50 protein-coding genes, 2 tRNA genes and 1 pseudogene (2 of these 53 cut by a window edge) are annotated in these 57132 nt (G+C 63.2%); 27 read left to right on the top strand and 26 right to left on the bottom strand.

The features are described 5' to 3' along the window. Positions 1 to 137, bottom strand: the start of a protein-coding gene (locus AC1D10_RS28250) for an SDR family oxidoreductase (RefSeq protein WP_477277752.1). 679 nt of this gene lie to the left of the window's left edge; only the first 137 of its 816 coding nucleotides appear in the window; it begins with the start codon at positions 135 to 137; its stop codon lies beyond the left edge, outside the window. Positions 138 to 259: 122 nt separating this feature from the next. Between AC1D10_RS28250 and AC1D10_RS28245 the strand changes: the two genes are divergently transcribed. The 6 genes from AC1D10_RS28245 (at position 260) to AC1D10_RS28220 (ending at position 6172) form a co-directional block, all read left to right on the top strand. Then, on the top strand, positions 260 to 1501 hold the full coding sequence (locus tag AC1D10_RS28245) for an acyl-CoA dehydrogenase family protein (RefSeq protein ID WP_477277750.1): 1242 nt from the start codon (positions 260 to 262) through the stop codon (positions 1499 to 1501). Between the two features lie 54 nt (positions 1502 to 1555). Further along, positions 1556 to 2593, top strand: coding sequence for a zinc-binding dehydrogenase (locus tag AC1D10_RS28240; protein ID WP_477277748.1), 1038 nt, complete (start codon positions 1556 to 1558; stop codon positions 2591 to 2593). Positions 2594 to 2801: 208 nt separating this feature from the next. Further along, positions 2802 to 3965: a glycosyltransferase 87 family protein gene (locus AC1D10_RS28235; protein WP_477277746.1), complete on the top strand. Its 1164-nt coding sequence runs from the start codon at positions 2802 to 2804 to the stop codon at positions 3963 to 3965. Continuing rightward, positions 3958 to 4947: a glycosyltransferase family 2 protein gene (locus tag AC1D10_RS28230; RefSeq protein ID WP_477277744.1), complete on the top strand. Its 990-nt coding sequence runs from the start codon at positions 3958 to 3960 to the stop codon at positions 4945 to 4947. The genes AC1D10_RS28235 and AC1D10_RS28230 overlap by 8 nt, the downstream gene beginning before the upstream one ends. Next, complete coding sequence (locus AC1D10_RS28225; protein ID WP_477277742.1) at positions 4944 to 5765, top strand: ChbG/HpnK family deacetylase; 822 nt, start codon at positions 4944 to 4946, stop codon at positions 5763 to 5765. Before AC1D10_RS28230 ends, AC1D10_RS28225 begins: the two co-directional genes overlap by 4 nt. After that, positions 5762 to 6172, top strand: a complete 411-nt coding sequence (locus tag AC1D10_RS28220) for a GtrA family protein (RefSeq protein WP_379102785.1) — start codon at positions 5762 to 5764, stop codon at positions 6170 to 6172. Before AC1D10_RS28225 ends, AC1D10_RS28220 begins: the two co-directional genes overlap by 4 nt. 63 nt (positions 6173 to 6235) lie before the next feature. Here AC1D10_RS28220 and AC1D10_RS28215 read toward each other — a convergent pair whose 3' ends face one another. The 3 genes from AC1D10_RS28215 to AC1D10_RS28205 all read right to left on the bottom strand — a co-directional run bounded on the left by AC1D10_RS28215 (position 6236) and on the right by AC1D10_RS28205 (position 11512). Continuing rightward, the gene (locus AC1D10_RS28215; RefSeq protein WP_477277740.1) at positions 6236 to 9367 is read right to left on the bottom strand and encodes an efflux RND transporter permease subunit; all 3132 of its coding nucleotides are present in this window, start codon (positions 9365 to 9367) and stop codon (positions 6236 to 6238) included. Beyond that, positions 9364 to 10527, bottom strand: a complete 1164-nt coding sequence (locus AC1D10_RS28210; RefSeq protein ID WP_477277738.1) for an efflux RND transporter periplasmic adaptor subunit — start codon at positions 10525 to 10527, stop codon at positions 9364 to 9366. The genes AC1D10_RS28215 and AC1D10_RS28210 overlap by 4 nt, the downstream gene beginning before the upstream one ends. 157 nt (positions 10528 to 10684) lie before the next feature. Next, the gene (locus tag AC1D10_RS28205; protein WP_477278145.1) at positions 10685 to 11512 is read right to left on the bottom strand and encodes a MurR/RpiR family transcriptional regulator; all 828 of its coding nucleotides are present in this window, start codon (positions 11510 to 11512) and stop codon (positions 10685 to 10687) included. A 144-nt stretch (positions 11513 to 11656) separates the two neighbouring features. On the opposite strand from AC1D10_RS28205, the gene AC1D10_RS28200 reads away from it, so the two are divergent. The 9 genes from AC1D10_RS28200 to AC1D10_RS28160 all read left to right on the top strand — a co-directional run bounded on the left by AC1D10_RS28200 (position 11657) and on the right by AC1D10_RS28160 (position 22485). Then, positions 11657 to 12475 carry an N-formylglutamate amidohydrolase gene (locus tag AC1D10_RS28200; RefSeq protein WP_477277736.1) on the top strand — a complete coding sequence of 273 codons (819 nt, stop codon included), beginning with the start codon at positions 11657 to 11659 and terminating at the stop codon, positions 12473 to 12475. A gap of 20 nt (positions 12476 to 12495) precedes the next feature. Beyond that, positions 12496 to 14058 (top strand): amino acid permease, encoded by a 1563-nt coding sequence (locus AC1D10_RS28195; protein ID WP_477277735.1) that lies wholly within the window; start codon positions 12496 to 12498, stop codon positions 14056 to 14058. An 87-nt stretch (positions 14059 to 14145) separates the two neighbouring features. Then, positions 14146 to 15516: a glutamine synthetase family protein gene (locus AC1D10_RS28190; protein WP_477277733.1), complete on the top strand. Its 1371-nt coding sequence runs from the start codon at positions 14146 to 14148 to the stop codon at positions 15514 to 15516. Between the two features lie 182 nt (positions 15517 to 15698). After that, positions 15699 to 17087, top strand: a complete 1389-nt coding sequence (locus AC1D10_RS28185; RefSeq protein ID WP_477277731.1) for an aldehyde dehydrogenase family protein — start codon at positions 15699 to 15701, stop codon at positions 17085 to 17087. A gap of 16 nt (positions 17088 to 17103) precedes the next feature. Beyond that, positions 17104 to 18276 (top strand): iron-containing alcohol dehydrogenase, encoded by a 1173-nt coding sequence (locus AC1D10_RS28180; RefSeq protein WP_379102767.1) that lies wholly within the window; start codon positions 17104 to 17106, stop codon positions 18274 to 18276. 242 nt (positions 18277 to 18518) lie between these two features. After that, positions 18519 to 19625 carry an ABC transporter substrate-binding protein gene (locus tag AC1D10_RS28175; RefSeq protein WP_477277729.1) on the top strand — a complete coding sequence of 369 codons (1107 nt, stop codon included), beginning with the start codon at positions 18519 to 18521 and terminating at the stop codon, positions 19623 to 19625. A gap of 62 nt (positions 19626 to 19687) precedes the next feature. Beyond that, positions 19688 to 20602, top strand: a complete 915-nt coding sequence (locus AC1D10_RS28170) for an ABC transporter permease (protein ID WP_477277727.1) — start codon at positions 19688 to 19690, stop codon at positions 20600 to 20602. Beyond that, complete coding sequence (locus AC1D10_RS28165) at positions 20599 to 21390, top strand: ABC transporter permease (protein ID WP_477277724.1); 792 nt, start codon at positions 20599 to 20601, stop codon at positions 21388 to 21390. Before AC1D10_RS28170 ends, AC1D10_RS28165 begins: the two co-directional genes overlap by 4 nt. A 30-nt stretch (positions 21391 to 21420) precedes the next feature. Beyond that, the gene (locus AC1D10_RS28160) at positions 21421 to 22485 is read left to right on the top strand and encodes an ABC transporter ATP-binding protein (protein ID WP_477277722.1); all 1065 of its coding nucleotides are present in this window, start codon (positions 21421 to 21423) and stop codon (positions 22483 to 22485) included. A gap of 116 nt (positions 22486 to 22601) precedes the next feature. On the opposite strand, the pseudogene AC1D10_RS28155 reads toward AC1D10_RS28160, so the two are convergent. Further along, a pseudogene (locus AC1D10_RS28155) lies at positions 22602 to 23228 on the bottom strand (glutathione S-transferase family protein). 124 nt (positions 23229 to 23352) lie between these two features. On the opposite strand from AC1D10_RS28155, the gene AC1D10_RS28150 reads away from it, so the two are divergent. The 3 genes from AC1D10_RS28150 (at position 23353) to AC1D10_RS28140 (ending at position 26757) form a co-directional block, all read left to right on the top strand. Continuing rightward, positions 23353 to 24903: a cation:proton antiporter gene (locus AC1D10_RS28150; protein WP_477277720.1), complete on the top strand. Its 1551-nt coding sequence runs from the start codon at positions 23353 to 23355 to the stop codon at positions 24901 to 24903. A gap of 89 nt (positions 24904 to 24992) precedes the next feature. Continuing rightward, complete coding sequence (locus AC1D10_RS28145) at positions 24993 to 25904, top strand: endonuclease/exonuclease/phosphatase family protein (protein WP_477277718.1); 912 nt, start codon at positions 24993 to 24995, stop codon at positions 25902 to 25904. 7 nt (positions 25905 to 25911) lie between these two features. Beyond that, positions 25912 to 26757, top strand: coding sequence for an EamA family transporter (locus AC1D10_RS28140; RefSeq protein ID WP_477277716.1), 846 nt, complete (start codon positions 25912 to 25914; stop codon positions 26755 to 26757). Between the two features lie 64 nt (positions 26758 to 26821). Here the strand turns inward: AC1D10_RS28140 and AC1D10_RS28135 are convergent, their stop codons facing one another. From AC1D10_RS28135 to AC1D10_RS28070, 14 genes are all read right to left on the bottom strand, one after another. Next, positions 26822 to 28039 carry an MFS transporter gene (locus tag AC1D10_RS28135; RefSeq protein ID WP_477277714.1) on the bottom strand — a complete coding sequence of 406 codons (1218 nt, stop codon included), beginning with the start codon at positions 28037 to 28039 and terminating at the stop codon, positions 26822 to 26824. 90 nt (positions 28040 to 28129) lie between these two features. Beyond that, on the bottom strand, positions 28130 to 28513 hold the full coding sequence (locus AC1D10_RS28130) for a Dabb family protein (protein ID WP_477277712.1): 384 nt from the start codon (positions 28511 to 28513) through the stop codon (positions 28130 to 28132). Further along, entirely contained in the window at positions 28461 to 30089 is a 1629-nt protein-coding gene (locus AC1D10_RS28125; RefSeq protein ID WP_477277710.1) for a GMC family oxidoreductase, read from the bottom strand. Before AC1D10_RS28125 ends, AC1D10_RS28130 begins: the two co-directional genes overlap by 53 nt. A gap of 12 nt (positions 30090 to 30101) precedes the next feature. Beyond that, complete coding sequence (locus tag AC1D10_RS28120; protein WP_477277708.1) at positions 30102 to 30863, bottom strand: 3-ketoacyl-ACP reductase; 762 nt, start codon at positions 30861 to 30863, stop codon at positions 30102 to 30104. Further along, positions 30860 to 32377 (bottom strand): GMC oxidoreductase, encoded by a 1518-nt coding sequence (locus AC1D10_RS28115; protein WP_477277706.1) that lies wholly within the window; start codon positions 32375 to 32377, stop codon positions 30860 to 30862. Before AC1D10_RS28115 ends, AC1D10_RS28120 begins: the two co-directional genes overlap by 4 nt. Before the next feature lie 5 nt (positions 32378 to 32382). Further along, the gene (locus AC1D10_RS28110; protein ID WP_477277704.1) at positions 32383 to 33498 is read right to left on the bottom strand and encodes an ABC transporter ATP-binding protein; all 1116 of its coding nucleotides are present in this window, start codon (positions 33496 to 33498) and stop codon (positions 32383 to 32385) included. Positions 33499 to 33502: 4 nt separating this feature from the next. Then, a complete protein-coding gene (locus AC1D10_RS28105; RefSeq protein WP_477277702.1) occupies positions 33503 to 34447 on the bottom strand; it encodes a carbohydrate ABC transporter permease in 945 nt (314 codons plus the stop codon). Continuing rightward, a complete protein-coding gene (locus AC1D10_RS28100) occupies positions 34444 to 35400 on the bottom strand; it encodes a carbohydrate ABC transporter permease (RefSeq protein ID WP_477277700.1) in 957 nt (318 codons plus the stop codon). The genes AC1D10_RS28105 and AC1D10_RS28100 overlap by 4 nt, the downstream gene beginning before the upstream one ends. Before the next feature lie 90 nt (positions 35401 to 35490). Next, positions 35491 to 36744, bottom strand: coding sequence for an ABC transporter substrate-binding protein (locus AC1D10_RS28095; RefSeq protein ID WP_477277698.1), 1254 nt, complete (start codon positions 36742 to 36744; stop codon positions 35491 to 35493). Positions 36745 to 36803: 59 nt separating this feature from the next. Further along, positions 36804 to 38315: an aldehyde dehydrogenase family protein gene (locus tag AC1D10_RS28090; RefSeq protein WP_477277696.1), complete on the bottom strand. Its 1512-nt coding sequence runs from the start codon at positions 38313 to 38315 to the stop codon at positions 36804 to 36806. A 14-nt stretch (positions 38316 to 38329) separates the two neighbouring features. Further along, positions 38330 to 39106: an enoyl-CoA hydratase/isomerase family protein gene (locus AC1D10_RS28085; protein ID WP_477277694.1), complete on the bottom strand. Its 777-nt coding sequence runs from the start codon at positions 39104 to 39106 to the stop codon at positions 38330 to 38332. Further along, the gene (locus AC1D10_RS28080) at positions 39099 to 40700 is read right to left on the bottom strand and encodes an acyl CoA:acetate/3-ketoacid CoA transferase (protein ID WP_477277692.1); all 1602 of its coding nucleotides are present in this window, start codon (positions 40698 to 40700) and stop codon (positions 39099 to 39101) included. The genes AC1D10_RS28085 and AC1D10_RS28080 overlap by 8 nt, the downstream gene beginning before the upstream one ends. Next, a complete protein-coding gene (locus tag AC1D10_RS28075; RefSeq protein ID WP_477277690.1) occupies positions 40697 to 41713 on the bottom strand; it encodes a Gfo/Idh/MocA family protein in 1017 nt (338 codons plus the stop codon). The genes AC1D10_RS28080 and AC1D10_RS28075 overlap by 4 nt, the downstream gene beginning before the upstream one ends. Continuing rightward, positions 41710 to 42768, bottom strand: a complete 1059-nt coding sequence (locus AC1D10_RS28070) for a LacI family DNA-binding transcriptional regulator (protein ID WP_477277688.1) — start codon at positions 42766 to 42768, stop codon at positions 41710 to 41712. Before AC1D10_RS28070 ends, AC1D10_RS28075 begins: the two co-directional genes overlap by 4 nt. 243 nt (positions 42769 to 43011) lie before the next feature. On the opposite strand from AC1D10_RS28070, the gene AC1D10_RS28065 reads away from it, so the two are divergent. Further along, the gene (locus AC1D10_RS28065) at positions 43012 to 44172 is read left to right on the top strand and encodes a dihydrodipicolinate synthase family protein (protein WP_477277686.1); all 1161 of its coding nucleotides are present in this window, start codon (positions 43012 to 43014) and stop codon (positions 44170 to 44172) included. A gap of 30 nt (positions 44173 to 44202) precedes the next feature. Then, positions 44203 to 45000, top strand: coding sequence for a M15 family metallopeptidase (locus tag AC1D10_RS28060; RefSeq protein ID WP_477277684.1), 798 nt, complete (start codon positions 44203 to 44205; stop codon positions 44998 to 45000). Positions 45001 to 45061: 61 nt separating this feature from the next. On the opposite strand, the gene AC1D10_RS28055 is transcribed toward AC1D10_RS28060, so the two are convergent. The 3 genes from AC1D10_RS28055 to AC1D10_RS28045 all read right to left on the bottom strand — a co-directional run bounded on the left by AC1D10_RS28055 (position 45062) and on the right by AC1D10_RS28045 (position 45736). Beyond that, positions 45062 to 45162, bottom strand: a tRNA-Val gene (locus AC1D10_RS28055). A gap of 106 nt (positions 45163 to 45268) precedes the next feature. Beyond that, a complete protein-coding gene (locus AC1D10_RS28050) occupies positions 45269 to 45505 on the bottom strand; it encodes a hypothetical protein (protein WP_477277682.1) in 237 nt (78 codons plus the stop codon). A 36-nt stretch (positions 45506 to 45541) separates the two neighbouring features. Then, entirely contained in the window at positions 45542 to 45736 is a 195-nt protein-coding gene (locus tag AC1D10_RS28045; RefSeq protein ID WP_477277680.1) for a hypothetical protein, read from the bottom strand. Positions 45737 to 46324: 588 nt separating this feature from the next. Here AC1D10_RS28045 and AC1D10_RS28040 point away from each other — a divergent pair. Together AC1D10_RS28040 and AC1D10_RS28035 are read left to right on the top strand one after the other, a co-directional pair. Further along, a complete protein-coding gene (locus tag AC1D10_RS28040) occupies positions 46325 to 46528 on the top strand; it encodes a hypothetical protein (protein WP_477277678.1) in 204 nt (67 codons plus the stop codon). Between the two features lie 450 nt (positions 46529 to 46978). Further along, positions 46979 to 47185, top strand: coding sequence for a hypothetical protein (locus AC1D10_RS28035; protein ID WP_477277677.1), 207 nt, complete (start codon positions 46979 to 46981; stop codon positions 47183 to 47185). A gap of 62 nt (positions 47186 to 47247) precedes the next feature. Here the strand turns inward: AC1D10_RS28035 and AC1D10_RS28030 are convergent. Next, positions 47248 to 47322: transfer RNA gene (locus AC1D10_RS28030), tRNA-Val, on the bottom strand. A gap of 118 nt (positions 47323 to 47440) precedes the next feature. Next, positions 47441 to 47803: a cell cycle two-component system response regulator CpdR gene (gene cpdR, locus AC1D10_RS28025; protein ID WP_010911372.1), complete on the bottom strand. Its 363-nt coding sequence runs from the start codon at positions 47801 to 47803 to the stop codon at positions 47441 to 47443. Positions 47804 to 47966: 163 nt separating this feature from the next. Between cpdR and AC1D10_RS28020 the strand changes: the two genes are divergently transcribed. The 3 genes from AC1D10_RS28020 (at position 47967) to AC1D10_RS28010 (ending at position 50371) form a co-directional block, all read left to right on the top strand. After that, entirely contained in the window at positions 47967 to 48908 is a 942-nt protein-coding gene (locus AC1D10_RS28020) for an N-formylglutamate amidohydrolase (RefSeq protein ID WP_477277674.1), read from the top strand. 315 nt (positions 48909 to 49223) lie between these two features. Then, positions 49224 to 49997, top strand: coding sequence for a histidinol-phosphatase (gene hisN, locus AC1D10_RS28015; protein WP_477277672.1), 774 nt, complete (start codon positions 49224 to 49226; stop codon positions 49995 to 49997). Between the two features lie 173 nt (positions 49998 to 50170). Then, positions 50171 to 50371 carry a hypothetical protein gene (locus tag AC1D10_RS28010; protein WP_477277670.1) on the top strand — a complete coding sequence of 67 codons (201 nt, stop codon included), beginning with the start codon at positions 50171 to 50173 and terminating at the stop codon, positions 50369 to 50371. 10 nt (positions 50372 to 50381) lie between these two features. Here the strand turns inward: AC1D10_RS28010 and AC1D10_RS28005 are convergent, their stop codons facing one another. Next, a complete protein-coding gene (locus AC1D10_RS28005) occupies positions 50382 to 51359 on the bottom strand; it encodes an alpha/beta fold hydrolase (RefSeq protein WP_477277668.1) in 978 nt (325 codons plus the stop codon). Between the two features lie 600 nt (positions 51360 to 51959). On the opposite strand from AC1D10_RS28005, the gene AC1D10_RS28000 reads away from it, so the two are divergent. Continuing rightward, the gene (locus AC1D10_RS28000) at positions 51960 to 52427 is read left to right on the top strand and encodes an Hsp20 family protein (RefSeq protein ID WP_477277666.1); all 468 of its coding nucleotides are present in this window, start codon (positions 51960 to 51962) and stop codon (positions 52425 to 52427) included. 170 nt (positions 52428 to 52597) lie between these two features. Here the strand turns inward: AC1D10_RS28000 and AC1D10_RS27995 are convergent, their stop codons facing one another. Beyond that, positions 52598 to 53647, bottom strand: coding sequence for a threonine aldolase family protein (locus AC1D10_RS27995; protein WP_477277664.1), 1050 nt, complete (start codon positions 53645 to 53647; stop codon positions 52598 to 52600). 489 nt (positions 53648 to 54136) lie between these two features. Between AC1D10_RS27995 and gltB the strand changes: the two genes are divergently transcribed. Next, positions 54137 to 57132: the 5' portion of a glutamate synthase large subunit gene (gene gltB / locus AC1D10_RS27990; protein ID WP_477277662.1), read on the top strand. 1726 nt of this gene lie beyond the right edge of the window; the window shows 2996 of its 4722 coding nt (coding positions 1–2996); it begins with the start codon at positions 54137 to 54139; its stop codon lies off the right edge, out of view.

Here is a 57132-nt window from a genome sequence, read left to right as displayed (position 1 = left end):
CCCTTGCGCGAGGCGATCATCACGCTGGCGCCCGCCCTCACCAGCGCGGTGGCCGCCATGCGGCCGATGCCGGTCGCCGCTCCCGTCACCAGCGCGGTCTTGCCGGCCACCGAAAACAGCTCGTCCAGATAGCCCATCACAATCCTCCGCGCCTTGCCTCGGCATCAGGGCAAAACAGTTCGCGTTGACAAGGCTATCCGAAGTACGGTCATCCTTGCCACGGGTAAAATGCCTGGCGTGCATGAAGGGTTAGCGACCGATGACGGAGATGAATCTCGGCATGTCCGAGCGGCTGAAGCCGATCCATGCGCGCGTCGCCGCCATGGTGCGCGACGAGATCATGCCGCTCGACAGGGAATTCCTGGGCGAAGTGGGCAAGCAAGGCGACCGCTGGGTCTATAGCGCGCGCCAGAGCGAGATCCTCGAAGGGCTGAAGAGGACCGCACGGGAGCGCGGCCTGTGGAATTTCTGGCTGACCGGCTCGGAGCGCGGCTACGGCCTTTCCACCGTCGAATACGCCTATCTGGCCGAGGAGATGGGCAAGGCGCATCTCGGCGCCGAGACCTTCAACTGCTCGGCGCCCGACACCGGCAACATGGAGGTGCTGGAGCGCTACGGTTCGGCTGACCACAAGCAGGCGTGGCTCGAGCCGCTGCTCGACGGCAAGATCCGCTCGGCCTATCTGATGACCGAGCCGGATGTCGCCTCGTCCGACGCCACCAACATTGCGATGCGCTGTGAACGCCAGGGCGACGACTATGTGCTCAACGGCGAGAAATGGTGGGCGTCGGGCGCCGGCGATCCGCGCTGCGCCATCTACATCGTCATGGTCAGGACCGGTGGCGATGATGAGCCGACACATCGGCGGCATTCGATGATCCTGGTGCCTGCCGACACAAAAGGCGTGACCAAGGTCCGGGCCATGCAGGTCTATGGCGAGGACGACGCGCCGCATGGCCACATGCATCTTCGCTTCGACAATGTGCGCGTGCCCGCAGCGAACCTGATCCTCGGCGAGGGCAGGGGTTTCGAGATCGCGCAAGGGCGGCTCGGTCCCGGCCGCATCCACCACTGCATGCGCGCCATCGGCCAGGCCGAAATGGCGCTGGAGATGCTGTGCCAGCGTTCCGTGCGCCGCGAGGCCTTCGGTCAGCCCCTGGCCAAGCTCGGCGCCAACTTCGACATCATCGCCGAATGCCGCATGGAGATCGAGATGGCCCGGCTGCTCTGCCTCAAGGCGGCGTGGATGATCGACCGGGGCGACCCGCGCGCCGCAGCCCCCTGGATCAGCCAGATCAAGGTGATCGCGCCGCGCGTCGCGCTCAAGGTCACCGACGAGGCGGTGCAGATGTTCGGCGCGCAAGGCATCAGCCAGGACACGCCGCTGGCGCGCTCATGGACGCATCTACGGACATTGCGCCTTGCCGACGGACCGGACGCCGTGCATCGCCGCCAGGTGGCGCGGACGGAGCTGAAGAAATACACGCAGGATAGGGTCTGAGCGCCGGCATTCGTCATCCGGCGACGCCGACCGGTCCAAGCAGGGAGTGTTCCGATGACCGTCCCCTCCGAAATGAAGGCGCTGCTGCTTGTCGGCGACGGCTACACCAGGACGCCGAGCGGCAGCGTGCTGGAGGCGATGGAGCCCTATCTCGAGGAGGGCAGCATCGCGGTGCCGACGCCGGGGCCAACGCAGGTGCTGATCAAGGTCGGCCTGGCCTCGATCAATCCGTCCGATGTCATGTTCGTCAAAGGCCAGTACGGCCAGCCGCGCGCCAAGGGCCAGCCGGCCGGTTTCGAGGGGGTCGGCACCGTCGTCGCCAGTGGCGACGAGCCCTATCCCAAAAGCCTGACCGGCAAGCGCGTCGCTTTCGCCACCGGCGTCACCAACTGGGGCTCATGGGCCGAATATGCCGTCGCCGAGGCGGTGGTCTGCATCCCGTTGCTCGACACCGTCCGCGACGAGGATGGTGCGGCGATGATCGTCAACCCGCTCACCGCGCTCGCCATGTTCGACATCGTCAAACAGGAAGGCGAAAAGGCGTTCGTCATGACCGCCGGCGCCAGCCAGCTCTGCAAACTGATCATCGGCCTGGCCAAGGAAGAGGGTTTCCGACCCATCGTCACCGTGCGCCGCGACGATCAGATCGCGCTGCTCAAAGCGCTTGGCGCGGCGCATGTCCTCAACGAGAAGGCGCCGGATTTCAAGGCGACGCTGCGCGAGGTGATGAAGGCCGAACAGCCGCACATCTTCCTCGACGCGGTCACCGGGCCGCTGGCTTCCGCCATCTTCGACGCCATGCCGAAGCGCTCGCGCTGGATCATCTACGGGCGGCTCGATCCCGAAGCCACGATCATCCGTGAACCCGGCCAACTGATCTTCCAGCACAAGCATATCGAAGGTTTTTGGCTGAGCGAGTGGATGCGCCAGTTTCGCGACCGCCGCGGCCCGGCGATCCTGGAAGCGCAGAAGCGTTTCTCCGATGGGCGCTGGTCGACCGATGTGACGGCGGTGGTGCCGCTCGCCGAGGCAATGGCGCGGATGCCGACGGAACTGGCCAGGCCCAACGGCAAGGTGTTCATTCGGCCGTAGCATGAAGGTGCCAGACGTTCGAATGCGCAGCAATCACAGGCTCTCGATGCCAAAAAAGATCCTGGTGTGCGGCTGCCGCCAGCCGGTCGGGCGGACATCCGCGTCTTTCAGCCCCCTATGCCACGCCGCTTTGTCCGTGATATGCCGCCGCCATCGAATGCCGGGCGGTCCAGGCAAGGGCCGTTCCGGGTGGGTGTAGGATGACTAGATGACGATTTCCAAGCCGGTTTTCGACCGTTTGGGGTTTGGCCTGTGGATCGGAGCGTTCCTGGTCGTTCTTGCCTTGGTCCTGTGGTCGCCCGACACGCGTACGGTGTTGCTGGCCTATAGATTTGGCAGCGAGAACCTTCTGGCTGGACGGCCGCTCTACGACCTTCAGTCCGAGATGGGTTATCTCTACGCACCCGCCTTTGCCGCGCTCTATGTTCCGTTGCTGAAGCTTGGCCCGCATCTCGGCGGCCTGGTGTGGCATGTCCTCGGCTTCGCGGTGCTGACCTTCGCTGCAATGCGGCAGGTGCGCAAACTCGGCGGTCAGGAACTGACCTGGCTCCTTTCGTTCGGTCTCTTCCTCGCACTGCCGATTGCGCTCGGCGCGATCCGCAACGGCCAGTCGACCATCTTGCTGACCGGCGCCTGCTGGCTTCTCACTTTGTCGGCGCTGGAAGGGCGGCGTGCCGAAACCTTCTTCTGGGCCTCGCTTGCCGTCATTGCCAAGCCGACCGCGATCATCATGCTGCTCCTGGCAGGAGCGCTGCGACCGCGGCAGATCCCGGTGCTGGTGCTGGCGGTGCTGTTCGTGCTCGCTTTGCCCTACGCTTTCGCGCCAGCCGGTTATCTGAACGACCAGTATCGTGATTTCGCCGGCATGCTGACCTCGATGGCGGTCGACAAGACAACCCACTTTGTTGCCGCCGATTTCACAGCGCCTTTTGCGACGGCAGGGATGCCTATCGCGGAATCCGGCGCCACGGTGGTGCGCTTCGTGGTCGGCCTGTTGACGCTCTCGATCGTGCTCTGGTTCGACCGCAAGCTCGAGCGGGGGACGGCGGGGCTGGCGATCTTCCTGACGGCCGCTTTCTACATGTGCGTCTTCAACCCGCGCGTCGAGCCCAACACCTATGCGATGATCGCCGTGCCTGCCGGTCTCGCCATCGCCCTGCTGTGGCGCGAGGAACGGGGCGGCGTGCTGGCCTCTGTTCTGTCGACGGCGCTGTTTCTGACCGGGCTGAGCGGCGTCGAGCAGCATGTCCACGATATCCTCTACCCTTGGTTCCGGCCGATAGCGGTTGCTTTCATCGCCTGTTCGCTGATCTGGTGGTTCTGGGCCAAGGCACGGGAAAAGGTGGTGAATGCGGGGGTCGCAAATGGCTGAGACGCGGCCGACACTCGATATCGTCGCGCCGTTCTTCAACGAGGCGCCATCGGCATCGGCGTTCGCCGAATTGCTGGCCGCGCTCGAGGCGGCGGTGGCACAGCGCTTCGGCATGACCGTGCACAAGATCCTGGTCGATGACGGCAGCCGCGACGATGGCGCCAAACGGTTTTCGCAGGTGCTGACGGGGTCGTGGCAAATCGTCCGCCTCAGCCGCAATTTCGGCAAGGAGGTCGCCGTGCTCGCCGGCCTCGATCAGTCGCGCGGCGACATGGTGCTGATCATGGACGCCGACCTCCAGCATTCGATGGACATCAGCCTGAAGCTGATCGCCGAGTTGGTGGAACATCCGGACATCGACGTCGTCTACGCACAGAACGACCGGCGCGAGGCCAGCTGGCGGCGCAGCCAGCTGGCTCGGCTTTTCTACAGCTTGATCAACAGCAGCCAGCGTTTCGACATTCCCGAAAATGCCGGCGACTTTCGTGTCATGCGCGGTGCCGTGGCGCGCGCGCTGACCAGCCTGCGTGACAAGCGTCGCTTCAACAAGGGCCTGTTTGCCTGGGCCGGCTTCCGCCAGAAGGCGTTGCCCTATTCGCCCGAGGGTCGCGCCAGCGGCACATCGAAATGGAGCCGGCTCAACCTGATCGCCTTCTCGCTGGAAGGTTTCACCTCGTTTTCCGTCATTCCCCTGCGTCTCATCAGCCTCAGCGGGCTGCTTGCCGCGTTTGCCGGCGCGGTCTACGGCGCCAAGGTGTTCTTCGAGGTGATCTTTTACGGCATTGCCGTCCCCGGCTATCCCAGCCTCCTGGTCGCCGTGGTCCTGCTCGGCGGCCTCAACCTGACCCTTCTCGGCCTGATCGGCGAATATGTCTGGGTCACGCTCAGCGAAAGCAAGGATCGGCCGGTCTATATCGTGCGCGATGTCGTGCGCAGCGACACCGCTTCCGAAAGCCCGGCACCGGGCGCCCCCGACGCATGACGCGGCGCATCCGCCTGATCGCCGACGACTACGGCCTGGCGCCCGGCGTTTCCGCCGCGATCCTCGACCTGCTGGATCGTGGGCGTCTGACCGGCACCGGCTGCATGACCGGCTTTCCGGAATGGGCGCAGGCAGCGGCCCGCATAAAGCCTCTGTGCGGCCGTGTCGCGGTCGGGCTGCATCTCACCTTGACCGACCAGCCAGCCATCACCGGCCGGTCGAGCCTGGCGCCGGAAGGCCGGCTGCCGCCGCTCCGCTCGCTGGCCTTGCCTGTTCTGCGCGGCCGCGTTGACGATCGCGATGTCCATGCAGAACTCGATGCTCAGTACGGGCGCTTCGTCGAAGCACTGGGGCGCCGCCCCGACTTCGTCGACGGGCATCAGCATGTGCATTTCCTTCCCGTCGTGCGCAGATGGCTGCGCGCACGTCTGCATGAGGGAGCCGACAGGCCGGCGCTGCGCGGCGCTCCGGCACTGGCTGGCACATTCGCGTCGGCGCCAAAAGTCGCCGCGATCGCTGCGCTCGCCGCCGGCTTCAACCGGTCGATGCAGGATGCCGGCTTCACCATTTTCGAGCCGCTCGCCGGCATCTACGATTGGCGGCAACCCGAGAAGTTCGCTTCGGTTCTGCAGGCCGCCGTCGAGGCATTGCCGGAACGAGGGCTGTTCATGTGCCACCCCGGCCATGTCGACGAGACGCTGCGCGCGCGTGACCCGATGCAAACCGTGCGCGAGGTCGAATTCGCGGTCCTCGCATCGGATGATTTCGGCGCCAGCCTGGTCCGCGTCGGTGTCGCAATCATGGATGGCAAGGGATGAGCGGCGCGGACCAACCCCGGCGTTCGACGGGCAACAAGATCGTCCGCTTTGCCATTGTCGGACTTGCCAACACAGCCATCGACCTTGCCAGCTTCTTCCTGCTGCTCAAGCTGCAGATGCCGCCGCTGCCCGCCAACATCGCCGCCTGGTTCATCGCCGTCACCTTCTCTTTCGTGGCGAACGGCTTCTGGTCGTTCGAACGCAATCAAGCCATCCGGCTGCGGGATGCGTTCCTTCGTTTCGCCTCGCTCGGGGGGCTGATTTCGCTCGGCGTCTCCAGCCTTTCGATCGCGCTGTTCGCCGGTATCGCCGGGGTGTGGCCGGCAAAGATCGGCGGTGTCGTGGTGGCTGCGGTGCTGAATTTCCTCGCCGCACGCTGGTCGATCGAAGGCCGCTTGCTGAAATAGGCCGTAGATGTTCTTACGAAATTCCGGACGGAAAACCGCTCACACTTTTCCTGGAATTTCTCTCTACTCCGCCGGCTCCACATTGGTGTAGGCGGCTTCCTCGAGTTCACGCTTCAGCCGGGCCTCCTCATGGGTCTTCGGCGTGACGAAGCGGCCAAGCAGGAGATAGGCGACCGGCGTCAGGAACAGCGTCGAGACGGTGGCAAGTCCCAGCCCGCCGACGATGACCCAGCCGAGCGCGACGCGCGCCTCGGCGCCGGCGCCGCTCGCCAGCACCAGCGGCACGCCGCCGAGCACGGTGCAGATCATCGTCATCATCACCGGCCGCACGCGGATGATCGAGGCCTGCTCTATCGCCTCGCGCACGCCAAGCCCGCGATCGCGCAGCTGGTTGGCGAATTCGACGATCAGGATGCCGTTCTTGGCCATCACGCCGACCAGCAGGACCAGGCCGATCTGGCTGTAGGCGTTGAGGCTGGTACCCGAGAGCAGCAAGGCAAAGATGGCGCAGGCGAGACCGAGCGGCACCGTTGCCATGATGATGACGGCGCTGACGAAACTTTCGAACTGGGCGGCAAGCACCAAGAGGATGATGACCAGCGCGAAACCGAAGATGGTCACCATGGCGCTGTTGGTCTCGCCCAGTGTCGCCGCCTCGGCCAATGGCAGGATGCGGCTGCCCGCGGGCAGGAGCGGCGTGGCGATCTCCTCGGCGCGGGTGAGCGCATCGCCAAGCGCGAAGTCGCCATTGAGGTTGGAGGTGATGGCCACCGACGGTTGCTGCTGCTCGCGCGATAGCGACGGCGGCACGGCACGCTCGGTCAGTGTGGCGATGGTCGACATCGGCACGAAGCGACCATCTGCGGTCTTCAGGAAGATGTTTTCCAGGTCGGTCGGATCGTTGATCGGGTTGGTGGTCGAGACCAGCTTCACGCCATAGCTGCGGTCGGCGATGTAGACGTCGACGACGTCGTTGCCGTCGAGCATGGCCTGCAAAGTGTTGGCCAGCCCGGTGATGTCGATGCCGAGGTCGGAGGCGCGCTCGCGGTCGATGGCCACGGCAAGCTGCGGCTGCGTCGGGTCGATGGACAGGCGCGGTGTCTGGTAGCGCGGGTCCTTCTGCATCTCGGCGATGATCTTTACGGCCGCGTCTCCGAGTGCCTTGCGGTCATTGCCGACCAGCGCGAACTGAAGGCCGTTGCCGGCACCGCGAATACCGAGGCTGTTGGGCTGCACAGGGAAGATGCGCACGCTCGGCACCTGCCTGGTCAGCTGGCTGATCTCGGCCATGATCTCCTGCTGGCTGCGGCTGCGCTCGTTCCACGGCGCCAGCGTCATGACCATGAAGCCTGAGTTGTAGGAGCCGTTCTGGCCGGCATTCTCGAACGTGGCCCGGATTTCGCCGGAATCGCGCATCGGCTGGATCAGTTTTTCGATCTTCTGCATCTGCTGGGTCGTGTAGTCGAGGCTGACGCCCTGCGGGGCACTGATGCGCAACAGCACGGCCGCGCGGTCCTCGGTCGGCGTCAGTTCCTGGCGGATGGTGCCGAACAGCGCGAAGGCGGTGCCGGCAAAAAGCACCGCGACCAGAAGCACGATCCACGGCGCGTCGAGGCAGGCGTGCAGGGCGCGCCTGTAGGCTGCATTCAGCGCGCCCCCGATGCGAGCGCCGATGCCGTGGCCGCCTTCATGGTGCAGTGGCGCGCTCGACAGCATGCGCGAGGCAAGCATCGGGCATAGCGTCAGCGCCACCACGCAGGACAAAAGCACCGACATGGCGAGCACGAAGCCGAATTCGCGAAACAGGCCACCGGTCTGGCCGGGCAGGAACGAGATCGGCACGAAGACGGCGACCAGGGTCAGCGTGGTGGCAATGACGGCGAAGAACACTTCCTGGGCGCCGAGGACTGCGGCGGCGCGCGGTCCCATGCCTTCGTTGCGTCGTCGCACGATGTTTTCGAGCACGACGATGGCGTCGTCGACGACCAGTCCCGTCGCCAGCACCAGGGCGAGCAAGGTCAGGATGTTGACCGAGAAGCCGGCCAGATAGATGGCGGCGATGGTGCCGATCATGGCGACCGGCATCGACAGTCCCGGGATCAGCGTTGCGCGCCAGTCGAGCAGAAAGACATAGATGACGATCAGCACCATGGTCACGGACAGGCCAAGCGCGATCTCGACCTCGTGCACCGCGCCGTTGACGAAGACCGCGTCGTCGCTGGTGATCTTGATCGACATGCCCTTGGGCAGGTTCTCCTGCAACTTGGCGACGGCGGCCTGGACACCAGTCGAGATGTCCAGCGTGTTCGATTCCGCCTGGCGGATGATGCCGATGCCGATGCCGGTCTTGCCATCCGAACGCAGCGTGGTCTGGCCGACATCGGGGCCGAGCGTGACGGTGGCGACATCGCGGATGCGTGTCGTGCCACCGACGATGATGTTTTCGAATTCCTCGGGCGTGGTCACGTCCGCCGTCGTGCGCACGATCAGGTCCTGGTTTGTCGTGGTGATCGAACCGGCGGGTGAATCGAAGGCGACAGAGGCAAGCGCCGCCCTGAGGTCGGCAACCGTGAAGCCGAGGCTGGCGAGCTTGTTCTGGTCGACGTCGATGCGGAAGATCTTGTCGCGACCGCCGTAGACCTGGACGTCGGCAACGCCGGGCACGGCGGCCAGTTCGTCCTCGATCTGGTCCTGGACCACCACCGTCATGTCCTGGATCGACATGTTGTCCGAAGTCACCGCCAGTCGCATCACCGGGTCGGAATTGGCGTCGGCCTTGACGATGCGGGGCGGATCGGCCGTGTCCGGCATCTGGTTGGCGACGCGGCCGACGGCATCGCGCACGTCCGAGGCGGCGACGTTGAGGTCGACGCCGTCGTTGAACTCGATGGTGACTCGGCTCGAACCGAAGGAGGAGGAAGACGAGATCGACTTGACGCCGGAGACGCGGGCGACAGCGCCCTCGATGGTGTCGGTCAGTTCACGGTCGACGGTTTCGGCCGCAGCGCCTTCGAAGGCGGTCGTGACCGTGACGACCGCGCGGTCGACGTCAGGCAGTTCGCGGATTTCGACGCCATAGAAGGCGGCGAGGCCGGCGACTGCGATCAGCGTGTTCAGCACGAAGGCCATTACCGGCCTGCGGATGAACAGGGCGGTAAAGCCGGTGTCGCTGGCATCGTTGACGGGACTGGTCATGAGCCTTCGGCGGCGTCCGCGGCGCGCTGCTCTTCGCCGGCGATGCGCACCGCACCGCCCTCGCTGACGCTCTGGGTACCTTCGGTCACCACCATGTCGCCACTGTCGATCTCCGCGTCGATCAGCACGGTTTCGGTGTTGCGCTGAATGATGCGCACCGGGACCCGCCTGGCCTTGCCGTCCTCGATCTGCCAGACATAGGCACCGTCCGAGCCCCAGAGGATCGCCAGCGGGCTGACGGCCGGGTAGGTTTGCCCCGGAAACTTCATGGTGATGCCGAACGACATACCGGCACGCAGCGAATCGGCCGGGTTGGCGATCTTGGCCTTGACCAGCAAGGTGCGGCTCTTTTCATCGATGTGATTGTCGATGGCCGAAACCGTGCCGGTGTAGGCATTGCTGGGATTGGCGATCGGCGTCGCCGTCAATTGTGCGCCGACCTTGACGGCGGCGGCGAAGCGCTCGGGCACGAGGAAATCAACCAGGATGCTGGAACGGTCGTCGAGTGTGGCGATCGCCGACTGGTTGGTCACATAGTTGCCGGCGGCGATCGGCAGGATGCCGACGGTGCCGGCGATTGGCGCGATGATGGAGCGGCGCTGCAGTGCAAGTTCGGCATCGCGAAGGACCAGTTTGGCGACCGCCAGCACCACTTCGGCATCGGCGACGGCGACCGGTGTCGCGGCGTTGGACGCTCGCAGCGATTTCACCCGGTCGAGCTTGTTCTGCGAGTCCTGTAAAACGAGCTTGGCACGATCCTGCGCGATCACCTCGGTCTCGGAATCGAGGGTGGCAATGATCTGTCCCTTTTCGACCCGGGTGCCGGATTCGACCAGCAGTTCGGCAAGGCGGCCGGAGCTGTAGGGATTGACGGTCACCGAGGCATTGGCACGACCGGTGCCGATCGCCTGCAAGCGGTCGTTAATGGTGGCCGAAGTGGCGGCCAGGGCGACCACGTTCACACGCCGGTTGCCGCCATTGCCGCCGTTCGCCTGCTTCGCGTTGGCGGCACCTGTTTCAGCCGGGGGCGTTGCCGCATAAACCCAGTCTATCCCCCAGCGTGCCAGCACGTCCGGTGCGCCCGGAAAAAAGCGCAGCCATGCGGCTGCCGCCACCACCAGCACCACGAGCGCGAAAAGTATCTGTTTCCAGGCGGCCATCGGCACTCCGGTTGGCAAAACGATCCTTCCGTCCACCGGTTCCCCGAAATGAAGCAGACGCAGCGAGGCTATTGTAAGGCAACAGCTCGCCCCGATATCGCGTCTTTATGACAACTCTCCAGTCACTGCGCACATTAAATATACGTAACGTTGACGGCTAACGCAGACCTTCCATCTCGCGGATACGCCGGGCGCCGTCCGCCTCAAGCTGCCTTGTCACGGCACCGATCAGCGTTTCGGCAACGACGAAAAGCGCAGCCGAAGAGTCCCATGCCGACGGCACCGCCGTGCGTCCGGCAATGACATGGCGGGCGAAGCGGGCGATCGGCGACAGCCACTGGTCGGTGAACAGCACGATCTGCACGCCGCGCTGATGTGCCTTCTCGGCGAAGCGGAGGAGGCTGTCCTGGTAGCGCCTGATGTCGAAGATCACCAGCACGTCGCGTTTTCCCATGTCGATCAGCCGGTCGCGCCACATGCTTTCCTGGCCGGCGAGGTGAAAGACATCAGGCTGGATGACGGCGAGGTGGGCGGCCATGTAGCGCGCCAGCGGATCGGTGAAGCGGCCGCCGATCAGGAAGGTCTTGCCGCGCCGGTCGGCGAGGCGGGTCGCGATGTCGTCTAGCTGTTTGTCGGACAGGTGCCTGAACGTCTCGCGCATGTTGTCGAGCGTCGCTTCCAGCATCGGTGACACGGTGCCGCCGCCGGGCGAGGGCGGGTTGAGCGTCCTTGTCGCGGGCGACTGCAATTGCGCCGCCAGTTCGTCCTGCAGGCTCGACTGGAATTCGGGATAGTTCTGGAAGCCGAGCCTGGCAACAAAGCGCAGGATCGTCGGCGAGGAGACGCCGGCCGCGGCCGAGAATTCGGCGACCGTCTTGAGGCCGATCATCGGATAGCTGGCGATCAGCGTCTGGGCCGCGCGCCTCTCACTGGCCGGCATCGTGCCGATGCGGTCGGCGATCAGTTCGGCAATGCTGGAAATCATCTTGTCCCCACCCTTGGCCTGTCCCACGGTCTTTTCCGAAATCGCATTTGACAAAGCCGGACAAACTGTATGAAATCATCCACAGGGACGCAATGAGGCAAAATACGTAACATACGATACAGCGCTCCCCGGGGACGGCAGACTATGGAGAAAGCACGGCCCGCCAGCCTTGCATCGTCTGATACCGTGGGGGTGACCAACCCCGGCGGATCGAGCCCTTTCGTGCTGACCTGCGATCACGCCTCGAATTTCCTGCCGGCCGAATTCGGCACGCTCGGCCTTGCCGCCGAGGACCTGTCCCGCCACATCGCCTGGGATCCCGGCGCGCTGCCGGTTGCCCGGCGCATGGCCGAGGCGCTCGACGCGACGCTGGTGGAAACCCGCATTTCCCGCCTCGTCATCGACTGCAACCGTCCCCTCGACGCGCCCGATCTGGTGCCGCCGGTCAGCGAGACCACGGCGATCCCGGGCAATACCGGCCTGTCGGAAAAGCAGCGAGCGGCGCGTGTCGCCCTGTCGTGGCAGCCGTTCCATGCCGCCATCGAGCAGATCGTCGACGACAGGCTGGCGCGCGGGCAGGCGACCCGCCTGGTTTCCGTGCATTCCTTCACGCCGGTGTACAAGGGCCGCAACCGGCCATGGCATATCGGCATCATCCATGATGAGGACCGCCGGCTGGCGTCACCGCTGATTGGCGCGCTGAAGCGGCTTGCAGGCGTCACCGTCGGCGTCAACGAGCCCTATTCGCCGGCCGACCGCGTCTATTTCACGCTGGAACGCCACGCACGTTCGCGCGGCCTGCCCTGCGCGATGATCGAAATCCGCAACGACGAAATAGCCGGCGAGACCGGGCAGCAGAAATGGGCGGATCTGCTCACGGGCATTTTTTCGGATCTGGAGCCAGAGGAGGCCGGACAAACCAGATCGCATTCAGTCGGAAAGTCAGTTCAATCGGCTAGCTAAGAACCAACAGGGGACTTCCAATGGCAGCACCGGGTTATACTGAAGTAGACAAGAAGGAGGACCTGAAGGTTCTCCACGGTATGGGCTATGCCCAGGAACTGTCGCGAAGCATGAGCCGCTTCTCGAATTTCGCGATCTCCTTCTCGATCATCTGCATCCTTTCAGGCGGCATCAACTCCTTCGCGCAGGCGACATCGTCGATCGGTGGCGCGGGCGCGGGTATCGGCTGGATCGTCGGCTGTTGCGTTTCAGGGTTTTTCGCTCTTGCCATGGCGCAGATCGCCTCGGCATTCCCGACAGCCGGTGGCCTCTATCACTGGTCTTCGATCCTCGGCAACCGCTTCACCGGGTGGCTGACGGCCTGGCTCAACCTGTTTGGCTTGATCACCGTGCTCGGCGCCATCAACATCGGCACCGCTTTCTTCTTTGTTGGAACGTTCGGAAGCTGGTTTGGCATTACCGGAACGCCGGGCGAAATCGTCGGTTTCGTCGCCTTCATCACCGTGCTGCAGGCGCTGTTCAACCATTTCGGCATCAAACTGACCGCAATGCTCACGGATGCTTCGGGATTCCTTATCCTGGGCGCGACAGCGGTGTTGATCGTGGCTTGCCTGGTGTTTGCGCCAGCAATCGACATCACGCGGCTTTGGACCTTCACCAACTATTCGGGTGATGCGGGCGGTGGCGTTTTCCCGCAGACCGATTCCATGAGCTACCTGTTCCTGCTCTGCCTGCTCCTGCCCGTCTACACCATCACTGGCTATGACGCGTCGGCGCACACATCGGAAGAAACGGTGAAGGCCGCGCACTCGGTTCCGCGGGCGATCGTTTCGTCGGTGCTTTGGTCGTCGCTGATCGGTTGGGTCATGCTGTGCGCAATCGTTCTGGCCATTCCGGACCTGGCGGCCGGCGCCAAGCAGGGCTGGAGCGTGTTCTTCTCGACCATGGACGCGATCCTGCCGGTGTGGCTGAAGGAACTGCTCTATTTTGCAATCCTGATCTCGCAGTTCCTCTGCGGTCTCGCCACCGTGACCTCGGCTTCGCGCATGCTGTTTGCCTTCTCTCGCGACGGCGGCATGCCCGTTGGCTCGGCGGCTCTCGCCAAGGTCAGCCAAGCCTGGCGTACGCCGGTCAACGCGATCTGGACGGCCGCGATCCTTGAGATCCTGTATGTGTTCCTCGCCCAGTTTATTTCGATCGGCGGCACCAACATCTACACCATCGTCGTCAACTCGACGCTGGTGTTCCTGTTCCTGTCGTTCACCATCCCGATCGCGCTCGGCATGATCACATTCGGCACGGCCAAGTGGCCCAATCCTGGCCCCTGGAACCTGGGCGCCGGACTGTTCAAGCTGTTCTGCGCGCTGTCGATTATCGGCATGGTGATCATCTTCTACATCGCCATCCAGCCGCCGAACGACAAGGTGCTTTACATCACCATAGGCTTCATTGTGCTGACTGCCGTGCTTTGGTTCGGTTTCGAGAACCGCCGCTTCCAGGGCCCGCCGATCGGCGACCAGATTGCCAAGCGCCAGGCCGCAATCGCGGCCGCCGAGGTGGCCATAGGCGAGACCGGCCACTGAGGCTCCCTACCATCACCATGGCCGGCTGTTTGCCGGCCATGGTTTCGTTTACCCCGTTCAAAGACCAAGCGCTGGAGTGCCAAAAGAATGGCCGGAAATTTGTCGTTCGATCAGTTGAAGAAAGCGGTCTCCAGCGGTGAGATCGATACGGTGCTGGCCTGCATCGTCGATCTACAGGGCCGGCTCGCGGGAAAGCGGTTCCTGGCCCAGTATTTCGTCGACTCCGCCCACGACGAGACGCATGGCTGCAACTATCTGCTGGCCGCCGACATCGATATGGAGCCGGTGCCCGGCTACAAGGCGGCAAGCTGGTCGAAAGGCTATGGCGACTTCGTCATGAAGCCTGATCTGGCGACGCTGCGGCGCATTCCATGGCTGGAAAAAACGGCGCTGGTGATTTGCGACGTGCTCGACCACCACACCCATGACGACCTGCCGCATTCGCCGCGCGCGATCCTCAGGAAGCAGGTCAAACGGCTGAGCGAGCGCGGCTATATCGGCTATTTCGCCTCCGAGCTCGAATTCTACCTGTTCAACGAGACCTACGATTCCGCCCGCAAGAAACACTGGCAGGGCCTCGACACTGCGTCGCCCTATATCGGCGACTACCAGATCGGCATCACCACCAAGGAAGAAGGCGTCATGCGCCGGCTTCGCAACGAGATGGACGCGGCCGGCATCCCGATCGAGAACTCCAAGGGCGAGTGGGGTCCGGGTCAGGAAGAGATCAACGTGCGCTACGCCGAGGCGCTCGACATGGCCGACCGCCACGTCATCCTCAAGAACGGCGCCAAGGAGATTGCCGAGTCGGAAGGCAAGGCGATCTCCTTCATGTCCAAGTACAATTACGGGCTCGCCGGCAATTCCAGCCACATCCACAATTCGCTGTGGAGCGCCGACGGCAAGACGCCGCTGTTCTTCGACAAAAAGGCCGACTGGACACTGTCGACGCTTGGCCAGCAATGGGCGGCCGGACAGCTGAAGTACGCCAAGGAATTTACCTGGTTCCTGGCGCCCTACATCAACTCCTACAAGCGCTTCCAGGCCGGCACCTTCGCGCCGACCAAGATCATGTGGAGCGAGGACAACCGCACCGCCGGCTTCCGCCTGTGCGGCGAGGGCACCAAGGGCATCCGCATGGAATGCCGCATCGGTGGCGCCGACCTTAACCCCTATCTCGCCTTTGCGGCACTGATCGCCGCTGGCCTTGCCGGCATCGATGAGAAGCTCGAACTGCAGAAACCCTTCGTCGGCGATGCCTATCAGGCGTCGCGCCTGCCGGAGATTCCAAAGACGCTGCGCGACGCAACCGAGACGCTGGCGAAATCGAAGATGCTCAAGCACGCACTCGGCGAGGATGTGCTCGAACACTATGTCCACACCGCAAAGTGGGAGCAGTTCGAATACGACCGCCGCATTACGGATTGGGAACTGCACAGGGGGTTCGAGCGGTATTAAACCAACCTGCGAACCTTGGCGCCGCCCCTCGCCCTTACCCTCTCCCGCGAAGAACGGGGGAGAGGGGGATGTCAGTGCCAGAGTGGTTCCCTCACCGTCACCATGCGGGCAGAAGGTGCCGGCAGGCGGATGAGGGCAGCGCCAAGCCAAAAGATTTTTTGTAGAATGCGAGGACTTACAAGATGACCGAAACGGTCAAACTCATATCCCCCGTCGATGGCTCGATCTATGCCGAGCGGCCCGTGGCAACGGACCAGGCGATCAACGCCGCGGTCGAGCGCGCCAAGGCGGCGCAAGAGAAATGGGCTGAGACGCCGATCGTCGAGCGCGGCAAGTACATGCTGGCGATGCTCGAAGCCCTGGTCGCGATGACCGACGAGATCGTGCCGGAGATCGCCTGGCAGATGGGGCGGCCCGTGCGCTATGGCGGCGAGTTCGGCGGCGTCAAGGAACGCACCAACTACATGGTCGAGATCGCCGAGCAGGCGCTGAAATCCGTGCCGGCTTCCAACCCGAAGGATGGCTTCCGCCGCTATGTGAAGAAAGACCCGCTCGGCGTGGTCATGGTGATCGCGCCGTGGAACTATCCCTATCTCACGGCGGTCAACACCATCGTACCGGCGCTGATGGCCGGCAACGCCGTCATCCTCAAGCATGCGGCGCAGACACTTCTGGTCGGCGAGCGTTTTCAACAGGCTTTCGACAAGGTCGGCCTGCCCAAGGGTGTGTTCCAGAATGTCGTGCTCAACCATGCGCAGACCGAAAAGCTGCTCGGCTCCGGCAAGATCGACCATGTCAACTTCACCGGTTCTGTCGGCGGCGGCCGCGCCATAGAGAGGGCAGCGGCGGGCACCTTCATGACGCTCGGTCTCGAGCTTGGCGGCAAGGATCCGGCCTATGTGCTGCCCGACGCCAAGATGGACCATGCGGTCGCCAATCTGGTCGACGGCGCCTTCTACAATTCCGGCCAGTGCTGCTGCGGCATCGAACGCGTCTATGTGCATGAAAAGGTCTATGACGAGTTCGTCGAGGGCTTCATCGCCGAGACCAAGAACTATGTCGTCGGCAATCCGCTCGACCAGGCGACGACATTGGGGCCGATGGCGCAGGCGCGTTTCGCCGACCTGATCCGCGAGCAGAAAGCCGAGGCGCTGCGCAAGGGTGCGGTGGCGCACATCAACATGAAGGTGGCTAACGACAAGGCCGGCTCGCCCTATCTGGCACCGGAAGTGCTGACTGATGTCGACCACCAGATGAGCGTCATGCGCGAGGAAAGCTTCGGCCCGATCGTCGGCATCATGAAGGTGCGCAACGACGAAGAGGCGATCGCGCTGATGAACGATAGCCCCTACGGGCTGACGGCTTCGATCTGGACGCGCGACACAGAGCATGCGGTGGCGATCGGCAACCGCGTCGAGACCGGCACGGTGTTCATGAACCGCTGCGATTACCTCGATCCGGCCCTGGTCTGGACCGGCGTCAAAGACACCGGCAAGGGCGCCGGCCTGTCCGCCATCGGCTACGACAATCTGACCAGGCCGAAGTCCTTCCACCTGCGCGAAGCCATCTGATTTTCGAAAGATAAAAATGTCCAAGCTGATCTCCAAATGGAACTACCCCACCACCGTCCGCTTCGGCGCCGGGCGCATCAAGGAATTGCCTGAGGTTCTGGCGGCCACCGGCATCAAGCGGCCGCTGTTCGTCACTGATCCGGGCCTGGCGAAATTGCCGGTCGTCGCCTCGACCCTGCAGATCCTCGACGATGCCAAGGTCCCCTATGGCGTCTTTTCCGAGGTGAGGCCGAACCCGGTCGAGTCCAACCTGACCGCCGGCATCGCGGTGTTCAAGAAGGGCAAGCATGACGGTGTCATCGCCTTCGGCGGCGGCTCGGCGCTCGATCTCGGCAAGCTGATCGCCTTCCAGGCCGGCCAGACGCGGCCGGTGTGGGATTTCGAGGATGTGGACGACTGGTGGACGCGCGCCAATTCCGATGCGATCGCGCCCATCATCGCCGTGCCGACCACCGCCGGCACCGGATCGGAGGTCGGCCGCGCCGGCGTCATCACCAACGAGGCGACGCACACCAAGAAGGTCATCTTCCATCCCAAATTGTTGCCGGCCATCGTCATTGCCGATCCGGAACTGTCGGTCGGCATGCCCGGCTTCATCACCGCAGGCACCGGCATGGACGCGCTGGCCCACTGCCTCGAGGCCTATTGCGCGCCGGGCTATCACCCGATGGCTGACGGCATCGCCGTCGAAGGTGTCAGGCTGGTCTTCGAGAACCTGCCGAAGGCCTATGCCAACGGCAAGGATCTCGTCGCGCGCGCCCATATGATGAGCGCTGCCGCCATGGGCGCCACCGCCTTCCAGAAGGGGCTTGGCGCCATCCACTCGCTGTCGCATCCGGTCGGCGCGCTCTACGATACCCATCACGGCATGACCAATGCGGTCTTCATGCCTTATGTGCTGGCCTTCAACCGGGACTCCATCGAGGAGCGCATCGGCCGCCTCGCCGCCTATTGCGGCATCAAGGGCGGCTTCGACGGCTTCGCCAAGGCGATCATCAAGCTGCGCAAGGAGTTGAAGGTGCCGCATGCGCTGCCTGGCCTGATCAAGGGGCTCGACATGGACAAGAAGCGCAAGGCCCTGATCGCCGACATGGCGGTGGTCGATCCGACGGCCGGCGGCAACCCGGTCAAGCTGACCAAGAAGGCCGCGCTGACCTTGCTCGAAAACGCCATCGCCGGCACGGTCTGAGGCGTTTTCCGCGCAGGAAATTGATCTGAAAAGGGGCTACAAAAACAAGGGGGAGGATAACGGGCAAGGCAGAAACTAGTTAGCCGGAAAAAGAATCGCGAGGCGATTGCTACAACCGGTTAAAAAGAGTTTACTTTTTCACACTGCGAGCCGCCGGTTTCACAAAGCTTTCATCTGGCTGTCACATGAAAACGATACCGGATCGCAGGCGTCCAACGGCGTCAGTTCAACGGAGAGAACACATGTTCAAATTCACGGGGAAACTGCTTTCCCTTTCGGCCGCGACCCTTATGGTGTCGTCGGTGATTTCGTCCGCGGCTTCGCTGGACGATCTCGTCAAGGCGGCCAAGGCCGAAGGCCAGCTCACCACCATAGCCTTGCCGCATGACTGGTGCGGCTACGGCGACGTCATCGCCGGCTTCAAGGCGAAATATCCGGAAATCACTGTCAACGAACTCAACCCCGATGCCGGCTCCGGTGACGAGGTCGAGGCGATCAAGGCGAACAAGGACAACAAGGGTCCGCAGGCGCCTGACGTCATCGACGTCGGCCTGTCCTTCGGTCCGTCCGCCAAGAAGGATGGTCTGATCCAGCCTTACAAGGTGTCGACCTGGGACTCGATCCCCGACAGCGCCAAGGATGCTGACGGCTTCTGGACCGGCGACTATTACGGCGTGCTGTCCTTCCAGGTGAACAAGGACATCGTCAAGGAAGCTCCGGCTGACTGGGCCGACCTGCTGAAGCCGGAATTCGCCAACGCCGTCGCGCTCGCCGGTGATCCGCGTGCTTCGAACCAGGCTATCCAGGGCGTTTATGCCGCTGGCCTGTCGTCGGGCGCCGCCGCTGGTGAAGCCGCCGGTACCGCCGGCCTCGACTTCTTCAAGAAGCTCAACGCCGCCGGCAATTTCGTTCCGGTCATCGGCAAGGCGGCGACGCTCGCCCAGGGCCAGACCCCGATCCTGATCACATGGGACTACAACGCGCTCGCCGGCCGCGACACGCTGAAGGGCAACCCGCCCGTCGACGTCGTCGTGCCGAAGACCGGTGTCGTCGCTGGTGTCTACGTGCAGGCGATCAGCGCCTACGCGCCGCATCCGAACGCTGCCAAGCTCTGGCTGGAATACCTCTACTCCGACGAAGGCCAGATCGGCTGGCTGAAGGGCTATTGCCACCCGATCCGCTTCAACGATCTTGCCAAGAACGGCAAGATTCCGGCGGACGTGCTGGCCAAGCTGCCGCCGGCCGAATCCTATGCCGCGGCCGTGTTCCCGACGCTCGAGGAGCAGGCCAAGTCCAAGGAAGCCATCACCAAGAACTGGGATGCCGTCGTCGGCGCCAACGTCAAGTAATCCACACCATGCCGGGCGGCCTCGGGCCGCCCGGTCCTTTTCTCGAAGACGGTAGCCGGCGCATGACCGATATCTCAATGTCCGACCACGCTGTTACCGGGAAGACCGCGCCTCCCGCCGAGGCACGCAGCATGAGGCTGCCGACACAGTGGCTCGGCGTCGCCCCCTTCTTCATCTTCGCCATCATGTTCCTGATCCTGCCCACGCTCTATCTGATGCTGGGCGCATTCCAGAATGATGCGGGTGAGTTCACCTTCGAAAATATCGCAGCCCTGGCGCAGCCGTCGATCGTTGCCGCCTACTGGATCTCGATCAAGGTCAGCCTTGCCTCATCGTTGATTGGTGCCTTCGCCGGTCTCGCCATCGCCATCGCCATCGTGCGCGGCGGCCTGCCGGAGTGGATACGCTCGGCGACGCTGACCTTCTCCGGTGTCGCTTCCAATTTCGCCGGCGTGCCGCTGGCTTTCGCCTTTATCGCCACGCTCGGCCGGCTTGGCCTTGCCACGGTGATCCTCAACACCGTGTTCGGCCTCAATATCTACGCTCACGGCTTCAACATCCTGTCGTTCTGGGGGCTGACGCTGACCTATGTCTACTTCCAGATCCCGCTGATGGTGGTGATCATCGTGCCGGCAATCGACGGGTTGAAGAAGGAATGGGGCGAGGCCGCCGCAACGCTCGGTGCAACCATGGCGCAATACTGGCGTATGGTGGTCATCCCGGTGATCTGGCCGAGTTTCCTCGGCACGGTCATCCTTTTGTTCGCCAACGCCTTCGGCGCCATCGCCACCGCCTATGCGCTGACCGGCTCGTCGCTCAACATCGTGCCGATCCTGCTGTACGCACAGATCCGCGGCGATGTGCTGCACAATGCCCATCTCGGCTACGCGATCGCCTTCGGCATGATCTTCATCACCGGCCTTGCCAATGTCTTCTACATCTGGTTCCGGACCCGTTCCGAGAGGTGGCTGAAATGAAGTCGGGAAAGTTCTGGGCCTGGGTCGTCTTCGCGCTGGGCGCGGCCTATTTCTTCATCCCGCTGATCGCGACCGTGGAGTTCTCCATGCGCATGCGGCGCGGCGTCTATTCCTTCGACGCCTACAAGGTCGTGCTGGGCGACGCCCGCTTCCAGGCAACCTTCGGCTATTCGGTGCTGGCTGCCGTTTTCACCATCATTCTCGGCGTGCTGATCGTGGTGCCCGCCGCCTACTGGATCCGGCTGCGCCTGCCGCAGCTGCGTCCCGTCGTCGAGTTCATCACATTGTTGCCGCTGGTCATTCCGGCCATCGTCATCGTCTTCGGCTATATCAGAATGTACGGTTCGAACTCGCCGCTGCCGTTCCTGGCCAGCGACACCGGTACGAACGCCCTGCTGGTCATCGGCTATGCCACGCTGTCGCTGCCGTATATGTACCGTGCGGTCGACACTGGGCTTAGAACCATCGATGTGCGCACGCTGACGGAGGCGGCGCAGATCCTTGGCGCCGGCTGGTCGACGATCATCACGCGCGTTATCCTGCCCAATGTCCTGATCGCGGTGTTGTCGGGTGCATTCCTGACCTTTGCGATCGTCATCGGCGAGTTCACCATGGCCAGCCTGCTCAACCGGCCCGCTTTCGGTCCGTATCTACAGAACATCGGCGCCAACCGCGCCTATGAGCCGGCAGCCCTTGCCATCATCGCCTTTGCCATCACCTGGGGCTGCATGTCGCTGATCCAGATTCTGTCCCGCTTCGCGCCGCGATCGGCGAACCGCCCCAATTGATCGAAAAGTACTGATCGAAAGAACAACACCATGGCCGACCCGTTTCTCTCCATCCAGCACGTGCGAAAATCCTTCGGTGCCACCACGGTGGTGGAGGATTTCAATCTCGATGTCGAGCGTGGCGAATTCGTCTCGTTCCTTGGTCCGTCCGGCTGCGGCAAGACCACCGTGCTGCGCATGGTGGCGGGCTTCGAGGAGCCGACCGCCGGCAAGATCGTCGTCGGTGGCAAGGACATCACGAGGCTGAAGCCCAACCAGCGCAATGTCGGCATGGTGTTCCAGGCCTACGCGCTGTTCCCGAACCTGACGGTGGCGCAGAACATAGGCTTCGGCCTGAAGGTCGCCGGCATGCCCAGGGCGGACATCGATGCGCGTGTCGCCGAGATGCTCGGCATCATCAAGCTGCCGCAGATGGCGGACCGCTATCCCTACCAGCTCTCGGGCGGCCAGCAGCAGCGCATAGCACTGGCCCGCGCCATCGCGCCGAAGCCGAAGCTGCTGCTGCTCGACGAACCGCTTTCGGCGCTCGACGCCAAGGTGCGCGTGTCGCTGCGCGAGGAAATCCGCTCGATCCAGAAGAAGCTCGGCATCACCACCATTTTCGTCACGCATGACCAGGAAGAGGCGCTGTCGATCTCGGACCGCATCGCCGTGATGTACGGCGGCAAGGCCGAGCAGGTCGGCACGCCGTTCGAGATCTACAACCGGCCGGCAACCAAGTTCGTCGCCAATTTCGTCGGCACGCTGAACGTTCTCGAAGGCACCGTCACCGATGCCTCGACCGGCACGGTGCAGGTCAACACGCAGGAAGTTTCACTCAAGGGCAAGCTCAACGGTTCCAAGGCCGGCGACACGCTGTCGCTGGCGTTGCGTCCCGAGGCCATATCGCTCGGCCGCCAGCCGGGCCGCGACTCCAGCCTGTCCGGCGAAATCTCCGAGGTGCATTTTCTCGGCTCGGTCATCCGGGTTCGCGTCGGCATCGGCGGCAGCACGGTCTCGCTCGACACGTTCAACAGCCCGGCAACGCCGCCACCTGCTGTTGGTGAAAAGGCCGAGATCTCGTTTTCGTCGAGCGACATGCTGGTGCTGCACTAGGCTGCGTGCTCACGTCCTCAGAAGTACGCTCCGCTCCGGTTCCCGGAACCCGGCATTGTCGGACTCGGCCTTACCTCAATCTCGACACACCCTGGGTCTGGCCAAATCAGGCGTTCTCAAGCCGGCGCAATGAACGGCTGTGAGACTGCTTGAAAGACTGGCAGCGCTTCCATCCGTGCGGAGTGAGCTTTCAATGAAGGGAAGGTCGCAAGCGACACGAGCCCCGGATGCGCCTCGCCGATGAAACGGAGCACGGCGGCAACCGCGATGTCGGCGTGACCGATGCGGTCGCCGAACCAATAGGGTGTCGACCTGCCCTGACGATCGGCCTCCAGCACGGCAAGGACGGCCCCGATCTGCGTGCGGCAACGCCCGGCCCAGAGGTCGGAGACTTTGTCGTGCAGTCGCGTCTCGTAGAACAGGCTGACCGCCTTGTCGCCGAGGCCGGTCGCCAGAGCTGATATCTTCATCGCCTGATGGCGCGCGGGCTCATCTGTCGGAAACATCCTTCGGTCTCATGGAACAAGGCTGTCGAGATAGTCGAGCATGAGGTGGCTTTCGATCAGCACCTCGCCATTGTCCAGCACCAGGGTCGGCACCCGCGTCAGCGGATTGTAGGAGCGGATCTTGTCGGCATCGCCGAAGGCCGACCACGGACGGTGCTCGTAAGCCATGCCATACAGGGTCAGCGCAATGCCGACGCGGCGAACGAAAGGCGAGTCATATTGGCCAATCAGGATCATGACCGATGCTTACAGGCCGATCGGCGGCCTGCATACGGCCACCCGGGCTGGACCTGCTGGACAATCAACACCATGCTGTCACCTTGTCCCTGCTGATCAACCTGCCAGCCGCTAAGATGATGTCATGGCTCTTTTCGAACTGACCCTTGTCCTGCTTTTGACCGCAGTCGCGCTGACGGCGCTGTCGCGGCGGCTGGAGATACCCTATCCTTCACTGCTGGCTCTGGCCGGCGTCGGTCTCGCTTTCGTACCGGGCGCGCCGACGATCGAGATCGACCCGGAGCTGGCGCTGGCGCTGTTCATCGCGCCCGTGCTTCTGGATGCCGCCTACGACACATCGTTGCGGGACCTCAACCGCTATCGGCTGCCGCTCGTGGCTCTGGCGCTCGGCGCCGTCACCTTCACCACGGCGATCGTTGCTTTCGTCGGCTGGAAAATGGCCGGACTGCCGATTGCCGCGGCGATAGCGCTCGGCGCCATCGTCGCGCCGCCCGACGCGGTCGCGGCGTCGGCCGTGCTCGGGCAGTTCAAGGTGCCGCACCGCATCACCGCAATCCTGCAGGGCGAGAGCCTGCTCAACGATGCCACCGCGCTCCTGATCTACCGGTTGGCGGTTTCGGCGACGCTCGGCACGATCATGCTGAGCAACGCCATACCGACGATCCTGTTGTCGACGATCGGCAGCCTGGTCGCGGGTTATCTGCTTGGCCGCTTCTCGCTGCTGACGCTCACCAGGATCGAGGATGCGGCGAGCAGCACGGTGGTGCAATTCGCCGGAACTTTCGGCGTCTGGATCCTGGCCGACAGGCTGGGCCTTTCGGCCATCATCACCATCGTCGTCTATGCCATGACCATCGCACGCAGGGCGCCGCGCCGTATGTCGGCAAGGCGGCGCGTCAGCACCTATTCGGTCTGGGAGTCGGCGGTCTTCGTGCTCAACGTGCTGGCCTTTGTTCTGATGGGCCTGCAGGCCCGGTCGATCGTCGGCCGGCTTGCCGGGGAAGGGCAGGGCGAGGCGTTCGTCTTCGCCGCAACGGTGCTTGCCGTCGTCATCGTGTCGCGCCTCGTCTGGGTGCTGGGTTACGGCGTCATCATACGATCGCTTGCCCGCTTCGGCAGCGAGGACCAAAGGCGAGAAGCGCCGTCGGTTCGTGGCGGTGTGCTTGTCGGCTGGTGCGGGATGCGCGGGCTGGTGACGCTGGTGGCCGCCATTGCCTTGCCGGCCAACTTTCCCGGTCGCGATCCGATCGTGCTTGCCGCCTTCGCGGTCGTCCTTGGCACGCTGGTGCTGCAAGGGATGACGCTGAAGCCGCTGCTGCGCCTGCTCAACTTCGACCCGGACACGACAGTCGACCGCGAAGTGGCGCAGGCACGTGTCGCCGTCATGCAGGCGGCGCTCAACGTGTTGAGCGGCAAGACTTCGAATGCGGCTGCCGCCGTGCGGGAACAATATACGGCCCAGCGCACAATCGCCGAAAACCCGGAAAACGCTCAGGCGGCGACGGAGTATGACCGGCTGCGCCTCTATGCCATCAACAGCCAGCGCGACGCGCTGGAGGAACTGCGCCGCAATGGCACGATCGGCGATGAGGCCTATCACCGACTGGAGGAGGAGATCGACTGGACGGAGCTGGCAGCTTCGCCGGCTGGCCGGTTCCAGCCGCTGACGACCTAGCTGCTGGCCCAGTTCCGCCATCCGCCCGGTACATTGCAACCGTGGCACCGAACCGTTACTGCCATCAGCGAAATTGAGCCGGATAAGCAATGAAGCTGGTCAGCTACAACATCCAGTACGGGTTCGGCAGCGACGGCCGCTATGATCTTTCGCGTGCCGCCGGCATCGTGGCCGGCGCGGATATGATTGCGCTGCAAGAGGTGGAGCGGCACTGGCAGCGCAGCAACCACGACGACCAGCCGGAGCTGCTTTCCCGCCTGCTGCCGGACTATCACTGGGTCTATGCCCCGGCCTTCGATATGGATGCCAGCGAGCGGCGTGATGGGCACCTGGTCAACCGACGCCGTCAGTTCGGCACCATGGTTCTGTCGAGACTGCCGATCGTCTGGTCGCGGCTGCATGCGCTGCCGATGCGCCGCACGCTGCGGCCGCTCAACACCCGCAATGCGGCGCTCGAATGCATGATCCGCACTCCGGCCGGCCCGGTCCGGGTGCTGTCGTTGCATCTCGCCCATATCGCGGTCGAAGAGCGGCTGGAGCAGATAGACTATCTGCTTGCCGAGCATCGCCGTGCGCCCTCCGACGGCGGGCCGTGGAGCGGCGCCGATGACGAGCCTGCCCGCCACTGGAGTAATGGCGAGCCGGAGCCTGAGAACCCAATGGCGGCGATCTGGCTGGGCGATTTCAACATGGAGCCGGGCAGCGCCGAATACAGCCGCATCGTCGGCAGCACGCCCTATCATCGAGGCGCTGCCTACCTCGATGGCTTTGTCGATGCCGCTGCCGTTGCCAGCGAGCCGCCAGCGGATTTCCACACCCACGTGAAGACCATCGACGGCAAGGTGGCAAAGCGCCGGCTCGACCATTGCTTCGTCGGCGGCATGTTTGCGGGGCGCGTGCGCTCGGTGAGCGCCGACATGGGTGAGGTCGCGTCGGACCATTTTCCGCTGCGGATCGACATCGATCTCGAGACGCCGCTCGCGATGGAGCACGACGGATGAGCCTGATATGACGCTCTTCGTCTTCTTCGCGGTGCTTGCCGCCGCGGCCATGCACGCGATCTGGAACGCGCTGGTCAAGGTCCATCTCGACCGCTTCCTGTCGATCACACTGATGACGCTCGGGATGGGCGCTGCTGCCCTCGTGGTGCTGCCCTTCGTCGAGGTGCCGAAAGCCGAAGTGTGGCCCTACATCATGGCCTCGGTGCTCTTCCACATGGGCTACCGGACCTTCCTGATCGGCGCCTACCGGGCGGGCGATTTTGCCCAGACCTATCCGCTGGCGCGCGGCACAGCACCCCTGCTGGCGGCCCTTGGAGGCATGTTCGTGGTCGCCGAGGTGCCGGCGCCGCTTGCCATTCTCGGCATTTTTCTGCTGTCGACCGGCACGCTGGTGATGTCGTTTCGCGGCGGCGCGCATCTGGAGAAGCTGAACCTGCGTGCGGTCGGCTTTGCGCTGGGCACCTCGATTTTCATCGCCAGCTATACGCTGTCCGACGGCAGCGGCGCGCGGCTGGCCGCCACCGCGCAGAGCTATGCCGCCTGGCTGTTCATCTGCGATGCCATTGGCGCGCTGGTGCTGTGCCTCATCCTACGCGGGCCCAGGGCGCTGCCGGTGCTGGCGCGCGACTGGAAGGTGGGCCTGTTCACCGGTGTGCTCAGCGGCGCGGCCTACTGGATCGTGATGTGGGCGATGACCAAGGCGCCGATCGCCTCGGTGGCGTCGCTGCGCGAAACCTCGATCCTGTTCGCCATGATGATCTCGGTGTTCGCGCTCGGCGAGAAGATGACGGGCTGGCGCGGTGCCGCCGCGCTCAGCATCGTTGCCGGTGTCGTTGCGCTCAGGCTGGGCTGAGCATGATCCCGAAAAGTTGCAGACTTTTCGGAAAAGATCATGCGTGAAAAACCAGCCAGATCTTTCAGCCCAGCACCGTCATTACCTGGCCGCGCCGTTCCGGGCTGAAGCGGATGACGACGATGATGCAGACGGCGACCACGCCGGCAAAAAGCGCCAGCGCATAGCCATAGCTGCCCCCGACCCTTTCCGCGATGCCTGCCTGGTAAGGGCCGCCGTAGGAGGCGGCGAGATTTCCGGCCTGATAGATGAAGCCGGGCAAGGTTGCGCGAACCGACCCGGGCGAAAGCTCGTTGAGGTGCACCGGGATGACACCCCAGGCGCCCTGGACCGCGACCTGCATGACGAAGGCGCCGATGGCGAGCATGAAAGGCGTGGTGCTGTAGGCCCACAGCGGAATCGATGGCAAGGCGATCAGGCACGCCAGGGTGATGGCGTTGACGCGGCCGATCTTCTCCGACAGCGCACCGAACGCCAGGCCACCGACGATGGCGCCGATATTGGCAACGATGGTGATCCAGCTCACCGTGTGCGGATCGAAACCATGCTGCTTCTTGAGGAAGGTCGGGTAGAGGTCCTGCGTACCATGGCTGAAGAAATTGAAGAACATCATCAGCACGACGGCATAAAGCGCAACACCCCAATGCTTCTGCAACGTCTCCAAAAGACCCGGTCTGGCGGTCTTCTGCGCTTCGACGAAAGCCGGCGATTCCGGCACATGCGAGCGGATGAAGAGCACGATCAGTGCGGGCAGGAAGCTGAGCAGGAACATGGCGCGCCAGCCGATCGTGTAGCCGCCGATCGTTTGTTGATAGAGCAGGCCATAGACCACCGCTGCCAGGAGGTAGCCGGTCGGGTAACCGCATTGCAGGATGCCCGAAACCATTCCGCGGGCGCTGGGCGGGATGGATTCCATGGCGAGCGAACTGCCAAGCCCCCATTCGCCGCCCATGGCGATACCGAACAGGGCACGAAGCGCCAGGAAGATGCCAAGATTGGGCGAGAAGGCGGCCAATGCTCCGATCACAGAATAGCTGACGATGTTGAGCATGAGGATGGGCTTGCGCCCGTATTTGTCGGCAAGCATGCCGAAGAAGAATGCGCCGATGAAACGCGTCGCCAAGGTCAGGAACAGCGCCTTCGAGACTGCCGAGACATCGGTCTGGAATTCTGTCGCAATATCCGTGAGCAGGAATGTCAGAAGGAAGAAATCAAAGGCATCGAGCGTCCACCCCAGGAATGAGGCCAGGACGGTTTTCTTCTGTTGGGCGTTGAGGTTCAAGACGTGCTCCTTTGCCATCCCCCGGGCAACGATATGTCGCCCGGTTCGCAAAAGAGAACAGCCATCAGCCGGCTTTCGAAAAGCCGGCGGTCACTTTTTCGTAAGGTCGAGATCGAACACCATCAACCCGTCGGTGCCGCCTTCGAGGGCTGCAACCAGCCGGGCGCCAGCGCGCTGATGGGCTTCATGCACCAGATAGGCGTCGCGGGCGGCGGCATCGCGGAAATCGATGGTGAAGCCGTGCGTGAAGCTGCGCGCGAACGGCTCAGGGCTGACATTGGCGCTGAATTCGACGGTGTCCATGCCGTCGATCACTTGTCGCAGCGCCTCGAGGTCAGCACGGATCGCCGCACGCTCGGCGGCGGAAATTTCATTGCGAAACCTAGCAAAAACACAGTGCCGGATCATCGTCAGGGTTCCTTCAAGCTGCACGGTTTCCGGAAAACACCGCCGGCGGAAGCGGCTCGCGGCCAAGGACCAGGTCGGCGCCCTTCTCGCCGACCATGATGGTCGGCGCATTGGTGTTGGAGGAGGGCACGCGCGGCATCACCGAGGCGTCGCAGACCCGCAGGCCTTCGATACCGCGCAGCCGCAGATCGGGCGTCACCACCGCCATGTCGTCGTGGCCCATACGGCAGGTGCCGACGGGATGGTGGTCGGTCTTGGAGCTGCGGCAAGCATAGTCGAACAGCTCGTCGTCGCTGGCGAGCGACGGGCCGGGCAGCACTTCGCGCAGTACGTAGGGCTGAAGCGCCTTCTGCCGCATGATCTCGCGCGCCAGCCTCAGTCCCTTGATCGACATGGCGCGATCGTAGGGATCGGACCAGTAGTTCGGATCGATCAGCGGATGGTCGGCCGGGTCGGCGCTCTTCAGGCGCACCGTGCCGCGCGAGCGCGGCCGCAGGAAGGCCGAATTCAAGGTGACGCCCGGATTGTTCAGTTTCTCGACACCGGCCTCGATGCCGGAGCCGAGGCCGAGATGGAACTGGATGTCGGGCGAGGCGGCGGTCGGGTCGGCGTACCAGAAGCCGCCGGTCTCGAACAGGCTGGAGGCCACCGGTCCCTTTTTCAGCAGCAGATATTGCAGGCCGGCCCAGGCAGTGCGGTGCAGCTTGGCGTAATTGTCATAGGTGTGGTCGCCGGTGCATTCGGCGATGACGAACAGATCGAGATGGTCCTGCATGTTGGAGCCGACGCCGGGCAGATCATGCACCGGCGTGACGCCAACCGCCTTCAGGTGGTCGGCAGGACCGATGCCCGACTGCATCAACAGCTTCGGCGAGCCGATGGCGCCGGAGGAGACGATCACCTCGCGCCCGGCGCGGAGGATTTTCTTCTCGCCGCCCGGCCTGTCCACGATCTCGACACCGATGGCGCGGCCTTTCTCGACGACAATGCGCGTCACCAGCACGTCGGTCCTGACGGTGAGGTTCTTGCGGGCGCGGATCGGTCTGAGGTAGGCGACCGAGGCGGATGAACGCCGGGCATCCTTCTGGGTCAATTGGTAATAGCCGACGCCTTCCTGGCTGGCGCCGTTGAAATCCGGATTGAAGGGAATGCCCATCTCCTGGCCGGCGCGGAAATAGGCCTCGCAGATCGGCAGCGGCGAAATCGGGTTCGACACACCGAGCGGACCCTGATCGCCATGAAAGTCATTGGCGTAGCGCTGGTTGTTCTCGGCGCGTTTGAAATAGGGCAGCACATCGCGGTAGCCCCAGCCGGCGAGACCCTCTTCCTTCTCCCAGGCGTCGTAGTCGCGGGCATTACCGCGCGTGTAGATCTGGGCGTTGATGGAGGAGCCGCCGCCAACCACCTTGGCCTGTGTGTACCAAAACACGCGGTCCTTCATGTGCTTCTGAGGCACGGTCGACCAGCCCCAGGAGGCGATGCCCTTGGTCATCTTGGCGAAGCCCGCCGGCATATGGATATAAGGATGCCAATCCTTGCCGCCAGCCTCCAGCAGCAGCACCGAATTCGCCGGATCCTCGCTCAGCCGGTTGGCCAGAACGCAGCCGGCGGGACCGGCACCCACGATGATGTAGTCGGTCATGACACTGTCCACTTACAGTCGCGGCACGGAGAGCGCGCCGTCGACATTGATGATCGAGCCAGTCGAAAAGCCGAGCTTGCCGCCGGCCAAGGTCGCTACCACCGCGCCGATGTCCGACGCTTCGCCCCAGCGCTTTGCCGGCACCAACCCACCGTCGATCAAGGCGCCGTATTTGGCGGTTACGCCTGACGTCATGTCGGTGCGGATGATGCCTGGTCGCACCTCGAACACAGCGATGTTTTCGGCGGCGAGCCTGAGCGCCAGGTTCTTCACCCACATCGACAGCCCGGCTTTCGAGATGCAGTAGTCCGGCCGTTCCGGCGACGCCATTTCGGCGCTGACCGAGGTGATGGTGATGATCGATTTCGGGTGATCGCCCGGTGTAGCCAGCATCGCTCTGGCGACGGCCTGGCTGAGAAACACGGTGCCGCGCAGATTGACGCCGAGCGCCCGGTCGAAGTTCTCCGGCTTGAGGGCCAGGAGGTCGCCGCGCACGACGGCGCCGACGCCGGCATTGTTGACCAGACAATCGATGCGGCCGAAGGCGCGCATCGCTGCGTCGACCAGTGCTGCGTGACTGTCGAGATCGGCAATGTCGCAGCTGATATAGGCGAATTTTGCGCCCCGCGCCGTGATGACGTCGGCAAGTCCATCGGCGGGTTCTTCGGCAAGGTCGGCGACCAGAATATCGAAGCCGGACTCCGCCAGCGCCTGGGCGCAGGCAAGACCGATGCCGCGCGCGCCGCCGGTGACGATGGCTGCGGGACGGGTCATGCTGCTAATTCCGTCTTGCGGATGTGGTCGGCGACGCGCAGCGCTTGTGCGGCGATCGACAATGCCGGGTTGACGGCGGCCGAGTTCGGCAGGAAGCCGCCATCGACGACGAACAGGTTCCGGTGATCGAAGGATTGGCAGAACGGATCGAGCGGCGAGGTCGCCGGATCGTCGCCCATCTTCACCGTGCCGCACTGGTGCGAGGGCGTGCGCTTGTCGAAGGGGCGCGACAGCACGATCGGATAGCCGCAGGCGCGGAAGTTTTCACGCATCACCTTGGTCAGCCCGTCGAGCGACTGCATGTTGGAGCGCCGCCACTGCATGACGATGTCCTTGCCGTCGACCATGATGCGGCTTTCGGGGTCGGGAAGGTCCTCGCACATCAGGTACCAGTCGACGGCGTGACCGGCGATGAAATCGAGCGCGAATTTCGGCGCGAACTTTACATTGGCGCTGAGAATGTTGCCGTCGATCTTGCCGAGAAGCTGGACGTTGCCGAGTGGCTTGCCCCCCTTGCCGTCGGACAGGTAGTAGTCGTTCAGCATCAGCGTTTTCTGGTAGACGGCGTCGTTCCTGCGGCGCGGATCGATCGCCAGCATGGCACTGGAATTGTGGTTCATGAAGTTGCGGCCGACCTGGTCGGAGCGGTTGGCGAGGCCCTTGCCACTTCCCTTGCCGTTGGCGGGTGAGGGCGAGCGCAGCAGGATGACGGCGGAATTGATCGCGCCGGCACAGAGGATGACCAGCTTCGGCGTCAGCTTTTTCAATTCGCCGTTCTGCCGGTAGTGAATGGCGGCGATGGTTTTGCCGTCGGCCGAGGCTTCGAGATATTCGACATAAGCGCCGGTCTCGAGCTTGATGTTCGGGTCGGTCAGCGCCGCCGTCAGCGGTCCCGTTTGCGCGTCGACCTTGCCTTGCCCGGTGTTGGGGAAAGCGTCCCAGCCGGTCTTGCCGTCTTTCAGCCAGGTGTCAATGTCGACGCCGAGCGGCAGCGAGGCCGGATGCAGGCCAAGGCCCTTGAGCTCGGCGCGGGCGCGCGCGATCGGCGCCTCGTCGGGCACCGGCTTGAAGGCATAGGGCGTCGAATGGAAGGGCTCGGTCGGATCTTCGCCCAGCGTGCCGCGCACACGAAACAGCTGCTCGGCCTTCGAGTACCAGGGCTCGAATTGCTCATAGGAAAACGGCCATGCCGGCGAGACCCCGCCAAAGTGCTCCATGGCGGAGAAATCCTCTTTACGGTAGCGGATCAGCACCGCGCCGTAGAATTTCGAATTGCCGCCGACATAGTAGTAGTTGCCAGGGTTGAAGGCCGCGCCGCCGGCTTCGCGCCACATCTCCTTCGGCCGGTAGTGGCCGTCGACGAAGATGGACCGCGTGTCGCGCGCATGCGGCGTTGCCGGCAACGGGTCGCCACGCTCCAGCATCAGGATCGACGCACCGCAACCAGCCAGACCGGAGGCGATCGTGGCGCCGCCGATGCCGGAGCCGATGATGACGATGTCCGGATTTGCCATGGCCGTCAGCGAATGCGGTTCTCGGTCGCCGGGTCGAAGAACACCGCCTTGGTCAGGTTGAAGGCGAGCGGCGTGCTGGTGCCGGGCTGGATGTTGGCGTCGGCGCGCAGCCGCGCCACCACGCCCTTGCCGCCAAGATTGGTGACGGCGAAGGTGTCCGAGCCTGCCGGTTCCACAACCTCGATATGGCAGTCGGCGGTGGCGATGTTGGAGGCGTTGCGCTCCGCGCCTTCCGGATCGGTCAGGGCTTCGGGGCGGACGCCGAAGATGATCGGCTTGCCCTGGAATGCCGACAGGCCTGCCGGTGCGTTGGCCATAGGCAGCGAGATCGGGTCGCGCGCCTCGCGCTGCAGCACGACGGACAGCGCGTTGCCGTTGGTGCCGATCGTCGCGGGGATCAGGTTCATCGCCGGCGAACCCATGAAGTCGGCAACGAAGAGATTGGTCGGGTTGTTGTAGATCTCGGCCGGGGTGCCGAACTGCTGCACCTCGCCGTCGCGCATGACGGCGATCTTGGTCGCCAGCGTCATCGCCTCGATCTGGTCGTGGGTGACATAGACGATGGTGGTGCCGGTGGTCGCATGCAGGCGCTTGATCTCGATGCGCATGTCGACGCGCAGCTTGGCGTCGAGGTTGGACAAAGGTTCGTCGAACAGGAACAGCTTGGGGTCGCGCACCAGCGCCCGGCCCATGGCGACGCGCTGGCGCTGGCCGCCGGAAAGCTGGCTCGGCTTGCGCTGCAGCAGGTGGCCGATCTGCAGCACCTTGGCCACCTTGTCGATCGCCTTCTGGCGCTCTGCCGCCGGCACGCCGCGCATCTCCATGCCGAAGGAGATGTTCCCGGCCACCGTCATGTTCGGGTAGAGCGCATAGCTCTGGAACACCATCGCAATGTCGCGCTTCGACGGATGCAGATCGTTGATGGCGCGCCCTTCGACGCGGATTTCGCCCGAAGTGATCGTTTCGAGGCCGGCGATGGTGTTGAGCAAAGTGGACTTGCCGCAGCCGGACGGGCCGACCAGCACCAGGAAGCCGCCCTTATCGAGTTCGACGTCGATCCCCTTGAGGATCTCGACCTGGCCGAAGCGCTTTCTCAGGCCATCAATTTCCAGAAAAGCCATCAGATTATCCTTTGACGGCGCCCGCCATCAGACCGCGCACGAAATAGCGGCCGGCGAGCACATAGACGAGAAGGGTGGGCAACGCCGCAATCATCGCGGCCGCCATGTTGACGTTGTATTCGACGACGCCTGTCGAGGTGTTGACGACGTTGTTGAGCGCCACCGTCATCGGCATCGCGTCGCCGGTTCCGGCGTAGGCCGAGGCGAACAGGAAATCGTTCCAGATGTTGGTGAACTGGTAGATCACGGTGACGACGAAGATCGGCATCGAGTTCGGCAGCATGATGCGGCGGAAGATCTGGAAGAAGGAGGCGCCGTCGACCTGCGCCGCCTTGACCAGCTCGGTCGGGAACGCCTCGTAATAGTTGCGGAAGAACAGCGTGGTGAAGCCGATGCCGTAGACGACGTGGACGAAGACCAGATTGACCGTCGGGTTGCCGAGGCCGAAGCTGGTTCCGGTCGCATTCTGCAGCGTCACGCCGAAACGGCCGATGCTGCCTAGGATCGTCGCCATCGGCAACAGCACCGACTGGAACGGGATGAAGCAGGCGAACAGCATCAGCCCGAACACCAGTGTCGCGCCACGAAAACGCCATTTGGTCAGCACGTAGCCGTTGAGCGCGCCGAGCATGGTCGAAATTAGCACCGCCGGAACCACCATCTTGATGGAGTTCCAGAAATAACCCTTGATGCCGGCGCAGGTGAGGCCGACGCAGGTCTCGCCCCAGGCCTTCAGCCACGGGTCGAAGGTCGGCGCTTGCGGCAGCGCCAGCATGTTGCCGTTCTGGATCTCGTCCATGGTCTTGAACGAGGTGACCAGCATGACGAACAGCGGCATCAGGTAGAACAGCGCGAACAGCGCCAGCAGCCCGTAAATGATGATGCGGTTGATGATCTTGACGTTGACGCCGCCGGAGGACTGACGGGCGGGAGTTGTGACAGCGCTCATCGCGGCTTCTCCCGCAGTTCGGAATAGAGGTACGGCACGATGATGGCGACGATGGTCATCAGCATGATCACGGCGCTGGCCGAGCCGACGGCCATCTCGTTGCGCTTGAAAGTGTATTCATACATGAAGTTCGACGGCAGCCAGGCCGAGCCGCCGGGGCCGCCGCTGGTCAGCGCCACGACAAGGTCATACGACTTGATGGCGAGGTGTGCGAGCACGATGAAGGCCGACAGGAAGATCGGCCGCAGCAGCGGAATGACGATGCGGCGATAGAGCTGGAAGGTGGTGGCGCCGTCGATCTGCGCCGCCTTCATGATCTCGCCGTCAATGCCGCGCAGTCCGGCCAGGAACATCGCCATGATGAAGCCGGAGGCCTGCCAGACGCCGGCGATGACCACGGTGTAGATGACGAAATCCTTGTTCTTGATCCAGTCGAAATGGAAACTCGTCCAGCCCCATTGATGCAATGTCTGCTCGAGGCCGAGGCCGGGATCGAGGAACCATTTCCAGGCAACGCCAGTGACGATGAAGGACAGCGCCATCGGGTAGAGATAGATCGGCCTCAGCACGCCTTCGCCGCGGATCTTCTGGTCGAGCAGGATGGCCAGGAACAGGCCGAGCGCCAGGCAGATGAAGATGTAGAGAAAGCCGAAAATGCCCATGTTGGTGATCGACGTGTACCAGCTCGATGGCGGGTCGGTGTCGAAGGTCCAGCCCCACAGCCGCCGATAGGCGCGGGGACCGGTGATGACATAGGACGGGAAGGTCTTTGAATTGGTGAAGGACAGATAGATCGTCCACAGGATGAAGCCGTAGACGAAGACGATGGTGATGGCGAAGCTCGGCGCCAGCACGATCTTCGGTAGCGCGTCCTGCAGGCGCGAGCGCACAGAGGCGCGCGGACGGGCGTGCTCCGGCGTCAGCTTGATCTGGCTTGTTGCTACCGTGCTCATAGGGCTCCTCCCGTCGACGCGAGGCCAACCAGGTTCGCGGATCGGAGCCTTCCCCGCCGGAGCGGGGAAGGCGTTTTGGGTGTGTGACGCTTACCTGGCGTCGTCGATCGCCTTGACCAGTTCGGTCACGGCTTCGTCCGAGGTCTTGATCTGGCCGTGGACGAACTTGGTCACGACATCCTTGTAGGCGTTGGCGATCGCCGGAGGCGCGCCGTAACCCTGCGCAAGCGAGCCGAACAGCGTGCCCTTCTCGTTAGCGGCTTTCAGGTCGGCAATGCCTTTCTTGCCGCAAGCGTCGAAGTCGGTGTCAGGCACGTCGGTACGGGCCGGAACCGAACCCTTGACGACGTTGAAGGCCGACTGGAAGCTCTTCGACAGGGTGGCGGTCGCAAGTGCGGCCTGGGCGGCCTTGCGATCGTCCGCAACATCGAACATGCCGAACATGTCGGAGTTATAAACGACACTGCCGTCGGTTCCCGGGAAGCGATAGCACAGGAAGTCGGTGCCCGGGGTCTTCTTGGCGGCATGGAACTCGCCCTTGGCCCAGTCGCCCATGACCTGCACCAGGGCATCGCCCTTGATGACCATGGCGGTGGCCAGGTTCCAGTCGCGGCCCGAGAAGTTCGGGTCGACATAGGTGACGAGCTTGGCCAGGTTGTCGAACGACTTCTTCATCGTGTCGGACTTGAGCGAAGCGTCGTCGAGGTCGTTGAAGGCCTTCTTGTAGAACTCAGGTCCTCCGGTCGACAGCACGACCGAGTCGAACATGGTGGCTTCCTGCCAGTTCTGGCCGCCGAGAGCGAGCGGGATGACGCCCGCCGCCTTGGCCTTGTCGAGCAGGGCAATGAGGTCGTCGAAGGTCTTCGGCTCGGTGCCGCCGATCTTGTCCATCACCGCCTTGTTGATCCACAGCCAGTTGACCGAATGGACGTTGACGGGCACCGCGACCCATTTGCCTTCATAGATGGTAAACTTTTGCAGCGCCGCGGGAACAGCCTTGTCCCAACCTTCCTTGACGGCGATGGCGGTGAGGTCTCCCATCTTGCCGGCTGCCGCATAGTCGAGCACGGTGTAGCCGAGCATCTGGGAAGCCGTCGGCGGATTGCCGGCTGCCACCATTGCCTTCAGCGCGACCATTGCGGGGTCGCCGCCACCGCCGGACACCGGCACGTCCTTCCAGGCATAGCCTTCCTTGGCCAGGTCCTGCTTGAGGACGTTGAGAGCAGCCGCTTCGCCGCCCGACGTCCACCAATGCAGCATCTGCACTTCCTTGACGTCCTCGGCATGGGCCGCGAAAGCAAGGCCCGATGCGAGAGCCGTTCCAATAAGAAGTTTGCGCAACATGTACTTCCTCCCTTGTTGCATCTACACGACCGGCGGATGCCCGCCGGGTTCTTCTCAACTCAGCCGACCCACCATCCGGTGCGCTGGCCGCGATGAAACTGGATTGTCTTTTCTTCGGTATAATCCTCGACAGCGCGTTTGCCGAGTTCGCGTCCGAGACCGGACTGCTTGTAGCCTCCGAATGGCAGCTCGGGATAACCTTCCATGAACGTGTTTACCCAGACGGTTCCCGAACGCACATTCCGCGCCACCGACATACAGGTGTCGATGCTGGCGCTCCATACGCCCGCAGATAAACCATAAGGCGTGTTGTTGGCGATGTGCAACGCCTTTTCAATCGATTCAAAAGTCAGCACCGAGAGCACTGGCCCGAACACTTCCTCGCGCGCTATGGCCATGTCCTCGGTGACGCCGCGGATGATGGTGGGATCGAGGTACTGGCCGGCATTCGAGGCCAACTGCTTGCCGCCGCTGTAGACGCTGCTGCCGTTGCTTGCCGCTGCCGCGACGTAGTCTGTCACCTTGGCCAGATGGTCTGAAGAGATCATCGCGCCGACCTTGGTGCTGTCATCAAGCGGATCGCCGACGGTCACCCTGGCGGTGAGCGCCTTGACCGTGCTGAGAAAATCGTCGGCGATCGCCTCGTGCACGATCAGCCGGCTGCCGGCATTGCAGCATTCGCCGGCATTGAAGAAGCCGCCGAACACCGCCGCGTCGGCGGCCGCTTCGAGGTCCGCATCGGGGAAGACGATCTGACCGTTCTTGCCGCCGAGTTCCATCGAGACTTTCTTCAGCGAGTGCGCGGCCGATGCCATGGTCGTCTTGCCGACGCGGGTTGAGCCGGTGAACGAGACCATCTCGACCAGCGGATGGCTGACCATCGGTGCGCCGACATCGGCGCCCACGCCGGCGAGGATGTTGACGACGCCGGCGGGCAGGCCGGCCTGCATCAGGATATCACCGAGCACGAAGGTCGAGGCCGAGGTCATTTCGCTCGGCTTGACCACCGCCGTGCAGCCGGCGGCCAGCGCGAAGGGCAGTTTCTGGCTGACGATGAGGAACGGGAAGTTCCACGGCGTGATGATCGAGACGACGCCGATCGGCTCGCGCAGCACGACACCCAGCATGGTGTCGCCGAGATTGGCGTAGGATTCGCCGTGCAGCGTGCGGGCGAGCGAGGCGGCATAGCGCCAGATGTCGACGGCGCCGCCGATCTCGCCGCGCGCCTGGGCGATCGGCTTGCCCGATTCCAGCGCATCGAGCCGTGCGATATCTTCCAGCCGTGCCTCGATCAGATCGGCCGTTTTGAGCAGGATCGCGGCGCGCTCGGACGCTTTCATGCGCGGCCACGGACCGGTGTCGAACGCCTTGTGCGCGGCCTGCACCGCGGCTTCGACTTCGGCTTCGCCGGCCTGTGCATAATGCGAGACGGTGAAGCCGTGGCCTGGGCTCTTGCGCTCCAGCGTGCGGCCGTCGCGGGCATCGACATGCTTGCCGTCGATCAGCAGCCGATAGGTTCCTGGCGCTGCGGATGCCTCGGCGGGCATGATGATGTTGAGGGGGGCGTTCATCTAGTTCGGAATCCTCAGGATCTTGAAAATGCGGGTTTCTGCTTGGTCTTGAAAGCACCGACGCCGGCCTTGAGATCGCCGGTCAGGGCGATGAAGCCGCTGGCCAGCGCTTCGGTCGCGGCGGCACTTTCCTCGCCTTCGGCCACGGCGATCATCAATTTGGCGGCCTCTGTCGCCAGCGGGCCGCGCTCGGCGATCTTTCCGGCCCAGGCCCTGGCTTCGGTCAGGCCGCTGCCGGTTTCGACCACCCGGTCGACCACGCCAAGGGCCAGCGCTTCGGGAGCAAGCAGAATCTCGCCGCCCAATGCCATGCGCCGCACTGTTTGCGCGCCGAAGCGGCGTACGGCACGCTGCGTGCCGGACCAGCCCGGGACGACGCCGATCGAGGTTTCCGGAAATCCGAGCTTGACGTGTGTCTCCGCAACGCGGAAGTCGCAGGCGACCGCCAGTTCCAGCCCGCCGCCCAGCGCATGGCCGGACAGCACGGCGATGGTCGGCTGCCGCAGCCGCGCCAGCCGGTCGAAGACGCGGTGGCCGTAGCGTACCCATTGCACCTGGAAATCGGCGGCGCTCATCTGCGCCCACGCCTCGACATCGCCACCGGCGCAAAAGCCCTTGCCTTCGCCGCGCAGCAATACGACGCGCACATCGTTGGCCGCCTCCGCCTCGTCGAGCGCTATCTCCAGCGCCCGCAGCATCGGAATATCAAGCGCGTTGAACTTTTCCGGCCGCCGCAAAGTGACGATGCCGATGGCGCCTTCAGTTTCAAAGGTGACGAGGCGATCAGTCATGCGCGCCTCCAAGCGAGGCGCCGCCATTCAGCGTCAGGCCGATCAACCGATCCTGGTAGAGAGCTCCCGGTGTCGTCTTGAGGTCCTTGGCGATACCGAGCGGAATCTCGGCCTGGGCCAGCACATCGCGCTGCAGGTCGATGCCGGGTGCGAGTTCGGTGACGACCAAACCGTCCGGCGTCAGCTTCATCACGCAGCGCTCGGTGACGTAGGTGATGTCCTGCCCCTGCGCGACCGCGCGCTTGCCCGAGAAGGAGATGTGCTCGACCTCGCTGACGATTTTCTTGACCTTGCCCTCCTGGTCGATGCGGATGCCGCCATCGGCCAATGAGAGTTTTGCCCCAGCATTGAAGAAGCCGGAGAAGACGATCTTCTTCGCCCGCGCCGTGATGTCGACGAAGCCGCCGGCCCCGGCGGTGACATGCGGCCGTGCAGACAGCTTCGACACGTTGACAGAGCCGTGGCGGTCGATCTGCAGGAAGGACAACAGCGAAGCGTCGAAGCCGCCGGCCTGGAAATAGATGAACTGGTGCGGCGAGGGCATGATCGCCTCGGCGTTCGAGGCGCAGCCGAATTTGAAGTCGAGCAGCGGCACGCCGCCGACAGCACCCTGTTCGATCACCCAGGTGACCTTGCCGTGCTGGCCTTCCTCGAGAAGGATGCGCGGCACATTGGCGGAGATGCCGAAGCCGATGTTGACGGCCATGCCGTCGCGAAGCTCCATGGCGACGCGGCGCGCGATCACCTTCTGGACGTTCATTTCGGCGTTGCGGAAGCTTGACAGCGGCCGGAAGATCTCGCCGGAGATTGCCGGATCATAGGGCGTCAGCGTCGTCTGCAACTGGTCGGGCGCGACGACGATGTGGTCGACCAGCACGCCGGGCACGCGCACGTCATGCGGCTTCAACGTGCCGTTCTCGACGACGCGCTTGACCTGCGCAATGACGACGCCGCCATTGTTATGGGCGGCCAGCGCCTGCTCCAGCCCGCCGAGATAGGCGCCCTCATGCTCGTAAGTGAGGTTGCCGCGCTCGTCGGCCGTGGTGGCGCGGATGATCGAGACATGCGGCACGATCGAGCGGAAATAGAGCCATTCCTCGCCGTCGAACTGCTGAACCGAAACGATCGGCTCGCTGGCGGCCGCGTTCATGGCGCAGCCCTGGTGGCGCGGGTCAGCGAAGGTGTCGAGGCCGACCTTGGTCAGCACGCCCGGCCGTTTGGCCGCGGCCTCGCGGTGCATGTCGAACAGGATACCAGACGGCACGTTGTAGGCGGCGACCGAATTGTCGCCGATCATCTTCCAGATCTGCGGCGGCTCGGACGAGGAGGGGCCTGACGGATAGGAGCCGCACAGTGTGCGCTTCAGCAGGCCGGGCTTGGCCAGATGGTCGATGCCCTTGATGCCATACATGTCGCCGGCGGCGATTGGGTGCAGCGTGGTGATGTCCTTCGGATGGCCTTCGCTGTCGAAGCGCTCGCCGATGGCGGCCAGCACTGCATCCGGACAGCCGAGACCGCTCGACGACGACACGGACACGACCATGCCATCCCTGATCAGGCCTGCTGCCTGGGCTGCGGAAACGACCTTGCTCAATTCTTGCTCCCGAGTTTCGGGTCGATCTTGACGGCTGTGCCGGAGCTGGCCGATTGCAGTGCGGCCTCGGCAGCGGTGAGCGACCAGATGCCGTCCTCGCCGGTGGCGGAAGGCTGGCCGTCGCCGCGGATCGCGGCGTGGAACTGGCGCAACGAGCGGGAATAGAGGTCCTCGCGGTCGAAGCCCAGCTCCTCCTCGCCGTTGGCTGTGCGCAGCAACACCGAGCCGACCGGCTTCTGCGTCATCACGTTGCTGGCGATCAGCGAGCCTTCCGAGCCATGCACCTCGAAGCCGGTGCCGGCGAATTTGGTGGTGAAGCCTTCATGCGACTGCGCGATGAGGCCGGATCTGAAACGCCAGATGCACATGGCGCCGTCTTCCAGCCCGCTGCCGGCCATGCCGGCCGACTGCGTGAAGGCCGAGACCTCGACCGGATCGTCGCCGAGCACGAAGCGCAGCGTGTCGGCATCGTGCACGGTGATGTCGAGCACCACGCCGCCGCCGGCCTCCGGCCTGGTGATGCGCCAGCCCTGCAGATTTTCCGGCAGATAGACGGAATGAAAGACGCGCGCGGCGATCGGCTTGCCGATATGGCCGGCGGCGATCGCGTCACGCATGGCGCGGTGCGCGCCGGCGTTGCGCAGATGGTGATTGGTGCCGAGCACGATGCCGGCGGCTTTTGCCGCGGCAACCATTGTGCGGGCGTCGGCGCTGGTCAGCGCCAGCGGCTTTTCGCACAGCACATGCTTTCCCGCCTTGATGGCAGCGAGTGCCTGTTCGAGATGCAGTTCGTTGGTGGTCGAGATGTAGACGGCGTCGATATCGGCACCGAGCAGAGCATCAAGCGTCGAGACAGCCAGCGGAATGCTGTTTTCCCCGGCATAGGCGGTGGCGCGCTCGGGGTTGGAACTCATCACGGCTGCGATCTCGCCATCGCCCTGCGCGCGGATGGCGTTGATCATGAACTGTCTGGCGATCGTGCTGGCGCCGATCAAGCCCCATCTGACGCTCATGCCGCGTCTCCCATTCCTGTGGGCCTGTTTCGGGTGCGGCGGTCTGGACCGCAGCTTTCCCTGACCACCAGATTGACCGCACCAATATGATCCTCGGCCCGCGTGGTGCGCGACTGGATCATTTTCAGCATGACATGGGCGGCACGCTCGCCAAGGCCGGCGGTGTCCACCGAAACGCTGGTCAAAGCCGGCGTGTAGTGTTCGGCCTCGACCACATCGTCGAAGCCGACGACGGCGAAATCCGCTCCCGGCTCAAGCCCGCGCTTGCGCAGCGCCAGCATGGCGCCAAATGCGACCGCGTCATTGAAGCACAAGGCCGCGGTCGGTGGCTCGGGCAGCGACAGAGCGTTTTCCAGGCAAGCAATGCCGCCCCTGCGGCTGGTCTCTCCTTCGACGACAGTCATGTCGCGGGCGGCGATGCCAAGCGTTTCGCAGGCTTCGCGAAAGCCGCCCAGCCGCTCGTGATAGACCACGAGGTCGGACGAGCCGCCAAAGAAGGCCAGCCGGCGGTGGCCCTTGCCGATGAGATGGGCGGCGGCAAGGTAGGCGCCGCGATGATTGTCGGGCGCGATCACCGGGATGCGGCTTTCCGGCAGGCGGCGCATGGCGAAAACGACCGGAACACCCGCCGTCTCCAGCCGCCGGAAGGCGCCCGGCGTCGTGCCGCGCGCCGGCGACACGATGAGGCCGGCGACACCTTGTTCCATCAGCGATTTCAGCACTTCTTCCTGGCGCACCGGATTTTCCGCCGTGTTGGCGATGAAAGGCACGATGCCTGCCGACTGGAAGACGCGCTCCATGCCGACCGCCAGTTCGGCGAAGAAAGGATTGGTGAGATCGTTGATGACCATGCCGATGACGTTGGAGTGAGCCTTGCGCAGATTGGCGGCGCCGCGGTTGTAGACGTAACCGACATCCTCGATCGCCTTGCGAACCTTGACCGCGGTCTCAGGCCGGATCAGCCCGCTGCCCTGGAGCACGAGCGATACCGTCGATTTGGACACGCCTGCTTCGCGGGCGATGTCGAATATCGTCGCCTTGGCCCGGCTGGCCATCCAGATGCATCCTCCCCGGTTTTCTAGGTCAATCTATTGGAACGTTCTAATCACTGCTCCCGCCCGGAGTCAATCGGGGTTCGTTCTGAATTTGAAAAATTGATCAGGAAAGGCCGGACAGCCCATTTTACAAGGCTTTTTGTGCTGCGGCGCAGCATTTGCCAGTGAATGGGTCCTGACTCCTAAAGGTTCTTGATTTATTGGAACGTTCCATTTATAGGCGCTGCAAAAGGGGAGAGAACTATGGACATTGTCTTGCCTGGTGAGGGTGGCCGCAACAGCCGCTACGCGCTGGTCGGCCAGCCGGTGCAGCCGGTGATCGGCGCGCGGTTTTCCCGCATCGCCTATGCCGCCGCCCATGTCGTTGCCGATCCGCTTGATATGACCGATCCATGGTCGCGGCCCGTGGTCGACTGGGACAGGACCATGGCTTTCCGGCATCATCTGTGGCGGCTGGGGTTCCGCATCGCCGAGGCGATGGACACGTCGCAGCGCGGCATGGGTTTCGACTGGACAAATGCCCAGGAATTGATCCGCCGCTCGATCGCGGAAGCGCGCACCGTCGAAGGCGCCGATCTCGCTTCGGGTGCCGGGACCGACCATCTGGTGGCAAGCGCCGCCAGGACTCTCGACGATGTCATCGCCGCCTATGAAGAGCAATTCGCTTTCATCGAAGGGCAGGGTGGCAAGGCGATCATGATGGCCAGCCGCGCGCTGGCGGCTATCGCCAGGGGCCCGGACGACTATGCGCGTGTGTACGACCGCATTCTGAGCCAGGCGTCCGGCAAGGTCATCCTGCACTGGCTGGGTGACATGTTCGATCCGGCACTGATGGGCTATTGGGGCAGCAGCGATTTCGAGGCAGCGCTCGATACCGTCGTCGCCATCATCGAACGTCACGCCGGCAAGGTGGAAGGGATAAAAATCTCGCTGCTCGATGCCAGCAAGGAGGTCGCGCTCAGGAACCGGCTGCCGGACGGCGTCGTCATGTTCACCGGCGACGACTTCAACTATCCCGAACTGATCGCGGGTGACGGCAGGAAACACTCGCATGCGCTGCTCGGCATTTTCGACGCGATCGCGCCGGTCGCCAATGCGGCGCTGGCCAAGCTGGCGAACGGCGACCGCGCCGGCTACGACGCACTGATGGCGCCGACCGTGCCGCTGTCACGAAAAATCTTCGAAGCGCCGACCGAATATTACAAGGCCGGCATCGTCTTCATGGCCTGGCTGAACGGCCACCAGGATCATTTCGCGATGGTCGGCGGCATGCAGTCGGCGCGCGGCATCCGTCACTACGCCGATGTCTTCTGCCTTGCCGACCAGGCAGGATTGCTGGCCGATCCGGATCTGGCGGTCGCCAGGATGAAAGGTCTTTGCGCCGTAGCGGGCATTTCGGAATAATGGGGGCTCGTGCGCTGAGGCCATACGGCAATGAAGCTAAGGATTTCCATCGTTTTCGTGGTTTTGCTGGCGGCGATTCCCCTATCATCTGCGCAAGGCGGTGATGGCGTCGATCAGGCTGGCGCCAAGGCTGCCCTGCTTGAAGCCTATCCCGGCCTTTTTACCATCTCGGGCAACACAGTGACGTGGTCGGATGGTGCCACAATGGTGTGGGATGATGGCAAGACCCGCACCCCTGAGGAGCTGATCAAGTCCCCCGATATCGAGGACATGTTTCACTACGTCTATCCGACGGCCAGTGCCGGAGACCTAATCCCTGACGTGGATTTCGATCCCGGGCGTATTGGCAACGAGGCTTTTTTCAAGAAACTTTATGGGGCCAGTGCCGCAGCGGTCGGCCATCATTTAACAAGCGTCAAATGGCTGCCCAAACTGGGCAAGTATCCGGTTCGGATAACCTCGCTCTTCGGCATTGACGCGCGCCTCTCCAAAATCTCGAATGCCTTGCAAGACATGCCCGTCGACACAAGCCGCTTCGGCCTCAAGCCGGGCGGCGGTTTCAATTGGCGGGTCATCGCCGGTACGGATCAACTCAGCGTCCATTCCTTCGGGGCCGCATTCGACATCAATGTCGGTTATTCCGACTATTGGTTCTGGAACAAGCCCAATGGCAAGGGCCGTATCCCGTTCAAGAACCGCATTCCCCTTTCAATCGTCACGCTGTTTGAAGGACAGGGGTTTATCTGGGGTGGGCGCTGGTATCACTACGACACCATGCATTTCGAATATCGGCCTGAATTGCTGATCTACAAGGAAAAGCAGGGATAGCCGACCCTTGGATGGCTGAGCAGCGGAAACTGGGCGCCATGTATTGATTGTCTGGATGGGATGGTGGGAGTGACAGGATTGAACCTGTGACCCCTGCAATGTCGATGCAGTGCTCGTCGACGGCCCGTCGCTCCATTTGCGAAGCGGCGAGCTCTCACCCCCCTGTCAGGCGGCGCCTTTATCACAAAGCCCATACAACAGGCGCCGGCCATTCCGCGAAGGCAGCCCTGCCATCGTGATATTAGCAGTTATGCAACTGCGACGCATTTCAACTTTGACGTATTGAAGCGGCCCTATGCGCCTTGGTTAAAATCGTACAGTCGAAATGCCTGCCGGACCTCTGGCGCTTCCTCGGCTTTGGCGTGATTTCCTCGATCCGCACCTTGTCGCCGATCTCCTTAGCGAGCGCGAGCGCCTTTTCCTTGTCCTTGGTGGTCAGCTCAGCGCGCCAGTGCGGCTTCTCGAACACGCTCACCATGTAGGTCATTGCCGGCTTATAGCCCAAGGGCATCCTTCACAGACCGCCAGCTCCGCCACCAGCCTAACTGACTATCTGGGAAAGATCGGCGATGTCGCCGTAGATCATCGAACCTTTGACGAGGTAGCACTTGCCACCCAGGACGTCGGCGAGTGAGCTTGACGCGGTGCAAACCGGCAAGTTCACCTTACGGTCCTTGGCATCGGCACAGCCGATGCTGATCGCGAGGATAGCGAGCATGAGAGTCGTTTTGCTCATATTTAGCCCCCCCCTAGAGCCAGCAGGCCCCCTGGGCAGCAAAACCGGGTTGCCGCCCTGCCTTGCCATTAGGTGGAGCAGGGGTTAAGTCGCGCCATCCCTCGATTGGATGACGCTGGCTCATCTATATTAGCTATCGCTGAAAGATCTGCATTAGCTAACGCTTGAAGAACCGCCGCAGGTCGCTCCTGTGGCGGACTTCTTCCTATGGTTTTATGTAGGACCTCGACCGCTTCGACGCTGATCAATGCATTGGTCAACCGAGGTTTTGTAACCGGCCGTAGGCCGCACCGGCCGTCCCGATCCGCGAGCGGCAGCACGGTCGGTTGCGGCTCACACGGATCATTTTAGAGAAATTGAATATTCGAATAAACGGCCTATAATTTGCCAGCCGGCAAAACCACCCCGTTTGCCGGTCAGGCCCGGCGGTCAAACCCCGAGCCCCCCGCCATGGCCGCCGGACCGCTGGAAAAACGATCGGCAACGCTACGACGGCGGTGGCGGGTGAGGCTGCGCAAAGAATCGGTGGCGGAGCGCTGACGGATAGGTCGAATTCCTCACCGCAACCAGCGAAGGGAGGTCATTCCCATGCACACGGCAGCATTGCGGCTTCGATCGATCCGAGAAGTGTTATTGCCGCTGATGGGGTTTACCGACTGGCACGAAGGCGTCAGCGAAGAAGGCACGCCCATTTGGACACGTTACATCGCGAGAACGGACTCATGGGAGGTTCGTCCGATGACGCCCGAAGAGGAAGCCAAGGCTTTCTGGTGGTATCTTCCACCGTTTTGAGCGTCGTCCAGCGCGCCGCCGGCACAGGTCCCGCGGCTGAAAGCACAACGCCGTTGACGAACTAGCCTTGAAAGCCCGCGCCACGGAGGGACCGATGACGCGGGCCGGCCGACGTACCCACCAGCCTGCGACGGAGCCAAGAGCAGCGGCATCCGAAGCATGAACTCAAAACCGCTAATGTTCCCTCTCCAGGGCCCATCGCCTTCAGGCAGCCCAGCCGGGGGGCGATTAGGCTAGCCCCACGGTTGGGCCACTCGACTTGATCAACCGCCTCGTGGCACGCGCCATGGCGAACACAACGGGCGGCTGGATCGACAGCCAGCGCGTCGTCAGGCATCGGCGAGGGGAGGCCGTAACAGAGACGAACAAGCGCCAGCCACCGGTGCGGCTTGGCAGGCGGGTCGGCGTGCCTGGTGCGCTGGGAACGCTTCTGCCCGGACGGCATAGGAAATGGCGATCGACAAAGGATGGCTCGATCCGGCCATCACCGGGCAATCGGCTATCACGCCGCACGTTGTGCGCCACACGCGCGCGGATGTGTTCAAGGGCGTGGATATCTGCGAAGCGGCCGGCGCGCTCGGCATGTCCGCCAAAACGCTCGACAAGGTCTATGGTCACCACCACGTCGATTTCCAGAGGAACGCGGCCCAGGTTTAGAGCCGGCCTCTGTGCCGTTTCTGTGCCAGGAGGGAGAGGTATTAGCTAAGTGTTTGAAAGGATGGTGGGCGTGACAGGGATTGAACCTGTGACCCCTGCAATGTCAATGCAGTGCTCTCCCGCTGAGCTACACGCCCATCCGAAGCCGCGCATACACCATTTTTGATCCAGCGCGTCAATAGCAGGAAAAAGGAAAGAAGGCGTCGTCTCGCCGCAGCGGCGATAAGGGCGCAGAAGCCTTGCTGAGAGAGCGGCTCAGGCCGCGTGCAGCATCTTCTCGACCTCGTTGACGAGGTCGCGCAGGTGGAACGGCTTCGACAACACCTTGGCGTCTTTTGGCGCCTTGGAATCCGGGTTCAGCGCAACGGCGGCGAAACCGGTGATGAACATGACCTTGAGGTCGGGATCGATCTCGGTGGCGCGGCGCGCAAGCTCGATGCCGTCCATCTCCGGCATGACGATGTCGGTCAACAGCAGCGAGAACGGTTCCTCGCGCAGCCGTTCATAGGCACTGGCGCCATTGTCGAAATCGCTGACCTGGTAGCCGGCGCGCTCCAGCGCCTTGACGAGGAACCGACGCATATCGTCGTCGTCTTCTGCCAGAAGAATGCGTGCCATCTTGTCCCGTCCGAATCACCCGCCCGAGATTGCCGTTGGGCAAGCCCGTTAACCATCCTGTATATGAGGAGGTGAGGGTAAACATCAAGTGAACGAGAGCGGGGATGACCCATATTTGCCCGGCGTGTGCTGCCGCTGAAATGCTGGACACGCGGCCAGCAAGGTGGCACTTTCACATCATGATGCACTGGTGTTTTCGGGTTCGTTCAAATTGAAGACGGCAGCCGAGGATTTTTCGGTCTTTCCACCCTTCGAAATCCGGTCGGGCGCCGAGCAGCGCGTTCCCTTCCTCTTCAACTCACCGCATAGCGGCCGCTACTATCCGGAGCGCTTCCTTGCCATGGCAAGGCTGGACCGCAACGCCATCCGCCGGTCGGAAGACTGTTACGTCGACGAGCTGTTCGGCGGTGCCGTCGCGCTCGGTGCGCCGATGCTGGCGGCGAATTTCCCGCGCGCCTATCTCGACGTCAATCGTGAGCCGTGGGAACTCGATCCGCGCATGTTCGCCGAGCCGGTGCCGTCCTTCTGCAACATCCGCTCGGCGCGGGTGGCCGGTGGGCTTGGAACGGTGCCGAAGCTGGTCGGCGAGGGGCTCGACATCTATTCCGGCCGCCTGCCGCTGGCCGAAGCGGTCGCCCGCATCGAGGCCGTCTACAAGCCCTATCACGAAACGCTGAAACGGCTTTTGACCAGAACCCATGCGCGGTTCGGCTTTGCCGTGCTGATCGACTGTCATTCGATGCCGGCGAGCATCCGTGTCGGAGACAACGGCCTGCGACCCGATTTCATCATCGGTGACCGGTTCGGCATCTCGGCCACCGCTGCCTTGACCGAGACGGCGATCGGCCTGCTCACCGCCATGGGCTATACCGTCGCCCACAACAAGCCCTATGCCGGCGGCTTCATCACCGAGCATTATGGCCGACCGGCGCGCCACCTGCACGCGCTGCAGATCGAGGTCAATCGCGGGCTCTACATGAACGAGCGGACATTCGAGAAAGTCGCCGGCTTCGACGCGCTGGCCGACGATTTGACACGATTTTCGGCGGATCTGATGGCAATGCCCGACCATCATTTCATCGACCTGCCGCTGGCTGCGGAGTGAAACTCTAGTCCGGGATAATCGGCGTAAAAAAAGACCGCATCGTTTGCACGATACGGTCGAAGTCTAGGGAGGAAACGCCCAAGGAGGGCATGGACAGGAAAACCTGTCCGAGGTCGAGGGTATGGTGCGCTGCACAAATGTCAAGCGACCTTCAGGCTTTTTTAATTCACTCTGATGTGGAAATTGCGTTTCGATGATGCTTGTGTGACATCCAGGCAACAGGTGTCGTTGCGGAAAATTCGTCGGACACTCTTGTTTTGGTGGGAAATTGGCGGCAGAGCCCGGCTCGGGCATGCTGCAGTGCGGGAGAATCAGTTGGATATCAGCATCGATTTCATGCGCCGCATCGCGCAGGCGGCGGCGGCGGAAACCTTGCCGCGCTTTCGCAGCCAGGGCGCGGTCGCCAACAAGGAAAAGGGCAGTTTCGACCCTGTCACCGAAGCCGATCGCGAGGCCGAACGCGCCATCCGGACGCTGATATCGGCTGAGTATCCCGACCATGGCATTCTCGGCGAGGAGCATGGCAGCGAAAACATTTCTAGCCGGCATGTCTGGGTGATTGACCCCATCGACGGCACGCGCGCCTTCATCTCCGGCCTGCCGGTGTGGGGGACGCTTGTCGGGCTGACGGTCGACGGCGACGCTGTCGCGGGCATGATGTCGCAACCCTTCACCGGTGAGCTTTACTACGCCAATGCCTCGGGCTCCCACTATGAGGGGCCGGGCGGGCCGCGCAAGCTGACAACCCGCAAAACGACGAAGCTCTCCGAGGCGACCCTGTTCACCACCACGCCGGCGCTGTTCAAGGGCGCGGCGCGCGAGCGTTACGACCAGCTAGAGACGCAGGTCCAGCTCGCTCGTTATGGCGCCGATTGCTATGCCTTCGCCATGATCGCGTCGGGAAGCGTCGACATTGTTACCGATCCCGGGCTGAAGCCTTACGACATCGTGGCGCTGATCCCGATCATCGAAAAGGCCGGTGGCATCGTCACCACATTCGACGGCGGGCCGGCGGAAAAGGGTGGTGATGTGCTGGCGGCGGCGACGCCGGAACTGCATGCGGCCGCGATGGCCGCGCTGCGCGGCTGATATCTTCATGCTTTCTTTGTTTTGACGCAAATCCCTGAGGGGAAAGCGCTTCACACTTTTCCGGGAATTGCTTCAGCGCGGCTTGATCGAGCGCTGGAATTCCGCCGGCGTGCGGCCGTAAACCTGCCTGAACGCGGCGCGATGGCCGCAACCCGCTGACCATCGATGTGCCGGTGCGCGGCGCGTTCACCGACGGTGTCGGCACGTTCCTGTGCGACGATGTCTTCGACGGCCGGCCGATCCAGGTTCGTTTCCTCTGGTCAGCGATCATGGAGAATTCGGCACGCTGGGAGCAGGCCTTCTCTGCGGACGGCGGTACGAGCTGGGAGACTAACTGGGTCATGGAGTTCGCCCCGCCAGGCATGAGCCGGTGATCGGCGTCTGTCAGGCCGTGGGGTCGTCGCTACCAGGAATGAAGGCGTCGAAGGCGGCTAGGAGTTGCTCGCGGTAGATGTCGGCTTCCTGCAGGATTTCGTGACGGGAGCCGTCGATCATCAGCAACGAACCAAGCCGCAGCCGCCTGGCATAGGCTTCCACGGCCTTGGTCGAGACGACCTGGTCGGCGCCGGCGGCAATTATCAGCATAGGCACCTGAATGCGGGCCATGAAGTCGGGGTCGCTGACGGCTTCGGATGCCTTCGCGGCCGCCTGCAGCCAGCGGATCGTCGGGCCGCCAAGCGCCAGTTGCGGATACTCTTCATAGATCCGCGTGTTGCGCCGATAGCGCTCCGGGTCACTCGTCAGCTTGTTGGTCTCGAAAGGCGCCGGCACCTTCGGCCGCGGACCCCAGGCGGCATAGAGCCGGCCAAGGCCGAGAGCGCAGAACAGCGAACAGACGCGGCGAACCGTCCTTATCGAGACCGGCAGATCGGGCACGGTGAGGAACGGCGCGATCAGCACCATGCGCCGCACGCGGTTGACCATCGATGGCGTGGCAAGCAGCGTGATCACCGCACCCGCCGAATGGGCAAGGATGTAATACGGACCGCGGCAGTCGGGCAGCACGATCTCCTCGAAGAATTGTTCCAGGTCGGCGGTATAGTCGCGGAAGCTGCGGACATAGCCGCGCTGGCGATCGCGGATCAGGCGGGAGGAATCGCCCTGGCCGCGCCAGTCGAGGGTGGCGACGCCAAAGCCGCGGTCGGCGAGGTTGCGGATGGTTTCGAAATATTTCTCGATGCACTCGTTGCGGCCGGTGAGCACGACCACGGTGCCCTTCAGCGGGCGAGCGGCCGCGCCGAACAGACCGTAGCGGATCTTCTTGCGATCGCGGGTGGTGAAGAAGCCGCCGGTGGCGTTTTCCGGTCGTGGATTGCCCTCGATTTCGTGAAAAAGGGGGGTGTCGGGGAAGAGATCCGTCATTCGGCGCTTCGTGCTCGGCGTCTGGCGTGCCCGTCCATGCTGGCTGGCTCCGCTAAGGTGATAGACGCCCATGCGCCAAAAGCAAAGGAATTCCCGGTGATGAGAAGCTGCAAATGGAAAGGCCGGAAGCCGCTTGAATGCGTGCTTCCGGCCTCTGTCGATCCGGGAGGAAGGGACGTTACACCCGGTTCGGCCTCGTTGCGGCGCCTTGAGAGCGGTTCATCGTTTCACAGAAACGCAGACCCGCTCTATCTCTTTGTTTTGACGCAATTCCTGAGGAAAAGCGCTACGCGCTTTTCCCGGGAAAACCGCTTCACACTTTTCCTGGAATTGCTCAATCCAGCGCCGCCAATCCTTGATCTTAGGCTCACTCTAACGCGGGCTGTCTGAACGCGCGCCGAAGCGCTGGTTCATCTGCCGTTCATCAACGACCAGCCGCACGGGCTTTTTGCCAGCAGGCGAAATCTTGAAATGCATTCGAGCGCTCCCCAAATGTCGGATGCGGTCGCCAATACTGGGGCCGCTGGTCCAGCCGAAACGCCGCTCAAGGGTTTCGCAACGGCCATACGCAAACCATGTTGCTCAACAGGAGAACACCTCATGCGTCACGTTGATTTTTCCCCGCTTTATCGCTCGACGGTCGGCTTCGACCGTCTCTTCACCATGCTCGATTCGCTTGCGCAGCCGGATGGCGCGCAGACCTATCCGCCCTACAACATCGAGCGCACCGGCGAGGATTCCTACCGGATCTCGATGGCGGTTGCCGGTTTCTCGGACGAGGAGATCTCGATCGAAGCCCACCGCAATGTGCTCACCGTGAAGGGCGAGCGCAAGGAAGAGGGCACTGGCGAAGGTTCCGAACTGCTTTATCGCGGCATTGCCTCGAGGGCTTTCGAGCGCCGCTTCCAGCTTGCCGATCACGTCGAAGTCGTCGGTGCTTCGCTGAAGAACGGCCTGCTGTTCGTCGACCTCAAGCGCAACATTCCCGAGGAATTGAAGCCGCGCAAGATTGCCATTACGGCGTCTTCGGCCAAGGCCAAGCAGATCGAGGCCAAGACCGCCAACTGAACCAATAGCCTCCCAAGGCAAGGCGGCGCCGAAAGGTGCCGCCTTTTTTGTTGTCCGTGATACCGCCAGAGCCTGTTTGTTCCATGCCGATTGAACGGGATGGGGCTCTATCTGCTTGTACGAGGCATGATCTTTTTCGAAAACCGGTATCCACTTTTCGGGATCATGCTCTAGCCAGCGATCAGCTGGCCAAAGCGGTCGACTTCATCGGCCGTCGTCGCAAAGCTGGTGACGAAGCGATAGAGCAACTCGTCCTCGCCTATATGGCCGTCAAAGCCATGCGGCTTGTGCCAGTCGTAGAAGGCAGCACCCGCTGCCTGCAGCTTTTCGGCCTCGGCTTTCTTGATCACCGCGAACACCTCGTTGGCCTGCGGCAGCCAGGCCAACTTCGCCGTGGCCGAATCCTCGATCGCCGCCGCGAGACGCGCGGCCATGGCGTTGGCGTGGCGGGCGGTGTCCAGCCACAATCCATCCTTGAAATAGGCCGCGAACTGCGCCGCGACGAAGCGCGATTTCGAAAACAGCTGGGCAGCGCGCTTGCGCAGGAAGGCCAATTCCCTGGCACGGTCGAGATCGAACAGGACGATCGCCTCGGCGCACCAGCAGCCGTTCTTGGTGCCGCCGAAAGAGAGGATATCGACGCCGCGTTTCCAGGTCATTTCGGCCGGCGTCGTGTCCAGCGCGACCAGCGCGTTGGCAAAGCGGGCGCCGTCCATGTGCAACGGCACGGAATGTTTCTTGGCGATGGCCGAGATCGCGGCGATGTCGTTCAGCCCGTAGATGGTGCCAACCTCGGTCGACTGGGTGATCGAAACAGCCATCGGCCTTCCCCAATGGACGATTTCGGGCGCGAAGCGGCCGATGGTCCTCTCCAGATTGTGCGGATCTATCTTGCCGAGCGCGCCATCAATCGCATGCAGTCGCGAGCCGCAAAAATATTCCGGCGCACCGCATTCATCTTCGATCACATGCGATTCGCGGTGGGCGAAGGAAATGCCGCCAGGCTTGTTATAGGCGGTCAGCGACAGCGAGTTGGCGGCTGTGCCGGTCGCCACGAAGAACACCGCGACTTCGCGCTCGAAAATCTCGCTGAAGTGCCGGTAGACGGCCTGGTCAAGCGCACCGTCGCCATAGGCGGGGGAAAAACCACCGGCATTGGCCGACAGGCCGGCCACGATATTGGGATGGGCGCCTGCCCAATTGTCGGAAGCGAAGAACATGCATCTGCCCGTGTGTTGTGGAAATCAGTGTTTTGGGGAAATCGGTCGGACGTTGACCGGTTTCGCGTGCTGACCGCAAGGGCCAGACGCCGGAAAACCATTAAAGCCAGTCAACCGGGCAGGGCAGCAGCTGGCGACCGAAGCTTACGTTTCTCCTCAACTTCACGTAATTTTCTGTCGCCAGCGGCCCAAGTTTTTTGTGAATCGGTCTTGTGCGCGTTCAGGATTTCTGTCATAAAAATTTAGGACAGTAGTGCTGTCTTATTTTGTCGCACAAAACGAGCTGGATTGGCGTATCATTTGGGCCTCTCCGGCTGTTGCTGCGAGCGACAGGTTGGACAGCCAGACTTTGGCCTGTACGAATAGGAACCATGCGGAACGCCGCCTGGTTCGGCAAGGATTTCGCAAGACGTGCCGCAAGGATCAGGGTGAGCCAGGCGCTTGCCGAGGCAAACCGGCGCCCGAAGGGCTGGGAATGGAGGACAGGAGATGACGGACATGACGCACTCTGCGACGAACGGCCAGGCCGCGCAGACGAAAGCGGCAACCGTCAAAAATACGTTCCGAACCAGCACGGGCTTTTCCGCCCACGGCCTCTACGATCCGCGCAACGAGCATGATGCGTGCGGCGTCGGCTTCATCGTCAACATGAAGGGCGTGAAGTCGCATCAGATCGTCAAGGACGGCCTTGCCGTGCTCGAAAACCTGACGCATCGCGGCGCCGTCGGCGCCGATCCGCTGGTCGGCGATGGCGCCGGCGTGCTGGTGCAGCTCCCGGATCGTTTCTTCCGCGAGGAGATGGCAGCCCAGGGCATCGACCTGCCGCCGGCGGGTCAGTACGGCGTCGGACACTGGTTCATGCCGCAGGACGCTGCCTTGCGCGCCCATATCGAGGACATCATCGCCGAATCGGCGCAGTCCGAGGGGCTTCCGCTCATCGGGTTCCGTGACGTGCCCGTCGACAATTCGTCCCTGTCGAAGGCGCCTGACATCGTGGCGTCCGAGCCGTTCCATCGGCAGGTCTTCATCGGCCGCACATCAGACATCCCCGACGACGAGGAGTACGAGGCCAGGCTCTATCTGCTGCGCAAGGTCATATCGGGCCGCATCTACGCCGAGAACGACAACAAGGACATCGGCTCCTACTGCGTGTCGCTGTCGGCACGGACCATTGTCTACAAGGGTATGTTCCTGGCCTATCAGGTCGGTGCCTACTACAAGGACCTGACCGACCCGCGCTTCGAAACCGCGCTGATCCTCGTCCACCAGCGGTTCTCGACCAACACTTTCCCGTCATGGAAGCTGGCGCATCCGTACCGCATGGTCGCCCACAATGGCGAGATCAACACCGTGCGCGGCAACAACAACTGGATGGCGGCGCGACAGGCGTCCGTCGATTCCGAACTGTTCGGCAACAACATCTCGAAGCTTTGGCCGATTTCCTACGAAGGCCAGTCCGACACCGCCTGCTTCGACAATGCGCTCGAGTTCCTGTTCCAAGGCGGCTACAGCCTCAGCCATGCGATGATGATGCTGATCCCGGAAGCCTGGGCCGGCAACAAGCTCATGGATGCCGACCGCAAGGCTTTCTACGAGTACCATGCAGCGCTGATGGAGCCGTGGGACGGACCGGCGGCAGTCGTCTTCACCGATGGCCGCCAGATTGGCGCCACGCTGGACCGCAACGGACTGCGCCCGGCGCGCTACATCGTCACCGACGACGACCGCGTCATCATGGCCTCGGAAGCCGGCGTGCTGCCGGTGCCGGAAGAGAAGATCGTCAAGAAGTGGCGTCTGCAGCCCGGCCGCATGCTGCTGATCGACCTGGAGAAAGGGCGCATCGTTTCCGACGAGGAGCTCAAGTCGGAGATCGCGACCAAGCATCCTTACAAGACCTGGCTCGCCAACACGCAGCTCATCCTCGAAGACCTGAAGCCGGTCGAACCGCGCGCGCTGCGCAAGGATGTCAGCCTGCTCGATCGCCAGCAGGCGTTCGGCTACACGCAGGAAGACACAAAGCTGTTGATGTCGCCGATGGCGACGACTGGCCAGGAAGCGGTGGGTTCGATGGGCACCGACACGCCGATCTCGGCGATGTCGGACAAGTCGAAGCTGCTCTACACCTATTTCAAGCAGAACTTCGCCCAGGTCACCAACCCGCCGATCGATCCGATCCGCGAGGAGCTGGTGATGAGCCTGGTGTCCTTCATCGGGCCGCGGCCGAACATCTTCGACCTGGTCGGCAATTCGCGCCGCAAGCGGCTCGAGGTGCGCCAGCCGATCCTGACCAATGGCGATCTGGAAAAGATCCGCTCCATCGGCCACACCGAGGACCGCTTCGACACCAAGACGATCGACATCACCTACGGCTCCAATGAAGGGGCCGCGGGCATGCAGGGCGCCATCGACCGCTTGTGCGAGCGGGCGGAGGCGGCGGTCGCCGGCGGCTACAACATCATCATCCTGTCCGACCGCCAGGTGGGGCCGGACCGCATCGCCATCCCGGCGCTTCTGGCGACGGCCGCGGTGCATCATCACCTGATCCGCAAGGGGCTGCGCACCTCGGTCGGCCTTGTCGTCGAATCCGGCGAGCCGCGCGAAGTGCATCATTTCTGCTGCCTTGCCGGCTATGGCGCCGAGGCGATCAACCCGTACCTTGCCTTCGATACGCTGCTCGACATGCACAAGCGCGGCGAACTGCCGAAAGAGGTCGACGCCTACGAAGTCGTCACGCGCTACATCAAGTCGATCGGCAAGGGCATCCTCAAGGTGATGTCCAAGATGGGCATCTCGACCTACCAGTCCTATTGCGGCGCGCAGATCTTCGACGCCATCGGATTGAAAACCGATTTCGTGCAGCAGTATTTCACCGGCACCGCGACGCTGATTGAAGGCGTCGGGCTGGACGAGATCGCAAGCGAGACGCTCAGCCGCCACAATGACGGATTCGGCAACGATCCGGTGCTGCGCAACAGCCTCGAAGTGGGCGGCGAATACATGTTCCGCATGCGCGGCGAGGCGCATATGTGGTCGCCCGACGCGGTCGCCACCTTGCAGCACGCCGTGCGCCAGGGCTCGTGGGAGACGTTCAAGGACTATTCCGCGCAGATCGACAGCGAGACGGCTCGCGCCCAGACCATTCGCGGCCTGTTCAGGATCAAGCTGGCCGAGGAGAGCGGCCGCAAGAAGGTCGCGCTCGACGACGTCATGTCGGCGGCCGACATCGTCAAGCGGTTCTCGACCGGGGCGATGTCCTTCGGCTCGATATCGCGCGAAGCGCACACCACGCTGGCGCGTGCGATGAACGCTATCGGTGGCAAGTCGAACACCGGAGAGGGTGGCGAAGAGGCCGACCGCTACCTGCCGCTGCCCGGCGGCGGCAAGAACCCCGAACGCTCGGCGATCAAGCAGATCGCCTCGGGCCGTTTCGGCGTGACGGCCGAATATCTCGTCAACTCCGACATGATGCAGATCAAGGTGGCGCA

Source organism: Mesorhizobium sp. P2_A8, from assembly GCF_056404935.1.
Note: the sequence above shows the minus strand (reverse complement) of the source record. Positions and strands in the feature narration are given on the sequence as shown.

Excerpts from the sequence above, each read along its gene's own strand:
- AC1D10_RS28205 (WP_477278145.1), bottom strand. The coding sequence starts at position 11,512 with ATGATTTCCAGCATTGCCGAACTGATCGCCGACCGCATCGGCACGATG.
- AC1D10_RS28115 (WP_477277706.1), bottom strand. The coding sequence starts at position 32,377 with ATGGCAAATCCGGACATCGTCATCATCGGCTCCGGCATCGGCGGCGCC.
- AC1D10_RS27995 (WP_477277664.1), bottom strand. The coding sequence starts at position 53,647 with ATGTTCTTCGCTTCCGACAATTGGGCAGGCGCCCATCCCAATATCGTG.
- AC1D10_RS28005 (WP_477277668.1), bottom strand. The coding sequence starts at position 51,359 with ATGACGGATCTCTTCCCCGACACCCCCCTTTTTCACGAAATCGAGGGC.
- AC1D10_RS28075 (WP_477277690.1), bottom strand. The coding sequence starts at position 41,713 with ATGAGCGTCAGATGGGGCTTGATCGGCGCCAGCACGATCGCCAGACAG.
- AC1D10_RS28060 (WP_477277684.1), top strand. The coding sequence starts at position 44,203 with ATGAAGCTAAGGATTTCCATCGTTTTCGTGGTTTTGCTGGCGGCGATT.
- AC1D10_RS28140 (WP_477277716.1), top strand. The coding sequence starts at position 25,912 with ATGACGCTCTTCGTCTTCTTCGCGGTGCTTGCCGCCGCGGCCATGCAC.
- AC1D10_RS28240 (WP_477277748.1), top strand. The coding sequence starts at position 1,556 with ATGACCGTCCCCTCCGAAATGAAGGCGCTGCTGCTTGTCGGCGACGGC.
- AC1D10_RS28090 (WP_477277696.1), bottom strand. The coding sequence starts at position 38,315 with ATGAACGCCCCCCTCAACATCATCATGCCCGCCGAGGCATCCGCAGCG.
- AC1D10_RS28035 (WP_477277677.1), top strand. The coding sequence starts at position 46,979 with ATGGCGATCGACAAAGGATGGCTCGATCCGGCCATCACCGGGCAATCG.
- AC1D10_RS28170 (WP_477277727.1), top strand. The coding sequence starts at position 19,688 with ATGACCGATATCTCAATGTCCGACCACGCTGTTACCGGGAAGACCGCG.
- AC1D10_RS28120 (WP_477277708.1), bottom strand. The coding sequence starts at position 30,863 with ATGACCCGTCCCGCAGCCATCGTCACCGGCGGCGCGCGCGGCATCGGT.
- AC1D10_RS28245 (WP_477277750.1), top strand. The coding sequence starts at position 260 with ATGACGGAGATGAATCTCGGCATGTCCGAGCGGCTGAAGCCGATCCAT.
- AC1D10_RS28230 (WP_477277744.1), top strand. The coding sequence starts at position 3,958 with ATGGCTGAGACGCGGCCGACACTCGATATCGTCGCGCCGTTCTTCAAC.
- AC1D10_RS28195 (WP_477277735.1), top strand. The coding sequence starts at position 12,496 with ATGGCAGCACCGGGTTATACTGAAGTAGACAAGAAGGAGGACCTGAAG.
- AC1D10_RS28175 (WP_477277729.1), top strand. The coding sequence starts at position 18,519 with ATGTTCAAATTCACGGGGAAACTGCTTTCCCTTTCGGCCGCGACCCTT.
- AC1D10_RS28045 (WP_477277680.1), bottom strand. The coding sequence starts at position 45,736 with ATGAGCAAAACGACTCTCATGCTCGCTATCCTCGCGATCAGCATCGGC.
- AC1D10_RS28100 (WP_477277700.1), bottom strand. The coding sequence starts at position 35,400 with ATGAGCACGGTAGCAACAAGCCAGATCAAGCTGACGCCGGAGCACGCC.
- AC1D10_RS28070 (WP_477277688.1), bottom strand. The coding sequence starts at position 42,768 with ATGGCCAGCCGGGCCAAGGCGACGATATTCGACATCGCCCGCGAAGCA.
- AC1D10_RS28150 (WP_477277720.1), top strand. The coding sequence starts at position 23,353 with ATGGCTCTTTTCGAACTGACCCTTGTCCTGCTTTTGACCGCAGTCGCG.
- AC1D10_RS28225 (WP_477277742.1), top strand. The coding sequence starts at position 4,944 with ATGACGCGGCGCATCCGCCTGATCGCCGACGACTACGGCCTGGCGCCC.
- AC1D10_RS28165 (WP_477277724.1), top strand. The coding sequence starts at position 20,599 with ATGAAGTCGGGAAAGTTCTGGGCCTGGGTCGTCTTCGCGCTGGGCGCG.
- AC1D10_RS28160 (WP_477277722.1), top strand. The coding sequence starts at position 21,421 with ATGGCCGACCCGTTTCTCTCCATCCAGCACGTGCGAAAATCCTTCGGT.
- AC1D10_RS28000 (WP_477277666.1), top strand. The coding sequence starts at position 51,960 with ATGCGTCACGTTGATTTTTCCCCGCTTTATCGCTCGACGGTCGGCTTC.
- AC1D10_RS28065 (WP_477277686.1), top strand. The coding sequence starts at position 43,012 with ATGGACATTGTCTTGCCTGGTGAGGGTGGCCGCAACAGCCGCTACGCG.
- AC1D10_RS28125 (WP_477277710.1), bottom strand. The coding sequence starts at position 30,089 with ATGACCGACTACATCATCGTGGGTGCCGGTCCCGCCGGCTGCGTTCTG.
- AC1D10_RS28095 (WP_477277698.1), bottom strand. The coding sequence starts at position 36,744 with ATGTTGCGCAAACTTCTTATTGGAACGGCTCTCGCATCGGGCCTTGCT.
- AC1D10_RS28190 (WP_477277733.1), top strand. The coding sequence starts at position 14,146 with ATGGCCGGAAATTTGTCGTTCGATCAGTTGAAGAAAGCGGTCTCCAGC.
- cpdR (WP_010911372.1), bottom strand. The coding sequence starts at position 47,803 with ATGGCACGCATTCTTCTGGCAGAAGACGACGACGATATGCGTCGGTTC.
- AC1D10_RS28110 (WP_477277704.1), bottom strand. The coding sequence starts at position 33,498 with ATGGCTTTTCTGGAAATTGATGGCCTGAGAAAGCGCTTCGGCCAGGTC.
- AC1D10_RS28185 (WP_477277731.1), top strand. The coding sequence starts at position 15,699 with ATGACCGAAACGGTCAAACTCATATCCCCCGTCGATGGCTCGATCTAT.
- AC1D10_RS28210 (WP_477277738.1), bottom strand. The coding sequence starts at position 10,527 with ATGGCCGCCTGGAAACAGATACTTTTCGCGCTCGTGGTGCTGGTGGTG.
- AC1D10_RS28235 (WP_477277746.1), top strand. The coding sequence starts at position 2,802 with ATGACGATTTCCAAGCCGGTTTTCGACCGTTTGGGGTTTGGCCTGTGG.
- AC1D10_RS28040 (WP_477277678.1), top strand. The coding sequence starts at position 46,325 with ATGCACACGGCAGCATTGCGGCTTCGATCGATCCGAGAAGTGTTATTG.
- AC1D10_RS28220 (WP_379102785.1), top strand. The coding sequence starts at position 5,762 with ATGAGCGGCGCGGACCAACCCCGGCGTTCGACGGGCAACAAGATCGTC.
- AC1D10_RS28085 (WP_477277694.1), bottom strand. The coding sequence starts at position 39,106 with ATGACTGATCGCCTCGTCACCTTTGAAACTGAAGGCGCCATCGGCATC.
- AC1D10_RS28200 (WP_477277736.1), top strand. The coding sequence starts at position 11,657 with ATGGAGAAAGCACGGCCCGCCAGCCTTGCATCGTCTGATACCGTGGGG.
- AC1D10_RS28105 (WP_477277702.1), bottom strand. The coding sequence starts at position 34,447 with ATGAGCGCTGTCACAACTCCCGCCCGTCAGTCCTCCGGCGGCGTCAAC.
- AC1D10_RS28180 (WP_379102767.1), top strand. The coding sequence starts at position 17,104 with ATGTCCAAGCTGATCTCCAAATGGAACTACCCCACCACCGTCCGCTTC.
- AC1D10_RS28145 (WP_477277718.1), top strand. The coding sequence starts at position 24,993 with ATGAAGCTGGTCAGCTACAACATCCAGTACGGGTTCGGCAGCGACGGC.
- AC1D10_RS28215 (WP_477277740.1), bottom strand. The coding sequence starts at position 9,367 with ATGACCAGTCCCGTCAACGATGCCAGCGACACCGGCTTTACCGCCCTG.